The following is a 56343-nucleotide window of genomic DNA, read 5'->3' on the forward strand; positions in this document are numbered from 1 at the left end:
TATCAGCTATCAGCTATCAGCTATCAGCTATCAGCTATCAGCTATCTTATCTGAACTTGACAAAGAACATAAAAAAACCTGCAATCTTGATCAGAATTACAGGCTTATAATTAAACTTCTAGTCAGCTTTAATATATTAGCCTTGTGGGCCAAAGCGTTCTTTTAAGTAGGTATCTAAAAAGTTTAGATACGCGTTGGAGGCACTGATACGGTTTTCTTTTTTGCTAAAACCATGACCTTCATCGTCAAATAATACATATTCGACCGGTACGCCATTGGCTTTCACTGCGGCAACTAACTCATCACTTTCTATCTGTAATACGCGCGGATCGTTGGCGCCTTGAATAACCATTAATGGTTTGGTGATATTCTTAGCATGGAATAGCGGTGAGATTGCACGATGACGCTCGCCGTCCGTTGCAGGGTCGCCCATTTCATCGTACAACGCTTTTTTAAAGCTTTCCCACCACGGTGGAATTGAGTTGAGCGTTCTTACCCAGTTGGTGACACCAAAAATATTAATGCCCACTTTGAATTCTTCAGGCTCAAAAGCAAGCGCTGCTGCGGTCATGAAGCCACCGTAGCTGCCACCTATGATACCGATTTTTTCTGCATCGACCCAATCTAAACTTTGTAAGTGTTTTTTACCGTAAACAATGTCTTGTAAGTCGTCGGTGCCGTGTTTTTTATCATCTAAATGAAAAAAGGTTTTACCATAGCCTGAACTGCCACGGTTATTAACCGCAAAAATAGCATAGCCATGATTGACTAAATGTTGTTGCATTGCACTGTAACCAGTGCGGCTTTGGCCACCTGGGCCACCGTGCACCCAAATTAGCGCTGGCACTTTATTATTGCTACTGGCTTGCTTGGGTTTATAAAGTACGCCGGGTATCTCTAAACCGTCAAAGCTTTTAAAGCGCACTATGGTACTTTCAACTAAATCATTTTGATCTATCTCTTTGCTTAAAGTATTACTTAATTGCTGTGCCTTATCACTACCCACTTGCCAGACAAACAGGTTACTTGGCGAGGTATCTGAATTTAAGTAAAACGCCATGCTTTTTTCATCTGCAGAAAAGTTAACACCACGTAAGTTACCTGCGGGTAACTGAGGCATCGCAATCTCTTTGTCTGACTGGGTATCAATCACCGTGACTTTAGTGCTGGCATCGGCATTGACACCGCTGACTTGATAACGCCCTGATTTAGAAAAATAAATGAAGCTGACATCCCAATTATATTTTAATACAGGGCTATGCTCCTCTGAGGCCAACTCATAACGCCACACTTGTGAAAACTCGCCTTTAGCATCCGTTGAGTAGTATAAGTATTTACTATCAACAGAGAAGGTTTCAGGCGTGTATTGAGCTGGTGTATTGTGTTTTGAAATTAGCTGTGGTTTGAGGGTCTTTTTATAGGTATCGAGAATAAATGTGTCGCTGTCTTTATTGGTGTTATTTTTAGATAGTGCGATATAGCGGCCATCGGGGCTGATTGCTCCGACATCTAAACCAAGCGTATTTTGATAAACAGGGGTGATTTTATAGGTTTTACTATCAACGCGGTATAAGTCCATAAATTTAGCATCGCGCTGGTTACTAGTAATAAAAAACTCGCTGCTATCTTCTGTAAATCCTGCAAAGCTTGCGCGGGTTTCATCGCCGGGGGTTAAATCTGTTATTGACCCGTCAAGTTCACGGACGTAGACGTGAAAGCGCTCATTGCCGCCAGAATCTTTGGTAAAGAGGACCCTTTCATCATTTGGGAAGTAACGGACAGGGTAGGTGCTATCCTGAAAATTGGTTAAGCGGGTTTTGTTGCCTGTTTTTGCATCTACTTCATACAAGCTGTAAATACCACTTTCATCAGAGCTTACCAGTACTTTATCGCCATTGGGTGAAAAGCTACTGCCCATAATTGCGGTCGTATCAAAGAAGGTTTTAGCATTATAGGTGCTAACTTGCTGAGTTTGCTGCGACTGTACTGTGGTGACGGCTGTTGTTGAGGTTGATTGGCTACAACCGCTCAAGGCAATACTGATTGCACAGGCGAGTGCGGCAAATTGCAATTTTTTGTTCATAGTACATTCCTTGGTTTATTGTTATCTAATCATATTTTTACCGGTTTTAGTGTTGCCCTAACCCTATTTTAACGCAAGTTTTTAGCTGATTTTAACTGCAACAAAGTGTTACAAAGCCTGTATCGTTAAAAATACAGCCTACGTTATAATACTCACTCATATAAAAGGCTCTCTCATATAAAAGGAAAGTGATGATTGAAGTTAGTGGTTTACACAAGCAATTTGCCCAAAACATCCTATATAAAGATTATCGCATCAGCTTTACAGCACCGAGGGTATGTATTGAAGCGCCGAACGGTCAAGGTAAAACCACGCTGCTAATGATGCTTGCTGGACTTGAGCAACCACAAAGTGGACAGATATTATTTGCAGGCAAGGTGTTGTCTGAGCCTTATAAACAGGTAGCAATTGCCAGTGATCGCATCGCGCTGCCTGAGTTTTTAACCGCGAAACAAATTATCAATTTAACGGTTAGCAGTTTAGGCTGCGATTGGCCGACAGCGCTTATCAGCGGCTTTAATTTTTCAGATTTTTTAGCGACTCGTTTTGATGCGTTGTCATCGGGTAATCAAAAAAAGTGCCAATTAATTTTAGCGTTAATGCGCGGTGCGCCGTATTTGTTACTAGATGAGCCCAGTGCGGCACTTGATCAAGCCAGCATTATATATTTACTTGGTTTACTAGATAATTATTTAGCAGATAAAGCGCATGGGCAAATCATTATCACTTGCCATGAGCCGGCGCCGTTTATCGAGCATGGCTTTGAGTGTGTCCCCTTATGAGCAAGCTAGGTATTAAGCTTGAGATTGCACAATATCGCTCATTTATGCAGTATCGTTATCAGGCCTATAAAATTGAGCTGGCACAACTACTACAGCAACTTAAAAACTTCGGCTTATTATTTTTAGTGGTACTTGGCTCAGCCATGCTTGGAATGATTTTGCTGTTATTTTTAGGTCTGGGCAAAATCATCGACAGCATAGATGCGCCGCAATATGGCGCTCAAATGGCGTGGCTGTATCTATTACTGCAAAGCGTGATGCTCAGTGCAATGAAATCAGCCATTCAAAATAGTCAGCAGCGGCTCTTTCAACGCACTATTGTAAGGTCAAACTGGCTTAAGTTAATGGATATAAAACTATTGCTTTTAAGCAATGGCTGGTTGCTAGCAAGTGCTGTAATTGCGCTGGATTTAAACTATTCACAGTGGCTACGAGCACCCCATTTTGTGCTGTTTATGTTACAGCAGTTTAGCCTCGGTGTACTGTGTTTGTACAAGCCAAGAGCATTAATATATGGCTTAGTATTTACTGCTATTTTAGTCTTGCTACCGATTAATATAGCGCCGTTAGCCTATCACTGTGGCTTTATTATATTATTTGCGCTGAGCATGTTGTTGCCAGCATTTTCGCTGAGCGACCGGTTATCGGTCAATGCATTATCTACTTTTTGGCTGAGCTTTTTTATGCAACATAGCAGGGTACTAGTATGGCGAGTGGCTTTATTGTTGTGTGTATTTATGGCAATCACTACTTTGCTCAATGAGCGTGCTGATTTAGAGGCTATATTTAGTGTGATAGCCGCCGCTTTTATGGTGTTGTTTACCAGCTCACTGCAATTTGATTGTGGCAAGCTACATGATAAGTACCAGCTATTTTTTCAAGCAAATAACCAATCGCGGCTGTTTTTTATCAGCCAATTTATGCCAAGTTGCTTGTTCTTTTTGATAACACTTAGCAGCTATCTGTTGTTTGTCGCTCAAATAGAGTGGCTATTACTGAGCCTGAGTGTTGGCTGGGGTACATTACAATTATATATAGCACAAAAAAAACCAGCGCATTATGCGCTGGTTTGGATGATCACAACAGGCGGGCTGTTGGCTGTGTTAACTTAATATGTTAAGCAGCATTCGCCTTTTTTGCCGTGTTATTACGTGCAGCTTTGCCTGCTAATAAATCTGCAGGGTCAAAGTCGTCAACGTTAATAACATCTAAACGTGCTTTTTCAACGCTTGCTAGCTGATCAGCCTCTGCTTGCGTTAAAATACCCGCTTCAAGTCCCATCTGAGCAACTTTATCAAGCTGGAAGAAAGGCAGTTTAACGCCTTTTTCACGACATACCTTATCAAATAAAGGTTCAACAGCTAGCACGTCTTTAAGCGTTTGCTCTTGACGACCAACTAAGTTAAGTGGTTCATTTGTTAAGTATACGTAGCTTGCTAAACGGTTACGTGTTTCGCTAGGTACTTGTAAAATTTGTGCTAATTTATGCTCAAGTTTATCAGTCGGTTTACGAACTGGACGACCGAACGGGAACAACATCAACTTAAGTGCTGCACGAAGCGGAGCTGATGGCATATTGTTAATTAAATCAGCAAGTGCACGTTGGCAGTGGTAAAGGTGATCTTGACAGCTCCATTGTACAAGCGGTAAATCTTCTTTTTTACGGCCTTCATCGTTATAACGTTTCAGCGTTGCAGACACTAAATAAAGGTAACTAAGCAAATCACCTAAACGAGCGGAAATACGCTCTTTACGTTTTAGTGAGCCACCAAATACAGCCATGCTAATGTCAGACATCAATGCAAGTGACGCACTAAAGCGCGACGCAGTACGGTAAAACTCAGCTGTTTCGTCTTTAAATGGTGTAGTTGCAAAACGGGCTCCGGTAAAGCTCATCCACTTAGTACGTACAAGGTTAGACATAGTAAAGCCGATGTGGCCCATTAATGCTTTATCAAATACCGCTAGCGCTTCTTCACGATCTTCGATTGCGCAGGCACCCAATTCAGTCAGTACAAATGGATGGCAGCGAATGGCACCTTGACCGTAAATAATCATATTACGGGTCAAGATATTTGCACCTTCAACAGTGATGGCAATTGGTGCACCTTGATAGCCACGACCTAAATAGTTATTTGGCCCAAGCATAATACCTTTACCGCCGTGAACATCCATTGCATGATTGGTTGAATCACGCATTTGCTCGGTCAAATGGTATTTAATGATTGCCGAAACAACCGATGGCTTTTCGCCTAAATCAACCGCACCAGTTGACATGCTAACAGCCGCATCTGAGCTGTACGCATAACCTGCTAGTTTTGCTAGTGACTCTTCAACACCTTCCATTTGGCCAATAGGTAAACGGAATTGACGACGAATACGGCTGTATGCACCACTTGCAAGTGCAATTGTTTTAATACCACCCGTTGAGTTTGACGGCAATGTAATAGCACGACCAACCGATAAACATTCAACCAGCATGCGCCAGCCTTGGCCGGCCATTTCTGGTCCACCAATAATGTAATCAAGCGGTACGAAAATGTCTTTACCACGAGTAGGACCATTCTGAAATGGTACATTTAGCGGGAAATGACGACGACCAATTTCAACACCTGGCATGTCTGTAGGAATAAGTGCACAAGTAATACCTGGCTCTTTAACATCGCTTAGTAGACCATCTGGGTCTTGTAGTTTAAACGCCAGACCTAATACTGTCGCAACAGGCGCTAGCGTAATATAACGTTTGTTCCATGTTAGGCTAAGACCAATGACTTCTTCGCCTTCCCACATACCTTTACATACCACACCATAATCTGGAATGGCGCTGGCATCAGAGCCTGCTTCTGGTGAAGTTAAGGCAAAGCATGGGATCTCTTGACCACTAGCAAGGCGAGGTAAGTAATGATCTTTTTGTTCTTTAGTACCATAGTGCTGTAACAATTCGCCCGGACCTAATGAATTAGGAACGCCTACAATTGATGAAAGCAGGGTAGATTTACTGGTTAACTTTTGCAGTACACACGATTGTGCAAAGGCAGAAAATTGCAGGCCGCCATATTCTTTTTTAATGATCATGGCAAAGAATTTATTATCTTTTAGGTATTGCCAAACATCTTGTGGTAAATCGGTTAACTCATGAGTTGCTTCCCAGTCGTCCAACATACTACATACCACCTCAACTGGACCATCGATAAAGGCTTGCTCTTCGATTGTCAATTTAGGCATTGGGTATTGGTGTAATTTGTTCCAATCAGGACGGCCGCAAAAAAGATCGGCTTCCCACCATGTTGTACCCGCATCAATGGCTGATTTTTCAGTTTCAGACATAGTTGGAGTAACTTTTTTAAACATGGCAAAAATAGGTTTAATAATATATTGCTGACGAATGCCAGTAACAGACAATGGCACTGCAATGATCAAGAAGATCAACCAGCTAATTGCGCCAAATGCACCTGCAAAGGTACCAATGACAAGTGTTGCGATGGAAACGCCAAGGGCAGTATTCCAGCTCGCTCTGTGGTAACTCGCGATGCTGAGCAGCACGATTAAACCAAGTGTAAATATGAGTGTCATGTATTCAATCCTTAATAGAGGTCAGACCACCTTTAGTTAGAGTAGCGCTAGAGTGAATAATTATCAAGTAGCTTAGTGAAAATATCAGTGACTGTTATTTTGTAATCTGTGCACATCAGCATACGGATAAATGTGTGATTCGTCAGTATGATTTATTTGAGAAAAAATTAAGCTGTTTTCTTGCTTGCCTTGCCCTTGCTTATGTTTAACAATGCCGCTAAGGCCTAAGTTACGGGTTTACGCTTTTTAAAAAGCAGTATTTTAAAAGTATAAAAATTTTTGAAAGGTTAATTTATTTTATGTGTGAGTTGCTTGGCATGTCGGCGAATGTGCCTACAGATATTTGTTTTAGTTTTTCAGGGCTGTTAGAGCGCGGTGGTAACACAGGTCCGCATAAAGATGGCTGGGGCATTACTTTTTATGAAGGGAAGGGGTGTCGTACTTTTAAAGATCCTGAGCCTAGCTGTCAGTCTGAAATTGCCAAGTTAGTAAAGGCCTATCCCATTAAAAGTGTCTCGGTGATTAGCCATATTCGCCAAGGTAATCGTGGCCGTGTCTGTCTTGAAAATACGCATCCTTTTACCCGTGAGTTGTGGGGCAGGGAGCTGACCTACGCGCATAATGGTCAGCTTTCGAATTATCATGATTTAAAACCTGAATATTATCGGCCAGTGGGTAATACCGACAGTGAATTGGCGTTTTGTTGGTTACTCGATCAAATTCGTGAAAAATACCCTAAACGTCCAGCTAATATGGCGTCAGTGTTTCGTTATGCGGCAAAGCTTGCACACACTTTACGTGAAAAAGGTGTGTTTAATATGTTGCTGACTGATGGTGTGTATGTGTTAGCGTATTGTACTAATAATTTGCATTGGATCACCCGCCGTGCGCCGTTCGGTAAGGCTACGTTAATTGATGCAGATATGGTGGTAGATTTTCAACAAGAAACTACGCCAAATGATGTCGTAACGGTGATCGCTACCCGGCCACTGACCAACGATGAGCGTTGGCAAAAAATGGAACCAGGTGAATTTGCGTTGTTTAAAATGGGTGAGTTAATTTAGCCGTCAGTTTTAACGTTTGAACTTAATTAATGTGGTTATAAGCTGAAAAGCCCAAGTTATGATCGTCACACTTGAGCCTTTCGTCTTGCAAGCAATTTATTCCGGTGTTATTTCGTTTTTAACTTCTTCAGGTAATGCAACTGGGCTGGTTACCGTGAACGACTTAAGTTGTACTTCAAATTGTTCTACGCCTTTTTCGCCTTTCCACATCCTAACTAGCATGTAATCCATTTCAGGGGCGAACCATGCAAGCGCTTGGCGTTTATCATTATCATATAAGCGTTTTACTTTGATCGCTTCGATATTACCGATTGGTAAGGAAATAGTCTCTTTACCAACGACTTCAAAGTTATACTCACGACAGTTGCCTTTTTTATCAACTAGCTGGTACGAAAAGCTGGTTTTACCCATTTTTAATTCTTCGCGCACTTGTACTTGATATGAAATTGAGTCTTGAAATTGCTCAGACCACTCACATTCAATGGGGTATTTACTTTCACTGCTGTTTACGATTTTTTTAGTGTGGTCAAATTGCAGTGTATATTCTTTATCCGGGCCTGTGCCTGTGCGGATCATGCTATAACTTACAGGCGTGACTTTTTTGTCGCTGAAAGTAAAATTTGATGTCTCTTTACGTGAATCTGAGAATATCATCCACTCAATATCACTGTGGTAGCTAACTTGGTAACTGTTATCTGCTAGTTTTTTTAATGTGCGGACGCCTTGACCATGGTTTTCGCCTTTGCGCAAAATATCATAGTTAGCTTCAAATTGAGTAAGTTCACCAGCAATTAAACTAGTAGGAAGTAATAAAGTGCCCGCACACAATAGCAAGGCACTTAGTTTTTTATTCTGGGTAGTGCGCGCCGTGTGCAGGAAGTTGTTTTTTGTCAAGAACTGCATAATCTGCTTCCATAGTAAGTCGTTGTTCACTGAACCACTTGACCACCAAAGGGTAAATTATATGCTCTTGTGCATGCACGCGTTTTGCTAATGTGTCAGCAGTATCATCTGCCAGCACGGGTACTTTTGCTTGAAGAATGACAGGACCACCGTCTAACTCTTCAGTAACAAAGTGCACACTTACGCCATGAATGTCATCTTTTGCATCAATTGCTCTTTGGTGGGTATTCAGCCCCTGGTACTTAGGCAACAAAGAAGGATGAATGTTCAACATTTTTCCTTTAAATTTTTGCACTAAGTTAGGAGTAAGAATACGCATAAACCCAGCTAATACAACTAGATTTGGTGCAAAAGAATCAATAACGTTCATTAATTGCGCATCGTAGGCTTCGCGCGAGTCAAAATCTTTATGGCTGAGCACTGCTGTTGCAATGCCCGCTTGCTTTGCTCGCTCAAGGCCATAAGCGTCTGCTTTATTACTAATAACAGCCGCTATGTTTGCATTTATCTCGCCGTTATTACAGGCGTCAATGATGGCTTGTAAATTAGAGCCACTACCTGAAATTAAGACTACTAGACGAGCAGGGGCCATTAATCACGGCCGCCTAGGATTTCTACTTGCTCTTCGCCAGCTTTAGCATCATGGATCTCACCAAGGTGCCAAGCATTTTCGCCAAGCTCTTTTAAGATGCTTAAGCTTTGCTCAAGTTTGTCAGCAGGCACAACCAATACCATACCTACACCACAGTTAAATGTGCGGTACATTTCGTGGGTGGTGATGTTACCGTTTTCTTGTAACCAATTGAAAATACCAGGCCACTGCCAGCTATCACCTTTAACAACTGCTTTTGCAGACTCTGGTAATACGCGTGGGATATTTTCCCAAAAGCCGCCGCCAGTAATATGCGAAAGAGCATGAACATCTACCTGCTTGAACAGCTCAAGTAATGGTTTAACGTAAATACGTGTAGGTTCAAGCAGAGTTTCGCCTAATGTTTTACCTTCAAATTCAGCACTTGTATCAGCATTTGATACTTCAAGTACTTTACGAATTAATGAGAAGCCATTTGAATGCGGGCCGCTTGATGCAAGCGCGATCAGTTGATCACCAGCAGCTACTTTTGTGCCATCGATGATATTTGCTTTTTCAACTACGCCAGTACAAAAACCAGCCATGTCGTAATCTTCGCCTTCGTACATACCTGGCATTTCAGCAGTTTCGCCACCAATTAATGCACAGCCAGAGATCTCACAGCCTTTACCAATGCCTGTTACTACGTCTGCGGCAGTATCAACATCAAGTTTGCCTGTTGCATAATAATCTAGGAAAAATAATGGCTCAGCACCTTGAACGATAAGGTCATTTACACACATAGCAACTAAATCGATACCTACAGTATCGTGTTTTTTAAGGTCGATAGCTAAGCGTAACTTAGTACCAACACCATCAGTGCCTGCAACAAGTACTGGTTGCTTATAACCAGCTGGGATTTCGCAAAGTGCGCCAAAGCCACCAATTCCGCCCATAACTTCAGGACGACGGGTTTTTTTAACTACGCCTTTAATACGCTCAACAAGTGCGTTACCGGCATCGATATCTACGCCCGCGTCTTTATAACTTAGAGACTGTTTTTGTTCGCTCACAGGATTTCCTCAAAAAAGTTGCATGGTTTTGCATGTGTATGCTTAGAAACGCGCGTATTTTACAACAATTGCAAGGGCGCGGCTAGTTCAAATATGAGTTTACTATTATTGACAAGGACACTTGTCCGTATAATGACACAATAGATTTAGGTAGCAGGTGCTAGGTAGTTCCAAGCACCTAAAACCTAGTTCCTTTAGTATTAAGCCTTTGCAGTCAAAATTGCACGCAACGGCGCTGGGTAACCTTCAATGGTTTTACGAGTATCGTTTGGATCTAAAAAGTCGATCAGGGACTCGTTTTCCATCCAATCTGATTTACGTTGTTCGTCAAGCGTTGTAATAGCGCAGTCTTTCACTTGCACATCTTTAAAACCAACACGTTCCATCCAGAGTTTTAGCGCTGCCGTGCTCGGAATAAACCACACGTTACGCATCTTCGCATAGCGATCAGTGGGCACGAGTACTGTGTTTTCATCGCCTTCAATAACTAAGGTTTCAAGCACTAATTCACCACCTGGGCGAAGCTGCGCTTTTAATTGTGCTAAAAAGTCGATAGGGGAACGACGATGATAAAGCACACCCATCGAAAACACTGTATCAAAGGCTTTTAACTCAGGCAGGGCTTCAACACCTAGCGGTAATAAATGCACGTTTTCATCTGGGTTAAAGTGTTTGATGGCTTGAAACTGACATAAAAATAAATCAGACGGATCAATGCCAACCACAAACTCAGCGCCTTCACCGCGCATCCGCCATAAGTGATAGCCAGAGCCACAGCCGATGTCTAAAACCGTGCGGCCTTTTAGCGGCTCAATGTGCGGTAATAAACGGTCCCACTTCCAATCGCTGCGCCATTCAGTATCAATTTCAATACCGTGTAGGCTGAAAGGGCCTTTACGCCATGGCATCATTCGTTTTAATAAGTGTGTAACTTGTTTTTGTTCGCCGTCGGTCATTTCGCCTGGGGCACCAATTTCAACTTTGTCGATAATATTGACGTGTTTGGTCGCCACTTCAGGCAAGTTTTTTAACACTTTCTGCCATTTTGGTAAATCACCGTGACTTGCCTCTAATTGCCAGTGTTTTAATTGGCTAGGTAGCGTTTCCAGCCAGTGACTTAGCGGGCTTTGTGCGATTGCGGCGTAAAATTGGTTAAACCATTGAGACATTGAATTACTCTTTATATTTGTTACTTGATTGCTACCAGTGAGCAAAAATTAAAACATTGATACCACACTTGGGTTTGGCTAAAGCCAATATCGGTAAGTCGAGAAAGGTGAGCATTTAAAGTATCTGGGCGCATTACATTCTCAATGGCGGTACGTTTTTGGCTAATTTCTAATTCAGAATAACCATTGTGGCGTTTAAAATCGTGGTGCAAGTCAATTAGCAAGTTATCGCATTGCTCGTTCTCGCCTTTGATTTTTTCGCTTAACAGTAATACACCACCGGGTTTTAAATTCGCGTATATTTTTTCAAGCACGGCTTGGCGCTGTGCGGGTGGAATAAACTGTAAAGTAAAGTTCATGGCGACCACTGACGCGTTTTCAATATTTAGCTCATTAATATCACCAAGCGTGACTGTAACAGGCACTTCTGAGCGAAAGCCGTGCAAATGTAATTTACAGCGCTCAACCATGGCTTGAGAATTATCAACGGCAATAATATGGCAATTATCAGTGCGGATATTACGGCGCATGCTTAATGTTACTGCGCCAAGGGAACAGCCCAAATCATAAAGGTTTGAATTGCTTTGCGCATATTCACCGGCCAATTTACCCATCGTACTAACAATGGTTGCATAACCCGGAACTGAGCGCTGGATCATATCTGGGAAAACTTCTACTACATGTTGGTCAAAGCTAAAGTCTTTAACCGCTTGCTCAGTGGCATAAATGCTGTCTTTTATGTTCACACAAACAGTCTCTTGAAAAATAATAGGGCTATTTTAGCATTTTATGCTGGATAGTCAGTGATAATTTCAGTAGCTTGGCTAGAATAATGAATAACAAGTAGAAAAAGAGAAGTTTATGAGCAAAAGTAAAGTGATCAGCACAGATGATATATTGGCAACTCTTTGTCATTCTGTAACGAGTGTATTGTCATCGGCAAGTGGTAATAGTATTAGCTACTCAGCAATGGTACAAAAAATAACCCGCACCTGTATGCGTCCTGATATCGGTTGTTTTGTGTTATTTGATGGCGGATTTACAGGACTGGTAATTACTAATTTCACCTCGCAAGCGGCGATGGAGATTTATCATGATTACATGCGTAATATGGGGATGCCTGAAGAAGAACTCGCTCACAGTCATTTATCGGACGACGTCTCAAATGTACTCGGTGAATTGATGAACCAAATCGTTGGTGATTTTACTTCAAAGGTACGCGAGCAGTTACATACTTCAATTACCCAAAATCAACCGAAGATGATGGCCATCAATAAGCAAGTACAGATTTCGGTCGATACTACGATGGATAGACCGCAAGCACGGCGCGTGACATTTACCACCAGTAAACAAAATATCTTTTATTTAGAATTAGCAATGGATAAAACTGAGTTTATCAAATTGCACGATTTTGATATTGCTGAAGCTATTGACCCAGATGACATCATTGAAAACGAAGCAAAGCATAAAGCAGAAAAACAAAAAGCTGCTGATGATGCTAAAGCAAGTGATTTAGATGACGACTTTATGGCAGAACTTGGTTTATAAAGCTACCAAGCTTTAAAACTTTAAGCTTTAAATAACACAATAAAAGCGCGAGTTTACCTTGCGCTTTTTGGTTTGTGGGGAGTTGGTTGCTTTAAGGGATTACTGATAAACCTCGTTGCAATATAAGAAGTAAGCAATGTTAGCGATAATGAGTTAAATGTAACTTTCTTATACCTTCAAGAATTAATGTGACGACCGCAAGCAAAATAGCTATGTACGTAAGCCAATCCTTTTGGTTGATAGTCTCGCCTAAAAGAATCGCCACTATTAATAGCAGCACAGGCTCAACATAAACGAGTAAACCAAAAAGGCTTAAATTTAAATAGGGGGCAGATAGGGATTGAAACGAAAGCGCTAGAGCACTAATCCCCCCAAGGCCTACTACTAAATAAAGCAATGTTAAATTTACGGTTAACTCCGTGACAACTTGTCCATTGGCAAAGATAAAATAACAGGCTATAGGAAGGCTCAAAAGCATATCAACCCATGTGCAACCAATGTTATTAGTGTTTGTTTTTTTTCGTAGCCAAAAATAAATAGGGTAACCTATGCATACAACCCAAACCGGCCACAAAAATGATTGAGAAACAATTAATAGATTTAAAATCGCTATGAGAGCAAATAAACATGCTACTTTTTGATGCGGGGTTAAACGCTCTTGAAAAGCAAGCCGTCCGATAATTACCATAGCAATTGGCATGATAAAGTAGCCTAATGAAACCGCTAAACCATATCCATTTACGGGTGCCCACATGAATAGCCATAATTGTACACCAACTAAAAAAGATGAAAGGAGCCGTGTTAGCCAAAAATACTTTTCATATCGCACCCTCGTATATATGCCCAGTACTAGTGGCCAGTAACCTTTTAGTAGAATAAAAACAGTTAAAAATGGCACCGTAAATAAAACCCGCCAACCATATGTTTCTTGACCTTGAAGTTCATTTAACAGTGAAGTGTAAGCAAACATTAGTGCAAAAAGTGCTGATGAAATTATATTTAAAGTAACTCCCAATGAAGTTTTAGTAGAGTTTTGCATAGTCGGTATATAGAAGAGATTAGGTGTGTATATTTTATTTCAATACCATTGATAAATGGGCTCTAAAAAAGTACTGTTTGCGAGAAAATTTATCACCTTGAGATATTATGAAACTAGATCGCTATGACTATGCACTTTTAGAATTAGTCCAGAAAGATTGCCAAACTCCACTTCGAAAACTGGCTGAAGCGGTACATCTATCAACCGCCTCGGTGCAGCGCCGTATCCATAAACTCAGGGAAAATGGTTATATTGTATCAAATGTGGCGATTTTAGACCCAGATAAGCTAAATCAAGTTATCACTATTTTAGTAGAAGTGGAGGTTAACAGGACACATATTTCTGAGCTTGAGCTACTAAAGCAACGTTTTTCAGGTCCTGAAGTGCAGCAATGCTATTATGTTACGGGTGCAGCTGATTTTGTACTGATATTAGTTGTGCCTAATATGCAGCGCTTTCAAGAGATTTGTGATAAGTTTTTTCATGAGAACGATAATATCAAATCATTTAGAACCACCGTTGTACTAGAACGCGTTAAATCGAGTTTAAATGTGCTTTAAATACACTTGTGGTGACAATCAATTATTTTATGATGGAATGATTAATATTTTTGAATAACTGACTCAAAATATTTTTGTTCAGATAGTGGATGAAAATCTGCAATTGCCTAGCGTATAACCCAAGTGGTTTATAAAACCACTTGGGTTATAGCAATTGAGTGTTTAGCGGATAATCATTTGCTCACGCTCAGGGCCTACAGACACCATACTTACAGGTACTCCCATCAGTGCTTCGATGCGTTCTACATAATGCTGCGCTGCAGCAGGCAGACTGTCGAAGGTACGACAACCGGTAATATCTTCATCCCACGCTGGCATGCTTTCATAGATTGGCGTTAAAGCCGCTGTTTGTGGCCAAATAGGGTTTTCGCTGTGATCGCCTGCATAACCAACGCAGATTTTTAAATCTTTCATGCCAGATAGGCAATCAATTTTGGTTAAAGCGATTTCAGTGGCTGCTTGTAATTCAACACCGTTACGGGTGGCAACTGCATCAAAATAACCCATATCACGTGGGCGGCCAGTCACTGCGCCATATTCGTTCGCGCTTTCACGAAAATTGTCTTGCTCTGCCATGGCGGTAACGAGTGTACCTGTACCAACAGATGAGCTAAATGATTTAGCCACAGCGATAACACGCTCAGGGCGCAAAGCTGGCAGCCCGCTGCCAATTCCTGCATAGGCAGCAGTCACGTTTGATGATGTAGTATACGGGTATTCGCCGTAAACTAAATCGCGGCCTGCGCCTAGTTGCGCTTCAAACAATAAGTTGGCATCTTGCTTTTGCAGTGCTTTTAAAGGCTCTGTTACATTACAAATAAATTCACGCCAAGGAGCGCTGACAGCTAATAACCACTCAGTCATTTGTTCAGCTGTTTGTGAAAAATCACAGCTTGGGTAAAGGGCTTTTAGCTGTGGCATTTTCCAATCCAGCATAAATTGAATACGCTCTAATAAAACGTCTGGCTGATTTAACCAGCCAACTAAAATGCCTTTTTTCATTACTCGGTCGCCGTATGCAGGTGCAATTCCTTGACGAGTAGAGCCGTAAGCAGCATCGCCTAAGCGCACTTCTTCGAGGGTATCTTCAAGGGCGTGTAATGGTAAGCATAACGTTGCACGATCAGAAATACATAATTTTACATCAACACCGGCGGCGTTAACTTCGGCTATTTCTTCGCTTAATGCGCCAGGGCTTATCACCATGCCTGGGCCTAGTACTGCAATACAATCAGGATTAAAAATACCGCTTGGTAATTGGTGTAGTTTAAACGTACCAAAGTCATTCACAACGGTATGTCCGGCGTTATTACCACCTTGAAAGCGAATGCTCGCAGATGCGTTCTCAGCTAGAAAATCGACGATACGGCCTTTGCCTTCATCACCCCAGTTTGCACCTACAACAACAATTGACGGCATAGTTTAATCTCCAAATTGATTGAACGAATATGGTATGCGCCCTATTAAAATAAGAGAAATTAATTATAATTATTATCTTGATAAGAATTTCATATCGATTTCACACCATTAAGGTCATAAAGATGCTAGATATTCACTGGTTAAAAACTTTTGTCACATTGGCTGAGTTAAAGCACTTTGGTAAAACAGCCAATGCGCTGCATATGACACAGCCAAATGTTAGCTTGCATATTAAGCAGTTAGAAAAAACGACACGGGTTAAACTGATAGAACGTAATCCTTTTAGTTTGACCCAAGCGGGTTTACGGCTATTAGAGTCTGGACAAAAAACCTTATGGGAATTACAGGTTTGCCAATCTGACTTAAATGCGATTAATGATCTCAGCCAAGGCACACTGACAATTGCCGCCAGTGATATAATTTCTCGTTTATTGTTGATTGAGCCTTTTCAGCTTTTTAAGCGCCAGTTTCCTGGCATTGACTTTACTTTGCTCAATACAACGTCTTCGCAAGCGTCAGCATTGGTTAAAAGTGCTGAAGCTGATTTAGGGTTTGTGATTGCCCAAAAAGAAAGTGAGCCGCTGCATTTTACGCAATTACAGCAGATAAAATGGTGTGCATTAGGTAATCATTTAAAGTTATGGCAGCAGGCCAAAAACGATAACAATGTTACATTGACTGAGCCGCCAACATTAATCTTACTCGGCCATGATACGCGAACCCGAGACTTGCTCGATAGTGCCTTGCCATCTTTAAACTTACCAAATTACCGGGTGATGGAAGTGGGCAGTGTCGATGCGCAAATTGATTGGGCTGAAGCGGGGTTTGGCGTTGCCATCGTGCCAGAGTTTTCCCTGCGCAGTAAAGCAAATCTAACTACTACAGTGACCGCATTACCGCAATTTCCAACTACCAGTTTAGGTTATATAGTGAGGCAAAATCAGGTACTTTCAAAAGCGATAAAGCAATTACTACATTGGGTAAATGAAGAAATCTCCCGTACTCATCTTGCATAGTATTTATATGTTAACTGTACGGCTATGTACTTTGTGATTCAGTTATTTTTATGTGTAAGGGTTTTTACCTTCAGCTACTAGTACACAAAAAATCCGTAAATCTAATTCGAGTTGATGGTAGCTTGGCTCCATGTGGCAGCACAGGGCGTAAAAGCTTTTGTTGTGGTCTTTTTCCTTAAAGTGGGCGAGCTCGTGTACTACTAAAGCTTTGAGTAATTCCTCTGGTGCACGCAGTAAATCACTGTTGATGGCTAAATCGTGCTTGCGGGTTTTACCTTGCATACGATACGTATGAGTACCTAGCGCGTTAGTGACCATATCGCCTTGTTTTTTAAACGCGGCGCGGCCAAACGGTGGCGCATTTTTTAAATAGCGCTTTTTAAGCTCAGTGGCGTATGCGTATAACGACTTGTCACTGGTAATATTATGGGAGCTTGGGTATTTTTTAGTTAAATACGCGCCGTGTTTATCATTTTCAATAAGCTGCATTACTTGCGTTACAATTTGCTCTGGATAGCCGCTAAAATAGCGTTTAAAATCACTCATTCAATACTTCTTTGTAGTTAATTAATTTTCAACGCGAGTCAAAAAAGGCTGGCTTGACTGGCTTCTTTTTCACCAGTGAAAGGGTTTAGCACGGGGTGCTGGTAACCTAAATCTTGGCAAAACTCGCGTGCTAATAATGGTGCTTGGCGGTTATCTGCAGTATGAAAAAATACATACGGGTGCTTACCCTCATCAAGCCATTGTTTTACTTTTTTAAGCCACGGTTGGTAATAGCTTTTATAGTCATGATCTAAATCGGCAATCACAAAGCGGGCCATAGGTTGATTGCCTGTTGCAATGGCATGCACGGGTAAATGGGGCTTTTTTTGTTGGGCATCGATGAGTGCTTCAGTGTTCGGCTTAACTGCAAATAATGCGCGGGTGTCCATTGAGATACGGTTGACATTGTTTGCTATTAATAGCTGATTAAAGGCAATTTCGGCTGCGCCTTTCTTAAAAAATTCGGGGTGGCGAACTTCAACGCCGTAGTTTAAACCTGTCGGGAGCTTGGCAATAAACTGTGCTAATAACGGCAGTTGTTTGGGGCTAAAACTACTTGGTAGCTGCAACATGATTTGCCCAACATGAGACAATATTGGCTCGAATAAATTAAACCATTCAGTGAGTTCGTCATCGATATGAGTAAGCTGTAATTCATGACTAAAGCGTCGATGGAATTTAAAAGTAAATTTAAAGTCATTGCCGACAGCATCACGCCAGCGATTTAATGATTCAACACTAGGATCGGCATAAAAGCTGGTATTGCCTTCGACTGAATTAAACACCTGTGCGTATTCGTGCAACATATCGGCATTTTTGCAGTGACTTGATAATAAATTGCCTTTCCACGCGGTACTTGACCACTGCGGACACCCTAAATACAACATAAAACGGTTAACTGATTGTGTGTTTTGGCTAGTATACCAAATCTATAAATTGAAAGCATAGTAGCTGCTGCCGAGCTCGCATTTTCAAGTAACTTGGGTATAATGCTCCCCCTAAAATGATTTATAAATAGTGGCTTATTCTCCCTCAAAAACAGCAATTCTTAGGGGAAGCGGCTATTCGTCTTTACACTGACAGGAAAACTATGCGCTCTATATACTGCGGACAGCTAAATAAAACTCACGTAGATCAAGAAGTTGAACTATGTGGTTGGATCAACAAACGACGTGACCTTGGTGGACTTATCTTTGTCGATTTACGCGATAGAGAAGGTTTAGTACAAGTTGTATTCGATCCTGAAGTTGAAGGCTTAATGGATACCGCGAATACATTACGTCAAGAATTTTGCGTACAATTAAAAGGTGTAGTTCGCGCACGTCCTGACAGCCAAATCAACAAAGATATGGCAACGGGTGAAGTTGAAATTTTAGGCACAGGCCTTACTATCATCAACCGTTCAGAGCCGTTGCCACTTGATTTTAATCAGGTAAACTCTGAAGAGCGTCGCTTAAAATATCGTTACTTAGACCTTCGTCGTTTAGAAATGAGTGACCGTATTAAACTACGCGCTAAAGCTAGCAGCTTTGTGCGTCGTTTCTTAGATGAAAATAATTTCTTAGATATCGAAACGCCAGTACTTACAAAAGCTACCCCAGAAGGAGCGCGCGATTATTTAGTACCGAGCCGTGTTCACAAAGGCAGTTTTTACGCATTACCGCAGTCTCCGCAGTTGTTTAAGCAATTGTTGATGATGTCGGGTTTTGACCGTTACTACCAAATTGTTAAATGTTTCCGTGATGAAGATTTACGTGCTGACCGTCAGCCTGAGTTTACTCAAATCGATATAGAGACCTCGTTCATGAGCTCTGCTCAGGTACGTGGTATCACAGAAAAAATGATCCGCGAAATGTGGCAGCAATTGCTAGACGTGGATTTAGGCGAGTTCCCAATCATGCCTTACGCTGAGGCAATGAGCTTGTATGGTTCTGATAAGCCAGATTTACGTAACCCAATGACATTAATTGACGTTGCCGATTTAGTGAAAGACGTCGAGTTTAAAGTTTTTTCTGGTCCTGCCAATGATGAAAAAGGCCGTGTTGCTGTATTAACAGTACCAGGCGGTGCATCACTTTCGCGTAAGCAACTAGATGACTACACTAAATTCATCGGTATTTATGGCGCGAAAGGGCTTGCGTGGATGAAAGTAAACGACCGCGGTGCAGGCGCTGAAGGCGTGCAATCGCCAATCGCTAAGTTCTTAAATGAAGAGGTGATCAACGAACTTCTTGCACGCACTAACGCACAAACTGGCGACATCATTTTATTCGGTGCTGATAAACGCAACACAGTAAACGAAGCTATGGGCGCGCTACGTATTAAGATTGGCCTTGATTTAGAGATCACTAATCTAAATAGCTGGGCTCCACTTTGGGTTGTTGACTTCCCAATGTTTGAAGAAGACGACGAAGGTACATTGCATGCTGTTCATCACCCATTTACAGCACCAAAAGATGTAAATGCAAGCGAACTTGAAGCAAACCCAGCAGCGGCTATTTCAGATGCATACGATATGGTACTAAATGGCTACGAAGTAGGTGGTGGTTCGGTACGTATTCATAATACAGATATGCAAGAAGCAGCGTTTAGAATCCTAGGTATTGATGCACAAGAGCAGCAAGACAAGTTTGGTTTCTTACTTGAAGCGTTAAAATACGGTACGCCACCACATGCTGGTTTAGCGTTCGGTTTAGACCGTTTAGCAATGCTACTGTGTGGTACTGATAATATTCGTGACGTGATTGCTTTCCCTAAAACAACCCAAGCGTCGTGTTTGTTAACTAACGCACCAAGTAAAGCAAATGCAGATTCGCTTACAGAGCTTGCTATTAGTGTTGTTGAAAAAGCTGAAAAATCAGCAGAATAAGTGATTAATTAGCACTTAATCTTACTATTGATTTAAAACCCTTAAGTGTAGGCTTAAGGGTTTTTTTATGGTGTAATCAAAATGGTTTAATAAAAATATATTAAGGATAGTAAATGAGTATTAGTGCAACTTTGCTTGGTGAGTTCTTGGCTTTGATATTTATAGTATGCATCCCATTTTTTACGTGGATAAGTTATCGCCTTGGTAAAAGAAAAACAACAACACCGGTTATTGTTGCTGTAATTGGTGGGCTATTAGCGATTATTCCTATTTTTGGGTTGATCTATATCGCAGTTCTTGCTTTGAAAAACGATTTAGAGGTTAAGCATTCGAGTGTTTAAAGAGTTCGATTATTTCGATCAGCAATTTTCAAAATGTGTTGCCAGCGCGCAGCGCTTTAGTGACATTGAGTTTGAACAGTGCCAGTTTATTGAATGTGATTTTAGTCATAGTCAATTTAGTAATTGTCGTTTTATTGAGTGTGAATTTATTAACTGTAATTTAAGCGATTTAAATTGGGGTTATAGTTCGTTAGAAGAAGTCAGCTTTGTTGATTGTAAGCTCAACAGTATTCAATGGGCGCAGGTAAATTGGCCACAATTGTCACTTACTTCATCGGTGAGTTTTAAAAATTGCCAACTTAGTCATAGCTCGTTTTATGAGTTACAATTAAAAGGCTTGATCATGACGGACTGTTTTGCCAAAGATGTTGATTTTAGACAGGCTAATTTAGCTACCAGTGATTTTAGTAACACTGATTTTAGAGATAGCCTGTTTCAGCAAACAAACTTGAGTAAAGTAAACTTTGTCGGTGCGATGCATTTTAATATTGATATTAAAAATAATAATGTTAGCCGGGCTAAGTTTGAGCGCTTTGCAGCGTTAAACTTACTCAGCGGACTAGATATCGAGCTGGTGGATTAGCCGTTATGACACGGCTAATCTAATGCTTAATTAGCAGGCAGGGCCATTTTTATTTCGTGCGCTGGCAAGTGCGCGGGCAATTTCAAGTAATGCAGGGGAAATATCACTGGCGCCATCTTTGATGAGTTTTGATACATCACCTGATGAATACAAACTATCGCGTGGTGATTTAATGCCTAATTCACGCACAAAATCTTTAGTCTTGCCGGTGCTGCCTGTTTCGATAAATTTGAAAATAATACGCTCGTTATTATTTTTTGGCTCTGTTTCTAGCGTTTTGATTTCATCTTGATACGCTTCAATTCTGCTTTGTAAAATATCGATACGCTGTTCGATGCTGTTGTATGATTTCATGGATAGGTTCTTTTCTAAATAGACGTTAGGACAATACGACTATTATCGCATAAATTTATAATAATTATTTTTTTCTTTAAAACTCTTCTGCTGTTTTAGGTACCTCGTTTTATTGCAATTAATATTCAAAAGCTTAAAGTACTTTATAATTTAAATAAAATAAGTCGAGCAAATTAATGCCACTACCTTTTAAGTACCTTGTGAGCTTCTTCTTTCTCATAGTCAGTGCCGTCGCCAGTTCCGCAACAAACAGCGAAATGATTGTTGATAAAGCGCGTGACCGCGCGATCCCGATCAGTATTTCATTACCAGCATATAACGAGCATTGTAGCCAACAAACAAAATGCCCTGTGGTATTTATTAATGCCGGATATGGTATTGCGCATACTGACTATCAGTTTGCGGCTGATATATTTACAGCTAAGGGCTATTTAACCATTGCTGTAGCCCATGAATTAGACAGCGATCCTGCGCTCAACCGCACGCCACCTTATATGGCCACTCGTATGGAAAACTGGCATCGTGGTGTGGTCACTCTTAAATTTTTAGTGACCGAGTTGAGCCCTCGCTACCCAGAGTATGATTTTACGCGGTTAACGTTATTTGGCCATTCTAATGGCGGTGATATAGCCGCGCTTTACGCGGCGATTTATCCTAAGCAAGTGAGTCAAATTATTACGCTTGATCATCGGCGTATGTTGTTACCTCGCAATAAAAACATTCGGGTTTTAACGCTTCGTGGCAGTGATTACCCTGCGGATAATCAGGTATTACTCAATGAAGATGAATTAGCACAGTATCCGGTTACGCAGATTTCGATAGAGAACTCACGCCATAATGATATGTATGATGGTGGGCCTGCTGATTTAATAAATGAAGTGAAAAAAAATATAAAAGAGTTTTTATTATATTAAGCATCTAATGAAGAGATAAGTGTTGTTTAAAAGGAGCAAATTAACAATGAAATATTTTTTGCAAGGAAGCATAATTTTTTTACTTTTAATTATGTTGATGCCTTCTTATGCAGAAGTAAGGGAGGCTGATTCAACAGCGGGATTACATGTAACAATTGATGTAAAACCTAATGGCAATCTAATAGTCACTGAGCAGTTTGATATAACGGCCGGTGGTTATATATTCAAGCATGGTATTTATAGACGAATCCCATTATTACTTGAGGGCCGTTATGGTGGTGAATATTTAGCTGGCTTCAAGATGCTAAGTGCTCAGTTAAATAATACATCAATACCTTATCAAGCAACCATTTCAAATGGTAACGCAATCATAAAAGTAGGTGATCCTAAAAAAGAGTTAGATTATGGGCCTGCTAGCTTTATTATTACTTATCAACTATCAGATGAAATTCGGTTTTTTGAAAATTATGATGAGTTATATTTTAATGCCATTCCTCATCAATGGGCAACTTCAATAGAGAAGTCAATGGTTGTAGTTAACCTACCAGAACAAACCAGCGTCCTGAAATACAAAGCCTATACCGGCTCTTACACAGAGAAAGAAGATAATTATATTGTTGATAATCCAGTACAAAATCAATTTAGGTTTACTGCTACGCAAGACTTAGGTTTAGGGGAGGGGATGACAATTGTTCTCGCGCTTCCTAAAGATGTAATAGATCAACCGTCGGTATTTTATTTTATATTTTTACTGGATTTTTTAGAGTGGATTTTGCTTATCACTTTTTTGGGTACGGTGGGTGGTTTTGTTTATTGGTCTTGGCGTAAGGTTGGTATATATCCAGATGAAAATGTCGATACTCCAGATATTACTGATGTGCCCAGTGAAATTAGCCCTGCAATAATTAATTACATATTAAACCACGCAATTTTTTCAAATAGTACAATGAGAGATTTAACTTCTGCCAGCACTCACTTAGCTATTAAAGGCTATCTAGGCATAAAATATGAATACCTCCCCTCTGATAGTGGTATTAAAGAAGGCTCATTTTATACCCATACATTAACATTATCACTTAAGACAAACCTACCAAACACTCCTTTACCAAAAAATGAACAATGTATTCTCGATTGGGTTATTAAACAGGGTGGGAGTTACCAAGTTAGCCGTGAAAATAGAAAGAAAAATCGAGAACTCTTTAAACTTTTTTCTAGTGCGATTAGCAAAGACTTAAAAGCGACAAGTATTTTTACGTGGAATATTAAATACACACTTTTTACTGTTGCTCTGTCGTCGGTATTTGTTAGCTTACAATTGATATTTGGCGTTTCAGATTGGACTGATATTCTGTGGGGGCCGCTTGTTATTCTTATGACTGCTCCCGTGTGCATTATATGGTTGGCTATTTACGAAAGTATTTTTGAGGACACTGATGAGAATGTTGAGCCACAGTGGGAAAAAAAGTGCTTACTTATATGTATTACTTGGCTTCCTTGGATGTGGCTTCTTTGTAGTTTTGTACCCTTGTTGTCGATCTCGATGGCTTTTTTATTGTTACTTAGTATAACTGCATTATCTTTAAATCGCGGCCCCTCCCAATACGGGAAGCCATTACTGGTAAGTTCAATGCAAATACGAAAATATATATCCGCTAAAAAACTGCCTGAAGACGATCTCTTGCTCACTGAAACTGAATATGAGAAATTTTTACCGTATGCAATTTCGCTGGATTTGCATGATGAATGGTGTGCTCGATTTGATAATGTTCTTAGGTTTAAAAGAGGACAATTTAGAAAACAAAAAAGACGTAAAAAGAAGAAAATTTCAGAATCTCTCAATCCTTATAGATATACACCGATGTGGTTTTCAGGTGGTTTTTCTGACCAGACAGAATTTCTTAATTGTGTAGATGGAATGAGTTATTCAGCTTTGGGAAACTCAAGTGTTTCATCCTCTATGTCGAGTTCAGGCTTCTCCAGTAGTGGCGGTTTTTCTGGCGGAGGAGGAGGTGGAGGTGGCGGAGGTGGTTGGTAGGCAAATGATAAAAATACCAAATTTCAGGTGTATAAATCAAATGCCTAAGCGGGAAGTTTGTTGTTAATCAACCAGCTCACTTACAATCAGTGGGTTGTTATGCAGGGTTTTATGCACAGGGCATTTGTCGGCAATTTCTAATAGGCGCTGGCGCTGAGCGTCACTTAAATCGCCCACCAGGGTGATTTTACGAGTGATGGCTTCGAGTTTGTCGGTTTGCTCGCAGTTATCACAATCGGCGTGATAATCACGGCTGTGGTCCAGTTCTACCTTTATGTGTTCAAGTGGCAAGTTTTTACGACTTGCATACATACGTAAAGTCATCGCGGTGCATGCACCAAGTCCAGCAAGTAAGTGGTGATAAGGGTCTGGGCCTAAATTATTACCGCCAACACTTAGTGGTTCATCGGCAAGCCAAGTATGATCCTTGGTACTTACATGCTGAGTAAAGACATGATCTTTCTCTTCAACTAATACATTGCCGCTGCTAAGTTTGGCACTGTACTGGTTTTTATCAAAATCCACATAACGTTTTGCCCATGATGCTATAACGTCTGCTGCGTAGTCTGCATCGTCTTTGTTAGTGAGTAAGTGGTCGGCGTTATCTAGGCTAATAAAGCTTTTTGGATGTTTAGCAGCGGCGTAAATCTTTTCAGCTTCGTTAATACTTACCGTGGCATCAATAGGGGAGTGCATTACTAACAATGCTCGCTTTAATTTACTGATATGGCTGCGGTCGTAATTGGCAATGTCGTCCACAAACTGTTTTTTAATGGTAAATTCTCGCCCTGCTAAATTTACCTTGGCTTCGCCCTTGCTATTAATTTCATCAAGATGAGCGGCAAAGTTATGCGCTACATGTTGCGCATCTGATGGTGCGCCAATAGTGGTAATGGCTTGTACTTCAGCAATGTGTTCGGCAGCTGCAAGTACCGCTGCGCCCCCTAAACTATGACCAATTAATAATTGTGGCGCTTTAAAGTGTTCACGTAAGTGATCTGCCGCGGCAATTAAATCTTGGATATTTGATGAGAAATTACTGTTGGCAAAATCACCATCGCTATTACCAAGGCCAGTAAAATCAAAGCGTAATACCGCAATACCTTGTTGAGTGAGTGCTCGGCTAATTCGACTTGCTGCGGCGATATCTTTACCACAGGTAAAACAATGGGCAAACAAGGCATAAAACTTAATATCACTGGCGGGTGTTTCAAGCTGACCGGTGAGTGTTAAATCACCACTTTTGAACGAAATTTTTTGGCGCATAGGTTACCTTTGCTTAATGAAAGAGGTTAGTGAAGAGTAGACCATTAAAGTGCGTTTATAATTACAGTTGTTTTAGCGTTTTATCCACAATAGCAACATTTTGATTTGCATCAAGTAATAAACGCTTACCCAGCTAAAGAGGACATAAGTCCTTATGTTTTTTTGCCCGTTTTATTATGCTCGCGAAGCGCTACAATGGAGCAACTGCTATGATTAGCAAAGGCTTTTAACAACTTAATTCATTGGATACGAACATGCAATTACCTACCGTTGATTATAAAGCGAGCGATGCGGCCGCTCAATTTGTTGAGTCTCTTAGAAATACGGGCTTTGGTGTATTAAAAAACCACCCAATTCCACAGTCTCTTGTTGAATCAATTTATAAAAATTGGCAGGATTTTTTTAATTCTGAACAAAAACATGAATTCTTATTCTCTAAAGACACTCAAGATGGCTACTTTCCGCCTTCGGTATCAGAAGTTGCAAAAGGCTTTACAGTTAAAGACATTAAAGAATACTTTCATGTTTATCCAAAAGGCCGTGTACCAGCGCAGTTAGAAGCAGATATTCGCGAATATTATCGTTTAGCCAATGAGTTTGCTGCGACATTGTTAAGCTGGGTGCAAGCTGAAGCACCAGCGGATGTGCGTGCTAAGTTTTCAATCGATTTAAAAGATATGATTGCTGATTCAGAGCAAACATTATTACGTATATTACATTACCCGCCGATGACAGGTGATGAAGAACCTGGCGCTATTCGTGCTGCTGCACATGGTGATATTAATTTATTAACGGTATTACCTGCTTCAAATGAACCAGGCTTGCAAGTACAAAAAACAGATGGCGGTTGGTTAGATGTGCCATGCGATTTTGGCAGTTTAATTATTAACATTGGCGACATGTTGCAAGAAGCGTCAGGTGGTTATTTCCCGTCGACTATTCACCGTGTTATTAACCCTACTGGCAAAGCGTCATCTAAGTCACGTATTTCGTTGCCGTTATTTTTGCACCCGCGTCCAGATGTGGTGTTATCAGCGCGTTATACTGCTGACAGTTACTTACAAGAGCGTCTGCGTGAGTTAGGTGTTAAATAGCATCACTCAAGTGATGATAGCTTTTCAACAGCGGCCACAGTGCCGCTTTTTTGTTTTTTAAGGTTGTGTTTTTTTAGTGAGTTATAGTGTGAAGTGGCTAGTTAAATTTGGCTGACGCTATTTCAAACGTGAATATACCATGCATTATTGCGTACGATCGGTATAATGCGCCATTGGCCGATTGGGCCTTAAAATTATTGAGAGAAAATATGAGTTTTGATGGGTTAGGTTTATCACAGTCTTTAGTTAATGCGGTTTTAGAAAAGGGCTATGAAACGCCAACACCAATTCAGGCTCAAGCCATTCCAGCGATCATTGAAGGTCGTGATGTTATGGCTGCAGCGCAAACTGGTACAGGTAAAACAGCGGGTTTCACTTTACCGTTAATTGAGCGCTTATCAACAGGCCAAAAAGCCAAGGTTAACCAAGTTCGTGCTTTAATTTTAACTCCAACCCGTGAGCTGGCATTACAAGTAAGCGAGAATGTTGAAGAGTATGCTAAGCATTCTAATATCAGTTCTTTTGTTGTGTACGGTGGTGTTAAAATTAATCCGCAAATGATGCGTTTACGCAAAGGTGTAGATATTTTAGTTGCCACTCCGGGTCGTTTAATGGATTTGCATAACCAAAATGCCTTGAAGTTCGATAACCTCGAAGTGTTGGTGCTTGATGAAGCTGATCGTATGCTTGATATGGGCTTTATTCATGACATTAAACGTATCATCAGCAAGTTACCTGCTAAACGTCAAAACTTGATGTTCTCAGCGACGTTCTCAGACGATATTAGAGCGCTTGCGAAAGGGCTTATTAATGATCCGGTCGAAATTTCAGTCGCTGCAAAAAATACCACGGCAAAAAGTGTTACCCAATGCGTTTATGCGGTAGATAAAGCACGTAAAACCGCCTTGTTAAGTCATTTAATTCGTACTAATGATTGGCAACAAGTGTTGGTATTTAGCCGCACTAAACATGGTGCAAACCGTTTAGTAAAGCAGTTAGAGCGCGATGATATTGTTGGCGCTGCAATTCATGGTAATAAATCTCAAGGCGCGCGTGTTAAAGCGCTTGAAGGCTTTAAAAGTGGCGAAGTACGCGTACTTGTGGCAACGGATATTGTTGCCCGTGGTTTAGACATTGTTGAACTGCCACATGTAGTTAACTATGATTTGCCTAATGTGTATGAAGATTATGTGCATCGTATTGGTCGTACCGGCCGTGCGGGTGCATCTGGCGACGCAATTTCATTTGTAACACCGGAAGATGCTGATGACTTATACGGTATTGAACGTTTTATCGGTGAATTGATCCCACGTGCAAAAGAAGCTGGTTTTGAGCCAACAAAAGGAGTGCCTGAAAGAGAGCTTGATGCACGACCTATCAAACCTAAAAAGCCTAAAAAAGCGGGTCAGCCTTTTTCTAAACCTAAGTCTGATAGCAAAAAGCCAAATAATAACGGCGGTAATGGCACCGGCCCACGCCGTGGTGGCTCAGGCAAAAAACCTGCTGCTAAAGCCGCTGGTGAGCAAACACAAAACCCATGGGCTAAGCGTCAATCTGTTGGTGGCAGTGGTCAACGTCGTCGCTCTGGTAATGATGGCGCGAGTAACACGTAATAATATTTTGATAAAAAACGCGCCTAAGCTGGCGCGTTTTTTTATGCTTTTTATTTCTATAATGCTTTAAGATAATTAACTGCTAAGCCAATAAATAAGGTGACGGTGACACTTAAAAGTGTACCGAGCATGACATATTCGGTGAGTTTTTTATCTTTACTGGCACGTAAGTCGCCAAAGCGAAATACCGATTTTGCTGCTAATAAAAAGCCAACGCCAGCCAACTGATCTAGCAAAATAAATGTAAGCATTAATACTCGTTCAAGCATGCCAATACTTTGCCCCGCTGCTGGTAAACTTCCTGTGGAGCTAAACCCGGTAGTGAGACGCTCTAACATCATACGAATGAACACAGCACTGGGACTCAATACCAGTAAATAGCCACATAGCACCCATAATGTAGTGGGGGCTATCAGCCATTGCCAAATGCTGGTAATAAATTCACTGTTGTCGCTCAACCACACAGTCAGTAGTAGTATCACAACAAGATGAGCAAGTTGATCAATGATAAATGGCACAACCCCTTTGTTTGAATATGATTTTGCTAAATCAATTAAGTAGTGGGTCACGATAACAATAGCTGTGGCAATACCGATACGCGAGAGCTCTTGCCAGCCAAAACTAAACTCCCACCAGCTGACAATTGCTGCTGTAGTTAGACCGTGCACTAGCACATGCAAGTACAGTTTTTTAGCACGAAAGTGACGTGTATTACGGTTATTAACCCAACTCATTGGCTGCCAATAAAAATCAGCTAAAATATGACCGATAAATAATGCAACTAATAACAACATAAAACTCATTTTTTTACTCCTATCACGGCATTAGCAATGGCCTGCTCTGCATAGTCTAAAAAACGCTCGATCAACTGATAATGTGCAAGATTAAGTAACTTGGTCACATTCTCACGACTGGTTTTTAATTGTTTAGCAAGTTCACTATGTTGATTGTTTTCTGCGGTTAAATAGACATATAAGGCATTCGCTTGTTTGTGTGTCATTTTGCTCAGGAGCACGTCAATAAAAGCTAGATTAAGGGTTAAGCCATCATTTTTGAGTTCATCAATACTGCTAAGAGTAAAGCGTTGGTTATGGATTTCGTCAAGACCGCGCCCCGATAATGTAAATGCAGAGCCTGTTGCTGTTTTAATATCGGCTCTAGCATTATCTATTTCACCAATGGCAAGGCTTTGGCGAATTTCATAGCCGGTGGCTTTAAGATGTAAGTAAAGCAGCACTGCGACACGGCATACTTGGGGTGGTTGATTTATTTGCACCTGAAAAGCATCGCCTCGATAAATAATACTTTGTCCTAGATGGCGTTGAGTAATTGCTCGCAAACTTTGGTCGAGCTGGTAGAGCATCGCATCGTAGTCGTGCTTTGGAATATGTTGTGATTTGATCACATCACCGCTGATCACCGCAATCATAAATGTCCTTGATTTAAGTTACATAAAGAAAAGTAACCAATTTTGGTTACATGCTTCAATGTAACTAATTTAGGTTACTTGAAAGCTAAATGCAAGGGCTTGAAATTAATCAGGGTATGCTACAGTAGCGTGATTAATTTAAAAGGGATAACGCATGAGTCAAGAAATACATAGTACAACGGCGAAAAAGCCGAGAGTGGGGATTTTTGTCGATGTCCAAAATATTTATTACACCTGTCGAGAGAGCTACCGAAAAAACTTTGATTACAATGCCTTTTGGGCAAAAATCAGTGATGACTATGATATAGACTGCGCGATTGCATATGCAATTTATCGCGGGGACGAAAAGCAATCTCAATTTCAAAATATTCTTCGTGCGATTGGTTTTGAGGTAAAGCTAAAACCATTTATTCAGCGTAAAGATGGCAGCGCAAAAGGCGATTGGGACGTCGGCATCACCATCGACATGCTAGAACAAGGTAAAAACCTCGACAAAGTTATTTTACTCTCCGGCGACGGGGATTTTGCCTTATTACTGGGTCATTTACAGCATCATTATAATGTACCGTGTGACGTCTATGGCGCTGATAGACTGACGGCTGATGCATTAAAACAAAGTGCGGCACAGTTTTTTTGCATTGATGATTCCCTGTTACTTTGAAACTAATGTATTAAAAACATAACATCATGTTAAAAATATTTGACATGATGTGAGCCCACTCTTATAGTCATTAATGTTAAGTATACTTAACATCAAATTTATTATTATAAGGGGGTGATATGAGTTATACACAAAAATCGCGGTTACTTGAGATGTGCATAACGATGGTTGTGTTGTTTAATTACTTGCAGTCAGTATTATCAATGACGCCAGAAGCTCAGATGGATCCGTTATTAGCAAGTGGCTTGTTGATATCACTTACGATACAAACCGTTGTAATGCTTATTGTGATGCACATTATCTTAGCGATATTTAATACTAAATATGCGGATCAAGCGAAAGATGAACGCGAACAGGCTATTGCCTTAAAAGCAAAAAGTGTTGCACTACTTATTTTACAATTAGGCGTTGTGAACGCGGTGTTTGCAATGCTGATTGACCCACATTTTGGGTTTGCAATTAGTCCGGTTCACCAGTTAGTAATCGCAGCGTTGGTGAGCGAGATAATCGGCGCTGGGGCCGAAGCTTGGCTATTATATAGAGGTTAGAATGGCAAAGTTAGCGATTACTAATACGATCCGTACATTACGGTTTCAGCATAATGAAATGACGCAGCAGCAATTAGCTGAAGTCGTTGGGGTGACGCGTCAAACAATTGCCGCAATTGAAGCGGCAAGGTATTCACCGTCGCTGGAGGTCGCTTTTAAGATAGCGATTGTTTTTAATCTACCACTAGAAAAAATATTCCAATATCGTCAGTGAATCTTTACTAAATTATTTTATTTGGTAAACTGAATGCATATTCTGCATTTTTATTTATGTTTTTGGCCATTTAAGTTATGAAAATAGTGTTATAAATCACCATTTTTGTTGTTTTTTTAGGTAATAATGTCATTTTTAAACCTTATTATTACGTTAAAAGATAGTCGACACTAATTTAATTGATATTAATTATTTATTTAATTCAATTAATTAGAGATAAATGTGGGATACGTGAGATTTTTTATAAAAAACTTAATGACAACGCTGTCATTTTTTGTGTAACATTAATTCAACATGGGTTGCGGGTGAATCGCATTAAGATAATAAAAAACATGCGATTAATACAAATATAAAACGAAGGTTAGAGGTCGTTAAATGATGGCTAAGAGTGCGAATGAGGACCAATTGTATATTGGTATCGACGGTGGCGGAACTAAGTGCCGTGCAACTATATACTCTGCGCAAAACGGGGTATTAGGAACAGGTTTAGGTGGCCCTGCGAATCCATTACATGGGTTGGAGCGCACATTAGAGTCAATAATGGTATCTACACAATTTGCGATGCGCGATGCAGGTTTGCCATTAGAGTCTATTCATCAAGTGTATGCCGGTTTAGGATTGGCGGGTGTTAATTTACCGAACTTATATGAAAAAATAACAGAGTGGGAGCACCCATTTAAACAAATGTTTTTAACTACTGACTTACATACGGCGTGTATCGGGGCTCATGAAGGCGGTGATGGTGCTGTGATAATCACGGGTACTGGCTCATGTGGTTTTTCATATGTAAAAGGGCAGTCGGTGAATTACGGCGGTCATGGTTTTGCACTTGGCGATAAAGGCAGTGGCGCATGGATGGGCTTAGAGGCAATTAAAGCGGTGTTAATGGAGCTAGATGGTTTAGGTCCTCACACGATAATGACGCCAGTGGTTAAAGAGCATTTTAATGTCACCACAGCAATGGGCATTGCAGAGCAAATGGCCGGACAACCGTCAAGTAGCTATGCAAAACTTGCTCGCTATGTATTTGATGCAGCACACCAAGGCGATCAAATCGCTTTAGCCATTGTAAAAGACGGAGCGCAATATGTGAGTCAGTTAGCGCATCGTTTATTAGAGAACAATCCTCCGCGTTTATCTATGATCGGTGGTCTTGCAGAGCCTTTAAATCAATGGCTTGACCCAGCAATTGCAAAACTCGTTGAAGTACCAAAGCAACCGCCTGAAATGGGCGCAATTTATTTTGCACAGCAATCAGTATTAGAGCAAAACCAAAAGGTAGCACTGTAATGAAAACCTTCTATCGCGCGACACGTTTATTCACGGCTGAAAAATTTCTAGATAATGCATTATTCAGCGTTGAAAATGGCATTTTTCATCTTGAAACTTCCACCACAGGCAGTGTTATTGAGCTAAATGGTTTAGTTGCGCCAGGCTTTATCGATGTACAAGTTAATGGCGGTGGCGGGGCATTTTTTAATGCTGAGCAAAGCACACACTGCTTAGATCGTATCGCAAAAGCGCATGGTCAATTTGGTACAACGGCACTGATGCCAACACTTATCACCGATAAAGTTGAAACCATGCAAGCAGCTGCTGATGCAACAGCAAAAGCAATATGCGAAGGGGTCGCGGGTGTATTAGGTATTCACTTTGAAGGTCCGCATTTGTCTTTTCCAAAAAAAGGCACACACAGTGAGCAGTTTATTCGCCCAATTAGCGAACAAGAATTTGCCATTTATGCGCGTCAAGATTTAGGTATCAAAATGGTTACCTTAGCGCCAGAAAATGTCAGCATTGCTGATATTGAGCGCTTAGTGGCGTGTGGTGTAAAAGTATCACTAGGTCACACTAATGCTGACTATACAACGACAATGGCGGCCCTCAATGCTGGCGCCGATGGGTTTACACATTTATATAACGCGATGTCGCCGTTTACATCGCGTGAACCAGGCGTGGTTGGCGCTGCGCTTTGGCATGATAACAGCTGGTGTGGCTTAATTGTTGATGGGCATCATGTACATCCATTGTCTGCACAATTAGCTATTCGCACCAAACAGCGCGGCAAAATTATGTTAGTCACTGACGCAATGCCACCAGTGGGTACCGATGATATGGAATTTGATTTTTTTGACGGGCGCAAAGTAATTCGTACTGGGGATAGATTAAACTCAAGTACGGGCGAATTAGCAGGCAGTGTATTAGACATGGCCAGTGCAGTGCGTAATACCATTAATACATTGGATGTAAGCCTCAGTGAAAGTTTACGCATGGCTGCACTGTATCCAGCAGAATATTTAAACCTCAAGAAAAAGGGACGTTTACTTGATGGCTTTGATGCAGACTTTGTGGTGCTCGATGAACATCAGTTTGTAAAAGCAACTTATATTGCAGGTAATGCAGTGTAATGTTTCCCTGTAAAAACCCCGCAGTTGTATCGCGGGCTTTTTATTTAAGAGTAAAAATAATGACAACAGCACATACAGACACAAAGCCGAGTAAAAAGCGCTTAGCATCTCTTGATGCTTTACGTGGCATGGATATGTTTTGGATTTTAGGTGGGCAATCTATTTTTGCCGCTTTATTTGTTTTAACCGGTTGGACTGGTTGGCAGGTATTTGAAGCGCATACGCTACACAGTGCATGGCATGGATTTACATTTTACGATTTGATTTTTCCGTTATTTATCTTTTTATCAGGTGTGGCGATGGGCTTAGCACCAAAACGCATCGATCATCTGCCATGGCAAGAGCGAAAAGTTTTTTATGCTAAAGCGTTAAAGCGGTTATTGCTATTGTGCGGGTTAGGGGTGATGTATAACCATGGTTGGGGCACAGGTATTCCGCTTGCCTTCGATGAAATACGCTATGCGAGTGTACTTGGTCGAATAGCGATTGCATGGTTTTTCTGTGCAATGCTAGTGTGGCATACCAGTATTCGCACACAGCTCTTTACAGCAATCGCTCTCCTGCTAGGGTATTGGATCTTGATGTGTTTTATTCCTGTACCAGGAGGTAACGCTGGTGATTTAAGTGCACAGGGGAGTTGGAATGCATGGTTTGATTCGCATTTTTTACCCGGTATTAGTTATCAAAATAGAGCCGTCGACCCCGAGGGCGTGTTATCGAGTCTACCAGCTATTGTGAATGCCATGTTTGGGGTATTTGCAGGACAACTAATCGCCAGAGCAAGTAAGATTGGCGAATGGCAAACAGCAGGCATATTATTTGTTGCAGGTGTTGTGAGTGTTTGCTTAGGTTGGCTTTGGGATTTACAGTTTCCAGTTAATAAAGAATTATGGACCAGTTCATTTGTTTTAGTCACAGTCGGGTGGAGCGCAATATTACTGGCTGTGTTTTATGCAGTGATTGATATTCTCAATGGCCAAAAATTAGCTTATCCGTTTGTGATTATTGGCGCTAACTCAATCATTATTTATTTGGCATCAAGCTTAGTGAATTGGGAGTTTATAAGCCATAGCGTGTTTGGTGGCTTTATTGCAGCTGCAGCTACCGATTGGCAGCCACTGATTGGCGTGGTTGCGCTTTTGCTGGTGCAAATGCTTTTATTACATTGGATGTATAAGCGCAAAATATTTGTCAGTGTTTAGCTGGCTAATGTACAGCACAGTAAAAAAGGTAAATTTTTATTCACTTTTACTTTACAAACTAAAATTGAATGGCAATAATGACAGCGTTGTCATAATGGTGTTGGCCAAATAGTGTATCCCTGTTTGGTTTGATCTAAGGCCCAATCCGATTGCACATGGGGTTGGGACTTAGATGCCATTTTTTCATCAACTAATTTAATAACTGAGCAAATTAATATGCAAATAGTAATTTTAAATGATGCAGCAGCCGTAGCAGCATATGGCGCAAATATTTTCGCAACACAATTACAAAAAAAACCAACGTCAGTGCTCGGTTTAGCAACGGGCTCTACGCCAGTTGCGTTATATCAAGAATTAATCGCTAAAAATAAAGCGGGTGAGATTTCATTTTCACAAACAACAACGTTTAATTTAGATGAATACTTAGGTTTAACGGGCGATCATCCACAAAGTTACCGCCACTTTATGAATGAGCAATTGTTTAGCCATATTGATATAAACAAAGATAATACCTTTGTACCGCCAGGGGATGCCCTAAACCCAATTACAGCATGCAAAGAATACGAAGACAAAATAGTTGCAGCAGGCGGTGTTGATGTACAGTTATTAGGCATCGGACGTAATGGTCACATCGGCTTTAATGAGCCTTCATCAGGTCTGCGTTCACGTACTCGTGTAAAAACCCTGACTAAAGCAACCGTTGATGATAATGCCCGTTTTTTTGCTGCTGATGAATATCAGCCACAGTTATCAATTACGATGGGAATTGGTACGATCTTGGAGGCGAAAAAAGTTGTTTTACTTGCTACGGGTGAAAATAAGGCTGATGCAGTGCATGCTATGATTGAAGGCCCGTTAATGGCTAAATGTCCAGCCTCTGCGCTTCAGTTACATAAAGATGCTGTGATTGTTATTGATAAAGCAGCAGCAAGCAAACTTGAAGATTTAGAGTTTTATCAGCATATCGAAGCTGAAAATCAAAAATTACAGGCTCATTTAGCTACATTGTAATTACGACAGAATTTATTGTGTGTTTAAAAAGCCCTTCAGGGCTTTTTTTTTGGCTGTTTCAACGTCAGTAATAAATTGGGTTTCGTGTAAGCTTATGGTAGTTTTAGCCATCTAAATAGTAACAAGGATAAGCATGCTAAATTACAGCCAGATGCCTTTAAACCGCGCATCAAACCTACGTAAAGAGCAACAATGGGTGGCAGCACAAATAAATGAGCAAAGCCGTTGGTTATTGGTGAATAACAATCACACTTTATTTGATATAAATAATATTGCTGTGACTTTTTTAAGCTTTAGTGATGTGAGTCACTTAGCACTAAACGAAGCGATATTTTTAGGTTTAGATGAGCAGCAAACCAGTCATTTCGCACTTGATGTAAGCAAGCTAGACGAAGCCGCCTTAAGCCAGCTGATAGGTGACGCTGAGTTTGTCGATATTCGCCGCTTTGGGGTGCAAGTGGAAATCGCGCAAGGCTCAATGGCTGCACTGGCACGAGGTTTGTGTTACTGGCATGCAACTCATCGTTTTTGTGGACGTTGTGGCAGCGAAAATGAGCTTGTTGAAGCGGGTCATTCACGTTTATGTAGTAATGATGGGTGTAAACACCAAACGTTTCCGCGAACTGATCCGGCCGTGATCATGGTGGTAACGCGTACATTTGCTGATGGTGTTGAACGCTGTTTACTTGGTCGCCAAGCTGTGTGGGCAGCAGGTATGTATTCGTCTTTAGCTGGTTTTGTTGATCCGGGCGAAAGCTTAGAGCAAGCGGTGGCGCGTGAAGTGATGGAAGAAGCGGGCATTGTGGTTGAAAATGTTCAGTATATTGCCTCGCAGCCGTGGCCATTTCCATCATCGATTATGCTGGGCTTTATCGCTGAAGCTGTTACGGAAGATATCCAGGTTGATAAAGACGAACTAGACGATGCGCAGTGGTTTAGCCGTGAAGAGCTTGCTCAATTTGGCAATTGGCACGAAGAGGGGGAGCATTTAAAGCTACCAAGAGCTGATTCTATCTCGCGCTATTTAATCGACTATTGGTGTAATTTGCAAGATTAAGCATAGTGCAGAGTATGTTCGAACGAAATATTTTAAGGATTAATGATGACGACAAAAAGCAATAAAAATACGCTGTTAGTAAGTACCGGACGTAAAAAAGCATATACTCATGGGGTGGTTAACCCCGTAGTGCAACGTGCATCGACAGTTGTTTTTGATTCAGTGGCAGAGCTTAAAAAAGCGGCAAAAAAACGTGGCGATAAAACACTTTTTTATGGTCGTCGTGGTACTACTACACATTTTGCATTACAAGAAGCGATCACTGAGCTTGAAGGTGGTGAGGGATGTGCGCTTTATCCATGTGGTGCAGCGGCGATTAGCAGCACACTATTGGCTTTTTTGAAAGCGGGCGATCATATCTTAATGGTAGATAATGCCTATGAACCAACTCGTGATTTTTGCGATAAAATTTTAGCTGGCTTTGGCGTTGAGACGACTTATTATCCACCAACAATTGGGGCAGATATTAAAGCGCTGATCAAAGACAACACCAAAGTGCTGTTTTTAGAGTCGCCTGGTTCTATCACTATGGAAATTCAAGATGTACCAGCCATGGTTGCAGTTGCCAATGAGCATGGGGTAATGACCATGCTTGATAACACCTATGGTAATGGCTTGCATTATCGCCCACTTGAACACGGGGTGGATATTAGTATTCAAGCGGCAACTAAATACATTGTGGGTCATTCGGACGTGATGATGGGTGTGGCAGTGGCCAATAAAAAATACTGGCCGACACTACGAGAAAATTCATATTTACTTGGTCAATGTACGTCGGCTGATGACGCCTATTTAGCGTTAAGAGGCCTGCGCACTATGGCGGTACGTTTAAATCAGCATGAAAAAGCCGCGATTGAAGTTGCGAAGTGGTTAGAGCAGCATCCATTGGTTGACCATATTCGTCATCCAGCATTTGCAACGTGTCCGGGTCATGAGTTTTTTAAGCGTGATTTTGATGGTAGTAATGGCTTGTTTTCTTTTGTTATGAAACAAGGTAACCAAAGCGCGATTGATGCTTTTTTAGATAGTTTAGAGCATTTTAAAATGGGCTTCTCGTGGGGCGGCTTCGAGAGTTTAGTGACTGCCAACTTAACTATGAAAGGTTTACGCTCAGCAACTGGTTGGACGCAAGGACCAGTGATCCGCTTACATATAGGCCTTGAAGATGTGGACGATTTGATTGCTGATTTAAGCCAAGCACTCGACATATACCAGCAGAATTTGTAGCTTGCGGATCAATAAGACTACATTATTTGTTACAAAGCTCGTATTAATACGGGCTTTTTTTTGCTAGTAATTCAACACGTTTGCCCTTAGTGTAAGCTGTATATAGATTAATAAGGAATATCTGTGACGCAACTCCACCCTCAGCGATTATTAAAGATTGCCCAGTTTGAACTAGTGAGATTATTTTTAACCAAGCGCGGCTTACTTGCTGTTGCCGCATTTTCGATTTGTTGGTTATTGATTTTACGCTATCCGATAGGTCAAGCGGTCAGCTTAATTAGTTCGCCCCAAATAGCCGATTTAGCACAACAAGTATTTGGTGCTATTGGACTGAGTAAATTACTCGATTGGCCTGAAGCTGAATTAGCAATGTATTGGTTAATTGCATTGTATAGCTTTCCTAGTTTCTGCTTGTTTTTATGTAGCGACCAACTTGTTGGTGATAAACAACGAGGAACACTACGCTTTTTATCTCTTAGAGCTACCCGAAATGAAATGTTATTTGGCCGCTTTTTAGGACAGGTATTTATTTTAGCAGCATTAATACTTGTTACCTTGGTAGCTTCAGTTGCAGTTATGGTATTTAGAGATCCAGCATTATTAGTCAGTGGCATAAGTCGCAGCTTTGTTTTGTTCTGTTATTTATTAATTGCTGTTTTGCCCTTTATAGCACTAATGACGTTGTTAAATACTTTTGCACGCTCAGCGCGTTTAACTGTGGTGCTTGCCGTATTATTTTTTGCTGGCGGGAATATTGTGGTCAGTATTTTAAGCTGGCAAATACCCGTTTTGGCAATGCTTGATTATGTTTTCCCTGGCGTACAACTTGATCAAATGGCAGGACAAAACGCAGGAATATTTAATAGCATTGGCATTGCGTTAATACAAACTACCGTGATGCTAGCGATTGCTCAGCGTATTTTTGCAAGGAGTTCTCTATGAGCACACTAATACACGCAACAGGTTTAACTAAGCAGTATGGTAATAAATTGGCCCTTGATCAGGTAAGTTTTGAGATCCAGCAAGGCGCGCCAGTAGCATTGGTTGGGCCAAATGGTGCTGGTAAAACCACCTTGTTTAGTTTGTTATGCGGTTATATTTTACCAACAAAAGGCACGCTCAATATTATTGGGCATAACCCCGGCAGTAGTGAATTGTTTGGCAAGCTCAGTGCGTTACCACAAGATGCTCAACTTGATCCGCGCTTTAGTATCGCTCACCAACTGGCGTTTTATGGCCAGCTACAAGGGCTGTCAAATAAGCAAAGCCAAGCAGAAGCGATCCGCGTACTTGAGTTAGTCGGACTAGCTGACGTTGCTAAACAGCGTTCTGATGATTTATCACATGGAATGCGTAAACGTGTCACCATAGGTCAAGCGTTGATCGGGAAACCACAAATAGTCATGTTGGATGAAGCAACCGCTGGGCTTGATCCTATTCATGCTCGCGAAGTACGCGAAGTGGTTGCGAATCTTAGCAGTGAGGCTACCTTTATTTTAAGCTCGCATGATTTAACTGAACTAGAACGCTTATGTTCACATGTACTGCACCTTGATAAAGGCAAGCTCACAGAGCATCCAACACACAGTGATAATAGCGAACTAGAGTCTGGATTTATTACATTGTTACTGAGCGAGCATTACCCAGATGTTGAAGCCAAAATACAAGCCTTAGCAGATGTGTCTAAAGTATATATGAGCCAAGCTAAAGAATATGTTATCGAGTACCAAAAAACGGCGACACCATTTGATATCACCATACTGCAACATTGTTATCAGCAAGGTTGGCGGTATCGCCAATTGGTAAACGGCCATACATTAGAAAATCAAATATTTAAACAGGAGCAAATATAATGGGTTTATTAAGTGGTTTAATGGGTAATGCCAGTGAAGTTGATGACGATGATTTAGAAAAAGTATTGGCAAATACACTGATTGAAGGTGAACAAGTCGAAAAAGCCTATAAAGTGGTACGTGATATGTTTATTTTTACTAACAAACGTTTAATTTTGTTAGATAAGCAGGGGGTCACTGGCTCAAAAATAGAGATGATCAGTATCGCTTATTCAAAAATTACCAAGTTTAGTAAAGAAAGTGCCGGTCATTTTGATTTAGATGCTGAATTAAAAATTTGGGTTGGCTCTGATCCAACACCGATCAGTAAAGACTTTAAATCGGGTGATAATATCAATGATGTGTACCGGATAATCAGCCAGTACGCGCTTTAATCATAATTGAGCTCTTAAAATGGTAGCGATTAACATTCCTGTTCGCTACTTTTTTTTTACATTTTCCTACATTCACTTACATTTTTATAATCAAATACAAGCACTTAGTTAAGTTTCGATTCAGTTTACTCGCGTTAGGATGTGCCCCGTCTTAACCAACCGGTTAAACGTTAAACCTTGTAGCAATAAAACAATGTAAAATAGGGAAATCTTTTTATGAAAAAATTAGCAGTTATTATTTCGAGTATTCTTCTTTCTAGTGCCGCGACTGCTGCGGATAACTATCAGTCAATCAGCCATTTAGGATATATGGATACCGATGGCAACGACACAGTTAGTGTTGATTCAAAATATTACTTCTCACCAAAAGCAACATTAGGTCCTTACGATCAATTTGAGTATATTAACAAGCAAACCAACGTATATGGTTCATACATTGATAATGACTTTAGCGATGTAACAACTATCGGTGGTGAGTACTTTGTTGAAAATTTTGTGGTAGGTGCTCAATATAGCAACCTTGATGTTGATTCTGTTTCAAGCAAAGACGTATTTAATGTATCAGCAGGTTACTTTTTTAATCCAAATTTATTATTAAAAGCGACATTCATTGACGTTGAAGATGGCGAAAATTCAGTAATATTTGATCTTGCTTATGATCATAAACTTAATAGCACAGATTACATCGGTTTCACTGTAACATCTGATGACGAGTTTGATTACCGCGCTGTGAACGCTAAATACTTCATGGATCTTAAGCAAGGTAACTACCTAACTGTTGAAGGTACTATTTCAGATACTGACGACAGTGGTAGTTCATGGGAATTAGGTTCTAATTACTACTTCACTAAAGCGACATCAGCGTTTGTTACATTTAATAAAAACGATGATTACACTTTTGGTGCTCAACATTTCTTCAACAAAAATGTTGGCTTAAAAGCGGGTTACGGCAATAACTGGGATGATTCTGGTTATGACGCTTACTTTGCAAATGTAAGCTTACAGTTCTAATCAAACTGTAATACTAGTACTGCAATACTAAAAAAGCCCGCTCAATTGAGCGGGCTTTTGCATTTTTGTTATTTAACTAAGTTTACTTACCAACCACATTGTCGGCCTTTATTTTGCTCATCAAGATATTTTTGCAGTGGCGCAAAGTAATCAAGTAGGGCTGTTGCATCCATTTCAGGTTTACCTGTTACGGTGGCTAATGCTTCTTGCCAAGGGCGGCTTGAACCCATTTTTAGCATAGCATTGAGTTTTTCACCTGCTTCTTTAGAGTTGTATACTGAGCAGCGATGAATGGCTTCTTTGTTACCTGCTATTTCACATAAACTACGGTGGAAATCAAACTGTAAAATATGCGCTAAGAAGTAACGTGTATATGGTGTATTACCTGGCACATGATATTTTGCACCTGGATCAAAGTCAGCTTCGCTTCGTGTGATAGGTGCTTTTACACCTTGGTATTTTTCACGTAATTCCCACCATGCCTTATTGTAGTTTTCAGGGGTTACTGCACCTGAAAATACTTGCCAACGCCATTGGTCCACAAGTAAACCAAATGGAATAAACGCTACTTTATCTAGCGCCATTTTCATCAGTAAGCCAATGTCTTTCGATTCATCAGGCACTTGCTCTAATAAACCAATTTCTTTTAAGTAACCAGGTGTTACCGAGAGCGCAATAGTATCGCCGATGGCTTCGTGGAAACCGTCGTTAGCACTTTCTTGATAATAAAGCGGTTGGGTATTGTAAGCGCGTTGATAAAAATTGTGACCTAACTCATGGTGAATAACTGAGAATTCTTCACCAGTACGCTGAATACACATTTTAATGCGTAAGTCGTCTTTACTATCTATATTCCACGCTGAAGCATGGCACTGTACATCACGATCGGCAGGTTTAGTGAATAACGAACGTTGGTAAAAGGTGTCAGGTAAAGGTGCAAATCCCATTGAGGTGAAAAATTTTTCAGCGCCGCGTACCATTTTAAGTTCATCGTAGTTATGCTCGGCTAATAATGCGGTTACATCATAACCAGGATCGGCATTTTCAGGTGCGACTACATCGTAAATGTTGCCCCACGATTGCGCCCACATATTACCTAATAAATGCGCTGGGATAGGTTGGTCTTGAGGTACTTTGTCTTCACCGTATTTTTCACCTAACTTGGCACGAACATGACAATGCAGCGAATCATATAATGGTTTTACTTGCCCCCAAATACGATCAAGTTCTTTGGCAAAATCATCTGCTGGCATATCATACTTACTACGCCACATTGCACCAGTGTCTGCATAACCAAGCTCTTTAGCGCCTTCATTGGTTAATACAACTTGTTGTTCATACAGTGGACGCATTGGTTTTGATACCTGGCGCCAACCTTGCCATAAATCAAGCAGTTCGTTGTAATCACGGCTGGTGGCCATTGTTGCAGTCATATCACCTAGGCTTAAACAGCTGCCATCGTCTTTACAATATTTACCTTTACCATATATACCGCCAAGTTCAGCCACAAGCTGTGATAGTTTTGCTGTTTTTTCTGCATCTTGTGGGGCAGGTAAAGTCAGTGCCAATTTTAATTTGTCGAGTTTACGACGTGCGTCATAATCAAGTTCGAGAGAGTCAAACTGTGCAGCTTCGTTAGCAAGGCGAACCACCGCTTCGGTCATTTTACGATTTACTTCAGCTGATAGGGCTGATGTATCATGCGTTATAAAGTTAGCGTATATCCATTCCGCGCGACTTGATTCTAGATATAAAGCACTGAGCTCTTGCTCTGTCGTATCTAAAAAGGCTTGCGCGTCTTTTGCAGTTACCGGCGCAGGGCTTGCAGCTTGAGTTACTGTGTTAGTGGCTTCTTGGTTACAGCCGCTTAATGCTAATGTGCTGGCAACCATTATTGCGCTCAAACTGAGCTTAAAATGTGGAGTAGTCATGTTAACCCTTATATTTGTTATTTATCGGGTAGGATGATAGCAGCGTCTATGTGTTAGGCAAAGTTTATCAATAACCGACTCTTTAGCTCAGGCAATGCGAGTTTACAGTGGCATTGTATTTATTAAAGGATCGGTCATAATTAAGTCAATCTGTTTTATTAATTAATAAGGATAGTTTCCATGTCAGTGTTTATTTTGTTACTGGTGTTGGTGATAGTTATTTTTGCGGTTAAAGATATCCGCTTAAATCTCGTCAGTCGCCCGACATTTAAAATGTTTAAAAAGGTATTACCGCCGCTTTCGCAAACTGAGCGTGAAGCGATGGAAGCGGGCGACGTGTGGTGGGATGGAGAACTATTTAGTGGCAATCCTGATTGGCAACTACTTCACAGCTACCCAAAGCCAGAGTTGAGCGAAAAAGAGCGAATATTTTTAGACAATGAAGTGGACACACTGTTGGCAATGCTTGATGACTATCATATTGTGCAAAAAGATAAAGACTTGCCAAAAGAAGTATGGGATTACCTAAAGACCCAAGGTTTCTTTGCGCTGATCATTCCCGAGAAATTTGGCGGACGCCAGTTTTCAGCAATTGCAAACTCAACCATCGTAGCTAAAATCGCCACTAAAAGCTTAACAGCTGCAGTCACCGTGATGGTGCCCAACAGTTTAGGCCCTGGTGAATTACTATTACATTATGGTACAAAAGAGCAGCAAGAGCGCTGGTTACCTTCACTTGCGAAAGGGGATGATGTGCCGTGTTTTGCTCTAACAGGCCCTGAAGCAGGCTCTGATGCTGGCAGTATTCCTGACTCTGGCGTAGTGTGTAAGGGTGAGTTTGAAGGCCAAGAAGTTGTAGGCTTACGATTAAATTGGTCAAAACGCTACATTACGCTTGCACCCGTAGCAACGGTTCTTGGACTTGCTTTTAAAATGTATGATCCCGATGGATTACTTGGTAAACATAAAGAGCTAGGTATAACCTGTGCGCTGATCCCAACAGATCACCCTGGTGTGGAAACGGGTGAGCGCCATTATCCATTGAATATGGCGTTTATGAATGGCACAACCTACGGTAAAGATGTATTTATTCCTCTTGATTGGATCATTGGCGGTCAAAAAGGGGCTGGACGAGGTTGGCGGATGTTGGTTGAGTGCTTAAGTGCCGGGCGCGGTATTTCATTACCAGCATTGAGCAGTGCAACAGGGCATTTATGTGCCCGTATGACATCGGCCTATGCAATGGTACGTCAACAATTTGGTGTTTCTATCGGGCAGTTTGAAGGCGTGCAAGAGGCGCTGGCTCGCATTGGTGGACTAACCTATAGTCTTGAATCATGCCGCTTAATGACTGCCGGAGCCATTGATTTAAAATTAAGCCCATCAGTGGTGACTGCGATTGCCAAATATCATATGACAGAGATGGGCCGTACGGTAATGAATGATGCTATGGACATTCATTCGGGTAAGGGGATCCAAGTGGGGCCAAATAACTATTTAGCGCACGGTTATATGGGCATTCCAGTATCAATTACTGTTGAAGGGGCGAATATTTTAACCCGTAATCTGATGATCTTCGGTCAAGGTGCAACTCGTTGCCACCCATTTGTACTCAAAGAAATGGAAGCCGCAGCAATGGAAGATGACGATCTTGCGTTAAAAGAATTTGATTCATTATTACTGCAGCATATTTTATTTGCCGCTACTAATGCGAGTATGGCTTTTATACATGGATTAACGCGAAGCTATTTTGCAAAATCGCCCGTTTGCGGTGAGACTGCTTCATATTATAAGCAGTTAGGGCGTATGAGCCGAGGACTTGCCTTTAGCACTGATGTGGCAATGTTAGTACTTGGTGGTGAGCTTAAACGTAAAGAGATGATTTCAGCGCGTTTAGGGGATGTCTTAAGCCACTTATACTTAGCATCTTGTGTATTAAAACGTTTTGAAGACGAGGGGCGTCAACAAGCTGATCTTCCGTTCGTAAAATATGCGGTTGAATTGTCACTGTTTGAAATTGGCCAAGCATTTGACGGTTTTTTCAAAAACTTTTCAAACCCAGTTATTAACTTCATTTTAAAACGTATTGTATTTCCGCTTGGTAATCATTATCAGCGCCCAAGTGATGAACTTGCACAAACAATTTGTGAGCATATGACCCAACCTGGGGTATTTAGAAACCGTTTAACTCATTTATGTTATGTGGATGATAAAGCGGGTACTGGTGTGATGGAGAATGCGTTTATGGCAATGCATGATACCAGCGCCGCCTTCAAACGATTGAAGAAATGGCAACGTGACGGCACACTTAACCGTAATGCTGATATAGCAACTGCAATCGACAGTGCGCTTGAAAAACAGTTAATAACTGATGAGCAAGGCGAAAAGCTACATGCTGCAAATAACCTACGCAAACAGGCAATTGCGGTAGATAATTATCAGCCAGGTGAACTGTAATAGCGAAAACTAACAAGCCTTGCTGCGAGCAAGGCTTGTTAAGCTATTTAAATATTTAATATAAAGCGTTAGCGTGCAAAAGGATCGGCATTGATTTTATCAACATACCAATTGCCTTTTTTACGCACCATTTTTACGCTGCGCATATCATCAACTTTATTACCATTGAAGTGGCCTGTGAAAATAAGGTTGATATTGGCTGTATCGCCATACTGTTCTCTTAAACTCATATTAGTCATATCAACTTCAATTACTACATCATCGTATTGCATGTTGACTAAATTGCGGGCAAATTGTTTTGAGGTGCCATAAGAGTTCATGATCCGCGCCATTTTAGGTGTGGCCATGGTAGTGGCTTTGCTCAGATCCTGTTCGTTATAAAGTGTATCAAAAAATAGTGCTGCGCTATTTCCTGGGGTATTTTTTTCACCTTTTGGTGAATCTTCATTTCCACAGCCGCTTAACAGCAGTAAAAATGTAGCAGTGCAAAGAGTTATAAATGATTTCATTAGATAAATAGATTTATTAGTGATGATTTAGTGTGTGACGAAATACGACAGATGTAAAGTTTACGGTAAGAATTAGTGATGTGAATGCAATAAATAATAAAAAAGGATGCAGTTTGCATCCTTTTTCAAAAGCTATTTAAACTTATTGAACCAGCTCTTGCTCTGAAAACTCTTCAGCAAAAAGTGGGCTTGATAAATAACGTTCAGTTGCACTAGGTAAAATTACTACGACATTTTTACCTGCATTTTCAGGTAACTCAGCAATGCGTTTTGCCGCAACAACCGCAGCGCCAGATGAAATACCAACTAATATACCTTCTTTTTTCATCAGCTCATGAGCCATTGCTATACATTCTTCATTAGACACTTGCTCTACACCATCGATCATTGATAGATCTAAATTACCAGGAATAAAGCCTGCGCCAATACCTTGAATTTTATGTGGCCCAGGTTTAATTTCTTCACCCGCGAGTGTTTGGCTGATCACTGGCGAATTAGTTGGTTCAACAGCGATTGATTTTACATTAAGGCCTTTTTCAAGTTTCAAATAACGGCTGACACCAGTAATTGTACCTCCAGTACCCACACCAGCCACAAAGAAATCAACTTTACCATCTAATGCATTAAAGATTTCTGGGCCTGTTGTTTCAAAGTGAATTTTAGGGTTTGCAGGGTTTTCGAATTGTTGCAATAAAATAAACTTTTCAGGGGCTGATGCTTGAATTTCCTTTGCCTTAGCGATCGCACCGTTCATACCTTTAGCGCCATCTGTAAGTACAAGGTTTGCACCAAGTGCTTTTAATAGTTTACGACGTTCTAAGCTCATAGTGTTTGGCATCGTAAGCGTTAACTTGTAACCACGAGAGGCTGCAACAAATGCCAGTGCAATACCTGTGTTACCTGAAGTAGGCTCGATGAGCTCTTTGTCTTTGGTAAGTTGACCTGATTTTTCAGCCTCCCAAATCATCGATGCACCAATGCGGCATTTAATACTAAAGCTTGGGTTACGCGACTCAACTTTAGCGTATACATTCCCACCTGTAACACGATTAAGTTTTACCAACGGTGTGTTACCGATGCTTAGTGAGTTATCTTCAAAAAAAGTAGACATAATGTTCCCTTAGGTGCAATTTATTCAATCGTGACCGATTTTTATGTAATCGATCTGTAATAGTGACACTTTACTGCTGAATTAAAAAAACTAAAGTAAAGTTTGGCTATAAGATATATCTATTCGGCTTATAACTGAATGAAATAAAAACAGCGACTGCTTGTAAGTATAGTTATTAAGACCAAAATACTATCAGTTATGCTGACATAGGATTATTAGGGATACAAATACTGACCAAAATTTATATGCGCTAGATCATAATGAATTGCCTAGTTGATATTATAATGAACAAATTAGACGGGCGTTTAACGCTAAAAGTGATTGTATTTTGTGCAAACAGGCTGTTGTTGAGCGGTTTTATGATACATATAATTAAAAACATGCTAAAACCTCACCCATCAAAATTTATGAAGTGATGACAATGACGTTAATCTTAAAATTAATTGCCGGTATATTGGCCGGTATTTTAGTGGGCTTATATGTTCCACTAACAGGTGTTGAACTCCTTTACACGGTAAAAGAAATAATTGGTCAGCTGATCACTTTTACTATTCCACTAATTATTTTATTTTTTATAGCATCAGGAATTGCAGGTTTACCAAAAGGTTCAGGCCATTTGTTAGGTAAAACCGTTGGTTTCGCCTACGGTTCGACCATTATTGCAGGCACATTAGCTGTGATGGTTGTTAGTGCAATTATTCCGTTATTTGATGGCGGTTTAACCTTTGAAGCTGAAATAGCAACCGAAGTGGCAAGTTTTATTGATTTAGAGATCCCACCATTGATGGGTGTTATGACCGCGCTTGCCACAGCGTTTGTGTTTGGCATCGGTATGAGCCAATTAGAGCTAGAGACCTTGAAAAAAGTATCGGATCAGGGCCGCGATGTGATTGATGGTTTGCTAGCAAAAGTTATTATTCCAGCATTACCGTTTTATATTGCAGGTGTGTTTGCTGAGATGACAGTTGCAGGCACTGTTGTTGATACCTTACAAACGTTTGGTGTGGTGTTGATTGCTGCATTAATAATGCATTGGGTATGGTTAAGTATTCTTTATATCGGTACGGGTATTTTATTAAAACGCAACCCAATTGAATTAATTAAAAATATGCTCCCAGCTTACTTTACAGCCTTAGGCACTATGTCAAGCGCTGCGACTATTCCAGTGTCTTTACGCTCAAGCAAAGCAAATAATGTAAAAGAAGATGTTGCTAACTTTACTGTACCTTTGTGTGCGACTATTCATCTATCTGGCTCAACGATCACTATCGTAACTTGCGCGATGGCGGTGATGTTTTTATCACCAAATATGGATGTACCATCATTATTTGGGATGTTGCCGTTTATTATGATGCTAGGTGTGGTAATGATTGCCGCGCCGGGTGCTCCGGGCGGGGCAGTCATGTCTGCGCTGGGTTTATTAACCAGCATGCTCGGTTTCAATGAAGGTGCTGTGGCACTCATGATAGCGCTTTATCTGGCTCAGGATAGTTTTGGCACAGCCTGTAATGTTACCGGTGATGGGGTAATTGCCTTGTGGGTTGACCGCTTCAGTGAAAAAACGCCATCTTAAATTAGTTATCTGAAACGATAATTGGGTTATCGTTTCAGATTTTCTGTGTTAGTGTGACGAATTAAATTGTCATACTGACATGCTGTTAGGTTATATGAGGGTGTCCCATTGATTAATGTACTTTTAGTTGATGACCATGAACTCGTACGAACGGGTATCAAACGTATTTTAGATGATGTTCGTGGGTTTAAAGTAATTGGTGAAGCTAAAACAGGTGAAGAAGCGGTACAGTTTTGCCGTCAGCATTCTCCTGATATTGTGCTAATGGACATGAATATGCCAGGTATTGGCGGATTAGAAGCGACCAAGAAAATTTGTCGCTATTGCCCTGATGTGAAAATTATTGTGTTAACTGTACATTGCGAAGACCCATTCCCAAGTAAAGTGATGCAAATTGGCGCTCATGGTTACTTAACCAAAGGGGCGGGCTCTGATGAAATGGTCAATGCAATTCGCGCAGTAAATGCAGGACAACGCTATATTGCACCAGAAATAGCTCAACAAATTGCCCTTGCGCAAGTGACGGGTCGTACTGATGAAAGTCCATTTCAGAGTTTATCTGAACGTGAATTACAGATCATGTTAATGATCACTAAAGGTGAAAAGGTGCAAGACATTGCCGAACGCCTTAATTTAAGTTCTAAAACAGTGAACAGTTATCGCTATAGAATGTTTGAAAAGCTGAATGTGGGTGGTGATGTTGAACTAACTCATTTGGCTATTCGTCATAAGATGATCGACATCGACAGCGCCCACTAGTGTTGCCCCATGGCAGAATTTGATCACGCCCATTTCTTAAAAACACTATCAAGCGAACCCGGCGTTTATCGGATGCTTGATAGTGATGATAAAGTTATTTATGTTGGTAAAGCTAAAAACCTTAAAAAACGTGTTAGTAGCTATTTTCGTAGCAATGTCACGGATGGCAAGACTCGCGCTTTAGTCAGTAACATTAGTGATATTGACATCACTTTAACCAATACTGAAACCGAAGCCTTACTGCTTGAAAATAACTTAATAAAAAAATATCAGCCACGTTACAATATTTTACTGCGTGATGATAAATCCTATCCGTATATTTTATTAACTGCTCACAAACATCCAAGACTTGCATTTCATCGCGGTAGCCGCAAAGTGAAAGGCGAGTATTTTGGGCCATTTCCAAGCGCTGGCGCTGTCTCTGAAAGTTTGCGGTTAATGCAGAAAATATTTCCTGTTCGTCAATGTGAAGATGCGTATTATCGCGTTCGCAGTCGACCTTGTTTGCAATTTCAGCTAAAACGTTGTTCTGCACCTTGCGTGAATGAAGTGAGTGACGATGAATACAATCAGCAAGTTGATTTTGTACGTAAATTTTTGACTGGCAAATCTCATGAAGTCATCGCAGCGTTGATCTCTAAAATGGAAGCTGCGAGCCACGCTTTGCAATTTGAATTGGCAGCTAAAGTACGCGATCAAATAATGCTACTGCGTAAAATGCAAGAGCAACAATCAATATCAGGTAATTATGCCGAAATGGATGTTGTGGGTTTTGCTCATTTAAATGGCCTTAATGGCATTCATTTGTTGATGATCCGCGATCATAAAGTACTCGGTAGCAAAACGTACTTTCCAAAAGTACCGAAAGATTCACAGCCACAAGAAATACTGGCTTCATTTCTTGGGCAATATTATTTAGCGCCAGGTGCAACAGGGCGAATTGCTAAAGAAGTTATTTTGCCATTTGCACTTGATGAAGTTGATGTACTCAGTGAAGCATTAAGCCAAGTGAGTGAACGCAAAGTAACTTTAAAAACAGTTACACGCGGTGAGCGTGCGCAATACTTACAGCTCGCTAAGAAGAATGCGCTTAATAGTATTACCGTGAAGCAAAGCACTCAGGATTCGATTAATAAGCGTTACGCACAACTTAAAGCGACGTTAGGGCTTGATGATATTAATCGTATGGAATGTTTTGATATCAGCCATACAATGGGAGAAAACACAGTTGCCAGTTGTGTGGTGTTTGATTCGCAAGGACCGAATAATAAAGAATATCGACGCTTTAATGTCACAGGGATCACTGGAGGTGATGATTATGCTGCAATGGAGTTTGCGTTAAACAAGCGTTACAACAAGTTGGTTGACGAAGATAAAATTCCTGATGTGATTTTTATCGACGGTGGTAAAGGACAACTTTCTCGTGCCGAGCAGTACTTTGCTAATTGGCCACATGCAAAAATGCCGCTGTTAGTCGGTGTGGCAAAAGGCACCAGTCGTAGGCCAGGCCTTGAAACACTATTAATTGATGGTGGCCGGAAAACAATCCCAATGGATTCAGACGCACCAGCGCTACATTTGATCCAACATATTCGCGATGAATCACATCGCTTTGCTATTGCAGGGCACCGTAACAAGCGGCAAAAACAACGCACTCAATCACTATTAGAAGAGATAGGTGGTATCGGCTCGGTACGACGCCAAACATTATTAAAATTTTTAGGGGGCATGCAGGGAGTAAAAGCTGCTAATATAGATCAATTAAAGCAAGTACCCGGGATCAGCTCTGACATGGCTGAGAAGATATTTAACCATTTGCATGACAAGGGCTAGCCCTTCGTGCGAATATAGAAAAAAAGACATCCCCAAGTAGTTATGTGGAATATTCCAAACACACTCACAACATTTAGACTTTTTCTTATCCCCATTTTTTTGGTGGTATTTTATCTGCCTTATTCATGGGCTTTCTTTGCTGCAGCTTTTATTTTCTGGCTTGCATCGATCACTGATATTCTTGATGGCTATCTAGCGCGCAAGCTTGAGCAGTCTACGCCATTTGGTGCATTCTTAGATCCTGTTGCTGACAAAGTGATGGTGTGTACAGCATTGGTTGCTTTAGCTAGTTATTATCAATCAATGTATATGACTATTCCTGCTTTAATCATAATAAGCAGAGAAATTGTTATCTCAGCACTTCGAGAATGGATGGCAGAGCAAGGCAAGCGTGGTAATGTAGCTGTATCAAATATGGGTAAGTTTAAAACTGCTGCGCAAATGTTAGCTATTATTGGACTCATTTGGCAATACGATAGTTGGATGATGTACTTAAGTTATGGCTTACTTTACATTGCGACCTTCTTAACGGTTACTTCTATGCTGCAATATTTGATAGCAGCGTGGTCTGAATTGACTAAAAATTGACTCTAAACGTATAATAACGCACCGTTTTAGATAAAAAATAATCAAACAGTTCAAAACTAGCATTTTTTGTATTGACGCGTTTAATAATCTCTGTAGAATGCGTCCGTGTTGAGAGGGCATAGCCCCCTAGATAAACAAAGTGACACTGGTTAAGTTGCTAGAATGTTTTACCGCGACAAGGTTGCGATGAAACATATTAATACTTACATGCGTTATGCGGCACTAGCTCAGTTGGTAGAGCGCGACCTTGCCAAGGTCGAGGTCACGAGTTCGAGCCTCGTGTGCCGCTCCAGTTTATCAAAGGTTACCCAGTATTGAGGCGGAATGGCAGAGTGGCCATGCACCGGATTGCAAATCCGTTTACCCCGGTTCGACTCCGGGTTCCGCCTCCAATCAACACTCCACACGCTTTAATTAGCAAACTCGATGCCCGAGTGGTGGAATTGGTAGACACAAGGGATTTAAAATCCCTCGACTAACAAGTCGTGCCGGTTCAAGTCCGGCCTCGGGCACCACTTTGTGGTTTAGTTGCATATACCAAATGTAACTTTTAAAAATGTAGTAATTAGAATTAATATGATGCGGCACTAGCTCAGTTGGTAGAGCGCGACCTTGCCAAGGTCGAGGTCACGAGTTCGAGCCTCGTGTGCCGCTCCATATTAGTTTTATCCACTTGCTTTAAATAGCAAACTCGATGCCCGAGTGGTGGAATTGGTAGACACAAGGGATTTAAAATCCCTCGACTAACAAGTCGTGCCGGTTCAAGTCCGGCCTCGGGCACCACTTTAAATTACTCAACCAAGGTAATTTAAGGGCGATAAAAAATATTTCTTACAAAGAATTATATCTAATTATGCGGCACTAGCTCAGTTGCCAGAACGTTTACCGCGACATAGTCGCGCACCAACGTACAAATTACTGACAAAGTTTTATGCGGCACTAGCTCAGTTGGTAGAGCGCGACCTTGCCAAGGTCGAGGTCACGAGTTCGAGCCTCGTGTGCCGCTCCAAATTATTTGTTACATTTAGGCGGAATGGCAGAGTGGCCATGCACCGGATTGCAAATCCGTTTACCCCGGTTCGACTCCGGGTTCCGCCTCCAAATAATTACTCCACACGCTTTAATTAGCAAACTCGATGCCCGAGTGGTGGAATTGGTAGACACAAGGGATTTAAAATCCCTCGACTAACAAGTCGTGCCGGTTCAAGTCCGGCCTCGGGCACCACTTTATATTCACTATTACTTCATTTATACCTACAGCGTAAAAAAACACACCCAAAATTGCTTATCTATCTATCTATTAAATTAAACTTTCACCTTATAGCTTTTGTATGCGTTTAACTTTTATCCATAGCGCGTACGGACAATCTTAATACCAAAATATACGCAAATCACTTTGTTGATTGATGCCAGAGAAATTAGCTTAACTAACACTAATACCAATCTGCATAAAGATTAAGTAAATTTGATCCAATCTCTAGAGCATATAATTTTAACCGTATCAGGGACGGAGATGAATTTATTCCACGCTTGCGAAACCTGTTCGACTATTTCTTCATAACCACTAAATACACGATTAGATAGACAGTGTTGTCGTATCCAACTCAATTGTTAAGGTAGTTTGAAATCCATTTTTGACACTGCAGCGTGCTGTATTTGGCCGCTTAGCAATATTCGTTCTGTTTCCCCCCTCAAAGAATAATGAAACAGCAAGCAGGCGTATGCGTTTTCTTGCATTAGGCTCTTTACGTGATAAAACTAAAAGTTGTTTGGATTCTTTTAAGTTCAATTCAGTAAAAGTAGATAAGTATCTGTGCGCTAATTAGATCACATAATTTGGCAGATTGGTATAAAAAGCAGCAGGCTTTACTTTTGTGGTGACGCTTGATAAATGGCCAATGCTGAGAACAGTAAAGCGTCACTATGCCAATTGCAGCCGCATGCATACCCAATAGATTCAGAGCAACACTCCTGTGTGGCGCTTCGCTGAAGCATTGTTGAAGCATTGTTGAAGCATTGTTGAAGCTGTAGCCAGATTTATAAAGCACTCAATAAGGGCCGCGCTTTAGCGATGAATATATTAGACGCTTGTGATAGCAAATCTGAATAACTACTAAGGCATTATTATTTTGATCAAAAAAGGGAGCACATAGACTCCCTCTTTGATTGTAAATAAGCTTATTTACTTTTTATGCCAAATCCCTTTCGGGATGGTTTGATCAAGCTGAGTATTTTTGGTTGGATCAAATGTTGGTAATTTGCCAGCTTTGCGCTGTGTGGTGTAGTCGTTCGCAAGCCAGATCACCACGCCTGATAACATAAACAGTGCAATAACATTCACGATTGCCATGAGGCCCATCGAAATATCAGCTAAGGTCCAGATCAACCCCAGTTCACTCACAGAGCCAAACATCACCATACCTAATACTATAAGTCTAAAGATCAACATACCATGCTCATGATTATGCTCTAAGAATAATAGATTAGTTTCTGCGTATGAATAGTTAGCAACAATTGAGGTAAAAGCAAAGAATAATATAGCAATCGCAACAAAGATTGTGCCCCAGCTTCCAACATGTTCTTCAAGAGCAGCCTGAGTTAATGCAATACCAGTTACACCTGAGTCAGCTACTAATTGATCAGAGAGCAAAATCAGCGCGGCTGTTGCACTACATATAACAACCGTATCAATAAATACACCAAGCATTTGCACATAACCTTGTGAGGCAGGGTGGGGCGGATTTGGCGTCGCAGTCGCTGCCGCATTTGCTGCGCTACCCATACCTGCTTCATTTGAGAATAAGCCGCGCTTTATTCCTTGGATCATTGCTTGCATAACGCCATAACCAATCGCACCGGCACCCGCTTGCTCAATTCCAAATGCACTATTAATAATACGCATAAATACAGTCGGTAATTGCTCTGCATTAATAGCGCACACATATAAAGCTACAAGTAAGTAAGCTAATGCCATAAATGGTACAACCAACTCTGCAAAGCGAGAAATAGTTTTCAGGCCACCAAATATAATAATGCCAGAGCCAACGACTAGTACTAAACCAACAACATAGTTTGGAATGTCAAAAGCGACTTTAAATGCAGCGGCTATAGAGTTAGATTGCACTGCATTGAATACTAGGCCAAATGCCAATATCAAACAGAGTGAGAAAATCACCCCCATCCAACGTTTGCCCAAACCATATTCCATATAATAAGCAGGGCCTCCTCTGAAGTTACCATGTTCATCACGAATCTTATAAGCTTGAGCCAAAGTACTTTCTGCAAAACTCGTTGCCATACCTATTAAGGCAATTAGCCACATCCAGAAAATAGCCCCAGCACCACCTAAATACAGTGCAACAGCAACACCAGCCATATTTCCGGTACCAACACGTGCGGCTAAGGAAGTACAAAAAGCTTGGAAAGATGAAATACCGTTTTTATCACACTGACGAGAATTGAACATGACTTTAATCATGTGGGGGAATTGAACAAATTGAATGAACTTGAGTTTAATAGTAAAAAAGAGTCCTGCCGCTATTAATAGGTAGACGAGAATATGACCCCAAAGCAGCCCACTAATACTATTTATTATATCTATCATGTTATATGCCTAATGAACGAGTTTAAAAAACAGCGGGCAACTTACCATAAGCAAAGCAGATAGTTTAGTGAAACGATGAAAAAAACGAGGTTATCCACAGGCTTCTGTGGGTAAGGTGTCAGTTTCTTTTGGGTATCTTGAGGGTATAAAATAAATGCGAATTTAATGATAAAAACGCTTGCGTAAAATTCGCCGCGCCCTATAATGCGACCCCACTGAGACGGCAGACAGCAACGCTTAAGCTGCAAGAGTTAATCAGTTAGTCGAGTAAAACTTAAGTTTAGATTTTTAATAAAGTTTAAAATTAAGTGTTGACAAAAAAATAGGAAAGCGTAATATGCGCAGCCCTAGTGAGATAAAGTTTAACTTTAACCGCAACGTTCTTTAACAATATAAAGCAATCATCTGTGTGGGCACTCGTACAGATTGAGTTCTAACAGCCGAGCTTAGTTCGCTAAGCAAGGCAAAAAATTTAGAGTCTCAATGTGATTTCTCGAAAGAGAAGCTGAGTGACCAACAGAAGTAACTTATTTATAAGTTGCTTCGGCACAGTCAATTCAATATCGAA

General features: G+C 40.8%; 50 protein-coding genes and 8 tRNA genes. 39 read left to right on the forward strand and 19 right to left on the reverse strand.

Going from position 1 to position 56343, the window contains the following annotated elements; genetic code table 11:
• Positions 1-136 precede the first annotated feature (136 nt).
• Positions 137-2083, reverse strand: a complete 1947-nt coding sequence (locus tag H5201_RS14145; RefSeq protein WP_182784928.1) for a S9 family peptidase — start codon at positions 2081-2083, stop codon at positions 137-139.
• Positions 2084-2274: 191 nt separating this feature from the next.
• Between H5201_RS14145 and H5201_RS14150 the strand changes: the two genes are divergently transcribed.
• Both H5201_RS14150 and H5201_RS14155 read left to right on the forward strand, forming a co-directional pair.
• The gene (locus H5201_RS14150) at positions 2275-2865 is read left to right on the forward strand and encodes an ATP-binding cassette domain-containing protein (protein WP_182732242.1); all 591 of its coding nucleotides are present in this window, start codon (positions 2275-2277) and stop codon (positions 2863-2865) included.
• The gene (locus tag H5201_RS14155; RefSeq protein ID WP_182740035.1) at positions 2862-3977 is read left to right on the forward strand and encodes a DUF6136 family protein; all 1116 of its coding nucleotides are present in this window, start codon (positions 2862-2864) and stop codon (positions 3975-3977) included. Before H5201_RS14150 ends, H5201_RS14155 begins: the two co-directional genes overlap by 4 nt.
• A gap of 4 nt (positions 3978-3981) precedes the next feature.
• Here H5201_RS14155 and fadE read toward each other — a convergent pair whose 3' ends face one another.
• Complete coding sequence (fadE, locus tag H5201_RS14160) at positions 3982-6438, reverse strand: acyl-CoA dehydrogenase FadE (RefSeq protein ID WP_149982939.1); 2457 nt, start codon at positions 6436-6438, stop codon at positions 3982-3984.
• A gap of 299 nt (positions 6439-6737) precedes the next feature.
• Here fadE and H5201_RS14165 point away from each other — a divergent pair, with 299 nt between their 5' ends.
• The gene (locus H5201_RS14165) at positions 6738-7502 is read left to right on the forward strand and encodes a class II glutamine amidotransferase (RefSeq protein ID WP_149982940.1); all 765 of its coding nucleotides are present in this window, start codon (positions 6738-6740) and stop codon (positions 7500-7502) included.
• 96 nt (positions 7503-7598) lie between these two features.
• Here the strand turns inward: H5201_RS14165 and H5201_RS14170 are convergent, their stop codons facing one another.
• The 5 genes from H5201_RS14170 to cmoA form a co-directional block, all read right to left on the reverse strand.
• Positions 7599-8396, reverse strand: a complete 798-nt coding sequence (locus H5201_RS14170) for a DUF3108 domain-containing protein (RefSeq protein ID WP_404675521.1) — start codon at positions 8394-8396, stop codon at positions 7599-7601.
• Complete coding sequence (gene purN / locus H5201_RS14175; RefSeq protein ID WP_145242362.1) at positions 8350-8997, reverse strand: phosphoribosylglycinamide formyltransferase; 648 nt, start codon at positions 8995-8997, stop codon at positions 8350-8352. Before purN ends, H5201_RS14170 begins: the two co-directional genes overlap by 47 nt.
• Positions 8997-10049, reverse strand: a complete 1053-nt coding sequence (gene purM / locus H5201_RS14180; RefSeq protein WP_145242360.1) for a phosphoribosylformylglycinamidine cyclo-ligase — start codon at positions 10047-10049, stop codon at positions 8997-8999. Before purM ends, purN begins: the two co-directional genes overlap by 1 nt.
• A 200-nt stretch (positions 10050-10249) precedes the next feature.
• Positions 10250-11218 carry a tRNA 5-methoxyuridine(34)/uridine 5-oxyacetic acid(34) synthase CmoB gene (gene cmoB, locus H5201_RS14185; RefSeq protein ID WP_182784930.1) on the reverse strand — a complete coding sequence of 323 codons (969 nt, stop codon included), beginning with the start codon at positions 11216-11218 and terminating at the stop codon, positions 10250-10252.
• A 20-nt stretch (positions 11219-11238) separates the two neighbouring features.
• On the reverse strand, positions 11239-11964 hold the full coding sequence (cmoA, locus tag H5201_RS14190) for a carboxy-S-adenosyl-L-methionine synthase CmoA (protein ID WP_145242356.1): 726 nt from the start codon (positions 11962-11964) through the stop codon (positions 11239-11241).
• A 115-nt stretch (positions 11965-12079) separates the two neighbouring features.
• On the opposite strand from cmoA, the gene H5201_RS14195 reads away from it, so the two are divergent.
• Positions 12080-12766: a DUF3334 family protein gene (locus tag H5201_RS14195; RefSeq protein WP_182717958.1), complete on the forward strand. Its 687-nt coding sequence runs from the start codon at positions 12080-12082 to the stop codon at positions 12764-12766.
• Positions 12767-12905: 139 nt separating this feature from the next.
• Here H5201_RS14195 and rarD read toward each other — a convergent pair whose 3' ends face one another.
• Complete coding sequence (rarD, locus tag H5201_RS14200) at positions 12906-13805, reverse strand: EamA family transporter RarD (RefSeq protein WP_182784932.1); 900 nt, start codon at positions 13803-13805, stop codon at positions 12906-12908.
• Positions 13806-13912: 107 nt separating this feature from the next.
• On the opposite strand from rarD, the gene H5201_RS14205 reads away from it, so the two are divergent.
• The gene (locus H5201_RS14205) at positions 13913-14365 is read left to right on the forward strand and encodes an Lrp/AsnC family transcriptional regulator (protein ID WP_149982944.1); all 453 of its coding nucleotides are present in this window, start codon (positions 13913-13915) and stop codon (positions 14363-14365) included.
• 162 nt (positions 14366-14527) lie between these two features.
• Here H5201_RS14205 and H5201_RS14210 read toward each other — a convergent pair whose 3' ends face one another.
• Positions 14528-15784 carry an adenylosuccinate synthase gene (locus H5201_RS14210; RefSeq protein WP_182717960.1) on the reverse strand — a complete coding sequence of 419 codons (1257 nt, stop codon included), beginning with the start codon at positions 15782-15784 and terminating at the stop codon, positions 14528-14530.
• 122 nt (positions 15785-15906) lie between these two features.
• Here H5201_RS14210 and H5201_RS14215 point away from each other — a divergent pair, with 122 nt between their 5' ends.
• Positions 15907-16800 carry a LysR family transcriptional regulator gene (locus H5201_RS14215; protein WP_145242350.1) on the forward strand — a complete coding sequence of 298 codons (894 nt, stop codon included), beginning with the start codon at positions 15907-15909 and terminating at the stop codon, positions 16798-16800.
• Between the two features lie 48 nt (positions 16801-16848).
• Here H5201_RS14215 and H5201_RS14220 read toward each other — a convergent pair whose 3' ends face one another.
• Positions 16849-17346, reverse strand: a complete 498-nt coding sequence (locus H5201_RS14220) for a M48 family metallopeptidase (protein ID WP_149982946.1) — start codon at positions 17344-17346, stop codon at positions 16849-16851.
• A 38-nt stretch (positions 17347-17384) separates the two neighbouring features.
• The gene (locus H5201_RS14225) at positions 17385-18233 is read right to left on the reverse strand and encodes a DUF72 domain-containing protein (protein ID WP_182717961.1); all 849 of its coding nucleotides are present in this window, start codon (positions 18231-18233) and stop codon (positions 17385-17387) included.
• A gap of 203 nt (positions 18234-18436) precedes the next feature.
• Between H5201_RS14225 and aspS the strand changes: the two genes are divergently transcribed.
• The 3 genes from aspS (at position 18437) to H5201_RS14240 (ending at position 21139) form a co-directional block, all read left to right on the forward strand.
• Positions 18437-20215 (forward strand): aspartate--tRNA ligase, encoded by a 1779-nt coding sequence (gene aspS / locus H5201_RS14230; protein WP_145242380.1) that lies wholly within the window; start codon positions 18437-18439, stop codon positions 20213-20215.
• Between the two features lie 113 nt (positions 20216-20328).
• Positions 20329-20556 (forward strand): hypothetical protein, encoded by a 228-nt coding sequence (locus H5201_RS14235; protein WP_149982948.1) that lies wholly within the window; start codon positions 20329-20331, stop codon positions 20554-20556.
• Positions 20549-21139, forward strand: coding sequence for a pentapeptide repeat-containing protein (locus H5201_RS14240; protein WP_149982949.1), 591 nt, complete (start codon positions 20549-20551; stop codon positions 21137-21139). Before H5201_RS14235 ends, H5201_RS14240 begins: the two co-directional genes overlap by 8 nt.
• A gap of 30 nt (positions 21140-21169) precedes the next feature.
• Here H5201_RS14240 and H5201_RS14245 read toward each other — a convergent pair whose 3' ends face one another.
• Complete coding sequence (locus tag H5201_RS14245; protein WP_182717963.1) at positions 21170-21493, reverse strand: hypothetical protein; 324 nt, start codon at positions 21491-21493, stop codon at positions 21170-21172.
• Positions 21494-21669: 176 nt separating this feature from the next.
• On the opposite strand from H5201_RS14245, the gene H5201_RS14250 reads away from it, so the two are divergent.
• The gene (locus H5201_RS14250) at positions 21670-22407 is read left to right on the forward strand and encodes an alpha/beta hydrolase (protein WP_182717964.1); all 738 of its coding nucleotides are present in this window, start codon (positions 21670-21672) and stop codon (positions 22405-22407) included.
• A gap of 46 nt (positions 22408-22453) precedes the next feature.
• Complete coding sequence (locus H5201_RS14255; protein WP_182767675.1) at positions 22454-24442, forward strand: DUF2207 domain-containing protein; 1989 nt, start codon at positions 22454-22456, stop codon at positions 24440-24442.
• A 63-nt stretch (positions 24443-24505) separates the two neighbouring features.
• Here the strand turns inward: H5201_RS14255 and H5201_RS14260 are convergent, their stop codons facing one another.
• Positions 24506-25708, reverse strand: a complete 1203-nt coding sequence (locus H5201_RS14260; protein ID WP_182784934.1) for a bifunctional alpha/beta hydrolase/OsmC family protein — start codon at positions 25706-25708, stop codon at positions 24506-24508.
• 254 nt (positions 25709-25962) lie between these two features.
• On the opposite strand from H5201_RS14260, the gene H5201_RS14265 reads away from it, so the two are divergent.
• Together H5201_RS14265 and H5201_RS14270 are read left to right on the forward strand one after the other, a co-directional pair.
• Positions 25963-26802, forward strand: coding sequence for an isopenicillin N synthase family oxygenase (locus H5201_RS14265; RefSeq protein ID WP_145242335.1), 840 nt, complete (start codon positions 25963-25965; stop codon positions 26800-26802).
• 209 nt (positions 26803-27011) lie between these two features.
• Positions 27012-28415 carry a DEAD/DEAH box helicase gene (locus H5201_RS14270; protein ID WP_182761634.1) on the forward strand — a complete coding sequence of 468 codons (1404 nt, stop codon included), beginning with the start codon at positions 27012-27014 and terminating at the stop codon, positions 28413-28415.
• A 56-nt stretch (positions 28416-28471) separates the two neighbouring features.
• Here H5201_RS14270 and H5201_RS14275 read toward each other — a convergent pair whose 3' ends face one another.
• Both H5201_RS14275 and H5201_RS14280 read right to left on the reverse strand, forming a co-directional pair.
• Positions 28472-29218: a DUF3307 domain-containing protein gene (locus H5201_RS14275; RefSeq protein WP_182784936.1), complete on the reverse strand. Its 747-nt coding sequence runs from the start codon at positions 29216-29218 to the stop codon at positions 28472-28474.
• The gene (locus H5201_RS14280; RefSeq protein ID WP_145242329.1) at positions 29215-29844 is read right to left on the reverse strand and encodes a hypothetical protein; all 630 of its coding nucleotides are present in this window, start codon (positions 29842-29844) and stop codon (positions 29215-29217) included. The genes H5201_RS14275 and H5201_RS14280 overlap by 4 nt, the downstream gene beginning before the upstream one ends.
• 154 nt (positions 29845-29998) lie before the next feature.
• Here H5201_RS14280 and H5201_RS14285 point away from each other — a divergent pair, with 154 nt between their 5' ends.
• The 13 genes from H5201_RS14285 (at position 29999) to H5201_RS14345 (ending at position 41410) form a co-directional block, all read left to right on the forward strand.
• Positions 29999-30505 carry an NYN domain-containing protein gene (locus H5201_RS14285; RefSeq protein ID WP_179959226.1) on the forward strand — a complete coding sequence of 169 codons (507 nt, stop codon included), beginning with the start codon at positions 29999-30001 and terminating at the stop codon, positions 30503-30505.
• 119 nt (positions 30506-30624) lie between these two features.
• The gene (locus H5201_RS14290) at positions 30625-31053 is read left to right on the forward strand and encodes a hypothetical protein (protein WP_149982956.1); all 429 of its coding nucleotides are present in this window, start codon (positions 30625-30627) and stop codon (positions 31051-31053) included.
• A gap of 1 nt (position 31054) precedes the next feature.
• Entirely contained in the window at positions 31055-31267 is a 213-nt protein-coding gene (locus H5201_RS14295) for a helix-turn-helix transcriptional regulator (protein ID WP_182717968.1), read from the forward strand.
• Between the two features lie 375 nt (positions 31268-31642).
• Positions 31643-32557: an N-acetylglucosamine kinase gene (gene nagK / locus H5201_RS14300; protein WP_182784938.1), complete on the forward strand. Its 915-nt coding sequence runs from the start codon at positions 31643-31645 to the stop codon at positions 32555-32557.
• The gene (gene nagA / locus H5201_RS14305; protein WP_182717970.1) at positions 32557-33675 is read left to right on the forward strand and encodes an N-acetylglucosamine-6-phosphate deacetylase; all 1119 of its coding nucleotides are present in this window, start codon (positions 32557-32559) and stop codon (positions 33673-33675) included. The genes nagK and nagA overlap by 1 nt, the downstream gene beginning before the upstream one ends.
• A gap of 59 nt (positions 33676-33734) precedes the next feature.
• The gene (nagX, locus tag H5201_RS14310) at positions 33735-34877 is read left to right on the forward strand and encodes a transmembrane glucosamine N-acetyltransferase NagX (RefSeq protein ID WP_182784939.1); all 1143 of its coding nucleotides are present in this window, start codon (positions 33735-33737) and stop codon (positions 34875-34877) included.
• A gap of 216 nt (positions 34878-35093) precedes the next feature.
• Entirely contained in the window at positions 35094-35888 is a 795-nt protein-coding gene (nagB, locus tag H5201_RS14315) for a glucosamine-6-phosphate deaminase (RefSeq protein WP_182784941.1), read from the forward strand.
• Positions 35889-36021: 133 nt separating this feature from the next.
• Positions 36022-36945: an NAD(+) diphosphatase gene (nudC, locus tag H5201_RS14320; protein WP_182784943.1), complete on the forward strand. Its 924-nt coding sequence runs from the start codon at positions 36022-36024 to the stop codon at positions 36943-36945.
• A gap of 45 nt (positions 36946-36990) precedes the next feature.
• Positions 36991-38172, forward strand: a complete 1182-nt coding sequence (locus H5201_RS14325; RefSeq protein WP_182784955.1) for a cystathionine beta-lyase — start codon at positions 36991-36993, stop codon at positions 38170-38172.
• A gap of 123 nt (positions 38173-38295) precedes the next feature.
• The gene (locus H5201_RS14330; RefSeq protein ID WP_182717973.1) at positions 38296-39114 is read left to right on the forward strand and encodes an ABC transporter permease subunit; all 819 of its coding nucleotides are present in this window, start codon (positions 38296-38298) and stop codon (positions 39112-39114) included.
• Complete coding sequence (locus H5201_RS14335) at positions 39111-40025, forward strand: ABC transporter ATP-binding protein (RefSeq protein WP_182784945.1); 915 nt, start codon at positions 39111-39113, stop codon at positions 40023-40025. Before H5201_RS14330 ends, H5201_RS14335 begins: the two co-directional genes overlap by 4 nt.
• Positions 40025-40399, forward strand: a complete 375-nt coding sequence (locus H5201_RS14340) for a PH domain-containing protein (RefSeq protein WP_182784947.1) — start codon at positions 40025-40027, stop codon at positions 40397-40399. The genes H5201_RS14335 and H5201_RS14340 overlap by 1 nt, the downstream gene beginning before the upstream one ends.
• Positions 40400-40615: 216 nt before the next feature.
• On the forward strand, positions 40616-41410 hold the full coding sequence (locus tag H5201_RS14345) for a putative porin (RefSeq protein ID WP_145242308.1): 795 nt from the start codon (positions 40616-40618) through the stop codon (positions 41408-41410).
• A gap of 86 nt (positions 41411-41496) precedes the next feature.
• Here the strand turns inward: H5201_RS14345 and H5201_RS14350 are convergent, their stop codons facing one another.
• A complete protein-coding gene (locus tag H5201_RS14350) occupies positions 41497-43341 on the reverse strand; it encodes a M2 family metallopeptidase (RefSeq protein ID WP_182784949.1) in 1845 nt (614 codons plus the stop codon).
• Between the two features lie 180 nt (positions 43342-43521).
• On the opposite strand from H5201_RS14350, the gene H5201_RS14355 reads away from it, so the two are divergent.
• A complete protein-coding gene (locus H5201_RS14355; protein WP_182784951.1) occupies positions 43522-45798 on the forward strand; it encodes an acyl-CoA dehydrogenase in 2277 nt (758 codons plus the stop codon).
• 68 nt (positions 45799-45866) lie between these two features.
• Here H5201_RS14355 and H5201_RS14360 read toward each other — a convergent pair whose 3' ends face one another.
• Positions 45867-46307 carry a hypothetical protein gene (locus tag H5201_RS14360; protein WP_182717977.1) on the reverse strand — a complete coding sequence of 147 codons (441 nt, stop codon included), beginning with the start codon at positions 46305-46307 and terminating at the stop codon, positions 45867-45869.
• A 142-nt stretch (positions 46308-46449) separates the two neighbouring features.
• Positions 46450-47418 (reverse strand): cysteine synthase A, encoded by a 969-nt coding sequence (gene cysK / locus H5201_RS14365; protein ID WP_149982968.1) that lies wholly within the window; start codon positions 47416-47418, stop codon positions 46450-46452.
• Positions 47419-47839: 421 nt separating this feature from the next.
• On the opposite strand from cysK, the gene H5201_RS14370 reads away from it, so the two are divergent.
• From H5201_RS14370 to H5201_RS14425, 12 genes are all read left to right on the forward strand, one after another.
• Positions 47840-48991, forward strand: coding sequence for a dicarboxylate/amino acid:cation symporter (locus H5201_RS14370; protein WP_145242298.1), 1152 nt, complete (start codon positions 47840-47842; stop codon positions 48989-48991).
• Between the two features lie 108 nt (positions 48992-49099).
• Entirely contained in the window at positions 49100-49750 is a 651-nt protein-coding gene (gene uvrY / locus H5201_RS14375; RefSeq protein ID WP_016707677.1) for a UvrY/SirA/GacA family response regulator transcription factor, read from the forward strand.
• A 9-nt stretch (positions 49751-49759) separates the two neighbouring features.
• On the forward strand, positions 49760-51583 hold the full coding sequence (gene uvrC / locus H5201_RS14380; RefSeq protein ID WP_182784953.1) for an excinuclease ABC subunit UvrC: 1824 nt from the start codon (positions 49760-49762) through the stop codon (positions 51581-51583).
• Positions 51584-51625: 42 nt separating this feature from the next.
• On the forward strand, positions 51626-52171 hold the full coding sequence (pgsA, locus tag H5201_RS14385; RefSeq protein WP_145242294.1) for a CDP-diacylglycerol--glycerol-3-phosphate 3-phosphatidyltransferase: 546 nt from the start codon (positions 51626-51628) through the stop codon (positions 52169-52171).
• A gap of 216 nt (positions 52172-52387) precedes the next feature.
• A tRNA-Gly gene (locus H5201_RS14390) sits at positions 52388-52463 on the forward strand.
• A 26-nt stretch (positions 52464-52489) separates the two neighbouring features.
• Positions 52490-52563, forward strand: a tRNA-Cys gene (locus H5201_RS14395).
• Between the two features lie 36 nt (positions 52564-52599).
• Positions 52600-52686, forward strand: a tRNA-Leu gene (locus H5201_RS14400).
• Between the two features lie 66 nt (positions 52687-52752).
• Positions 52753-52828: transfer RNA gene (locus tag H5201_RS14405), tRNA-Gly, on the forward strand.
• Between the two features lie 39 nt (positions 52829-52867).
• Positions 52868-52954, forward strand: a tRNA-Leu gene (locus tag H5201_RS14410).
• A 150-nt stretch (positions 52955-53104) separates the two neighbouring features.
• A tRNA-Gly gene (locus H5201_RS14415) sits at positions 53105-53180 on the forward strand.
• Positions 53181-53198: 18 nt separating this feature from the next.
• Positions 53199-53272: transfer RNA gene (locus H5201_RS14420), tRNA-Cys, on the forward strand.
• Between the two features lie 37 nt (positions 53273-53309).
• A tRNA-Leu gene (locus tag H5201_RS14425) sits at positions 53310-53396 on the forward strand.
• Positions 53397-54353: 957 nt separating this feature from the next.
• Here H5201_RS14425 and H5201_RS14430 read toward each other — a convergent pair.
• On the reverse strand, positions 54354-55775 hold the full coding sequence (locus H5201_RS14430) for a sodium:alanine symporter family protein (RefSeq protein WP_182740048.1): 1422 nt from the start codon (positions 55773-55775) through the stop codon (positions 54354-54356).
• Positions 55776-56343 lie beyond the last annotated feature (568 nt).

Source organism: Pseudoalteromonas sp. SG43-6 (assembly GCF_014164365.1).
Lineage (GTDB): Bacteria > Pseudomonadota > Gammaproteobacteria > Enterobacterales > Alteromonadaceae > Pseudoalteromonas > Pseudoalteromonas rhizosphaerae.

What these genes read in the sequence shown, in the direction of transcription:
- H5201_RS14430 (WP_182740048.1), bottom strand. Translation starts at nt 55,775, where the DNA reads ATGATAGATATAATAAATAGTATTAGTGGGCTGCTTTGGGGTCATATT.
- H5201_RS14205 (WP_149982944.1), top strand. Translation starts at nt 13,913, where the DNA reads ATGAAACTAGATCGCTATGACTATGCACTTTTAGAATTAGTCCAGAAA.
- cmoB (WP_182784930.1), bottom strand. Translation starts at nt 11,218, where the DNA reads ATGTCTCAATGGTTTAACCAATTTTACGCCGCAATCGCACAAAGCCCG.
- H5201_RS14360 (WP_182717977.1), bottom strand. Translation starts at nt 46,307, where the DNA reads ATGAAATCATTTATAACTCTTTGCACTGCTACATTTTTACTGCTGTTA.
- H5201_RS14295 (WP_182717968.1), top strand. Translation starts at nt 31,055, where the DNA reads ATGGCAAAGTTAGCGATTACTAATACGATCCGTACATTACGGTTTCAG.
- H5201_RS14290 (WP_149982956.1), top strand. Translation starts at nt 30,625, where the DNA reads ATGAGTTATACACAAAAATCGCGGTTACTTGAGATGTGCATAACGATG.
- fadE (WP_149982939.1), bottom strand. Translation starts at nt 6,438, where the DNA reads ATGACACTCATATTTACACTTGGTTTAATCGTGCTGCTCAGCATCGCG.
- H5201_RS14370 (WP_145242298.1), top strand. Translation starts at nt 47,840, where the DNA reads ATGACGTTAATCTTAAAATTAATTGCCGGTATATTGGCCGGTATTTTA.
- nagB (WP_182784941.1), top strand. Translation starts at nt 35,094, where the DNA reads ATGCAAATAGTAATTTTAAATGATGCAGCAGCCGTAGCAGCATATGGC.
- H5201_RS14355 (WP_182784951.1), top strand. Translation starts at nt 43,522, where the DNA reads ATGTCAGTGTTTATTTTGTTACTGGTGTTGGTGATAGTTATTTTTGCG.
- H5201_RS14245 (WP_182717963.1), bottom strand. Translation starts at nt 21,493, where the DNA reads ATGAAATCATACAACAGCATCGAACAGCGTATCGATATTTTACAAAGC.
- nagK (WP_182784938.1), top strand. Translation starts at nt 31,643, where the DNA reads ATGATGGCTAAGAGTGCGAATGAGGACCAATTGTATATTGGTATCGAC.
- H5201_RS14155 (WP_182740035.1), top strand. Translation starts at nt 2,862, where the DNA reads ATGAGCAAGCTAGGTATTAAGCTTGAGATTGCACAATATCGCTCATTT.
- H5201_RS14210 (WP_182717960.1), bottom strand. Translation starts at nt 15,784, where the DNA reads ATGCCGTCAATTGTTGTTGTAGGTGCAAACTGGGGTGATGAAGGCAAA.
- nagX (WP_182784939.1), top strand. Translation starts at nt 33,735, where the DNA reads ATGACAACAGCACATACAGACACAAAGCCGAGTAAAAAGCGCTTAGCA.
- H5201_RS14325 (WP_182784955.1), top strand. Translation starts at nt 36,991, where the DNA reads ATGACGACAAAAAGCAATAAAAATACGCTGTTAGTAAGTACCGGACGT.
- H5201_RS14215 (WP_145242350.1), top strand. Translation starts at nt 15,907, where the DNA reads ATGCTAGATATTCACTGGTTAAAAACTTTTGTCACATTGGCTGAGTTA.
- H5201_RS14265 (WP_145242335.1), top strand. Translation starts at nt 25,963, where the DNA reads ATGCAATTACCTACCGTTGATTATAAAGCGAGCGATGCGGCCGCTCAA.
- cysK (WP_149982968.1), bottom strand. Translation starts at nt 47,418, where the DNA reads ATGTCTACTTTTTTTGAAGATAACTCACTAAGCATCGGTAACACACCG.
- H5201_RS14260 (WP_182784934.1), bottom strand. Translation starts at nt 25,708, where the DNA reads ATGCGCCAAAAAATTTCGTTCAAAAGTGGTGATTTAACACTCACCGGT.
- H5201_RS14150 (WP_182732242.1), top strand. Translation starts at nt 2,275, where the DNA reads ATGATTGAAGTTAGTGGTTTACACAAGCAATTTGCCCAAAACATCCTA.
- pgsA (WP_145242294.1), top strand. Translation starts at nt 51,626, where the DNA reads ATGTGGAATATTCCAAACACACTCACAACATTTAGACTTTTTCTTATC.
- H5201_RS14275 (WP_182784936.1), bottom strand. Translation starts at nt 29,218, where the DNA reads ATGAGTTTTATGTTGTTATTAGTTGCATTATTTATCGGTCATATTTTA.
- aspS (WP_145242380.1), top strand. Translation starts at nt 18,437, where the DNA reads ATGCGCTCTATATACTGCGGACAGCTAAATAAAACTCACGTAGATCAA.
- H5201_RS14235 (WP_149982948.1), top strand. Translation starts at nt 20,329, where the DNA reads ATGAGTATTAGTGCAACTTTGCTTGGTGAGTTCTTGGCTTTGATATTT.
- H5201_RS14285 (WP_179959226.1), top strand. Translation starts at nt 29,999, where the DNA reads ATGAGTCAAGAAATACATAGTACAACGGCGAAAAAGCCGAGAGTGGGG.
- purN (WP_145242362.1), bottom strand. Translation starts at nt 8,997, where the DNA reads ATGGCCCCTGCTCGTCTAGTAGTCTTAATTTCAGGTAGTGGCTCTAAT.
- H5201_RS14270 (WP_182761634.1), top strand. Translation starts at nt 27,012, where the DNA reads ATGAGTTTTGATGGGTTAGGTTTATCACAGTCTTTAGTTAATGCGGTT.
- nagA (WP_182717970.1), top strand. Translation starts at nt 32,557, where the DNA reads ATGAAAACCTTCTATCGCGCGACACGTTTATTCACGGCTGAAAAATTT.
- H5201_RS14165 (WP_149982940.1), top strand. Translation starts at nt 6,738, where the DNA reads ATGTGTGAGTTGCTTGGCATGTCGGCGAATGTGCCTACAGATATTTGT.
- H5201_RS14335 (WP_182784945.1), top strand. Translation starts at nt 39,111, where the DNA reads ATGAGCACACTAATACACGCAACAGGTTTAACTAAGCAGTATGGTAAT.
- H5201_RS14250 (WP_182717964.1), top strand. Translation starts at nt 21,670, where the DNA reads ATGCCACTACCTTTTAAGTACCTTGTGAGCTTCTTCTTTCTCATAGTC.
- H5201_RS14345 (WP_145242308.1), top strand. Translation starts at nt 40,616, where the DNA reads ATGAAAAAATTAGCAGTTATTATTTCGAGTATTCTTCTTTCTAGTGCC.
- H5201_RS14195 (WP_182717958.1), top strand. Translation starts at nt 12,080, where the DNA reads ATGAGCAAAAGTAAAGTGATCAGCACAGATGATATATTGGCAACTCTT.
- H5201_RS14280 (WP_145242329.1), bottom strand. Translation starts at nt 29,844, where the DNA reads ATGATTGCGGTGATCAGCGGTGATGTGATCAAATCACAACATATTCCA.
- nudC (WP_182784943.1), top strand. Translation starts at nt 36,022, where the DNA reads ATGCTAAATTACAGCCAGATGCCTTTAAACCGCGCATCAAACCTACGT.
- H5201_RS14340 (WP_182784947.1), top strand. Translation starts at nt 40,025, where the DNA reads ATGGGTTTATTAAGTGGTTTAATGGGTAATGCCAGTGAAGTTGATGAC.
- H5201_RS14255 (WP_182767675.1), top strand. Translation starts at nt 22,454, where the DNA reads ATGAAATATTTTTTGCAAGGAAGCATAATTTTTTTACTTTTAATTATG.
- H5201_RS14350 (WP_182784949.1), bottom strand. Translation starts at nt 43,341, where the DNA reads ATGACTACTCCACATTTTAAGCTCAGTTTGAGCGCAATAATGGTTGCC.
- H5201_RS14220 (WP_149982946.1), bottom strand. Translation starts at nt 17,346, where the DNA reads ATGAGTGATTTTAAACGCTATTTTAGCGGCTATCCAGAGCAAATTGTA.
- rarD (WP_182784932.1), bottom strand. Translation starts at nt 13,805, where the DNA reads ATGCAAAACTCTACTAAAACTTCATTGGGAGTTACTTTAAATATAATT.
- uvrC (WP_182784953.1), top strand. Translation starts at nt 49,760, where the DNA reads ATGGCAGAATTTGATCACGCCCATTTCTTAAAAACACTATCAAGCGAA.
- H5201_RS14145 (WP_182784928.1), bottom strand. Translation starts at nt 2,083, where the DNA reads ATGAACAAAAAATTGCAATTTGCCGCACTCGCCTGTGCAATCAGTATT.
- H5201_RS14225 (WP_182717961.1), bottom strand. Translation starts at nt 18,233, where the DNA reads ATGTTGTATTTAGGGTGTCCGCAGTGGTCAAGTACCGCGTGGAAAGGC.